Genomic DNA, 56,833 nt, shown 5'->3' with positions numbered 1-56,833 from the left:
CCCTCGCGTGATCGGCTAGTCGCTGTAAAAGTGAAGTCATTGCACTTTTACAGCCACTGTGGTTTTCTGGTGGACATGAACTCCACTAAATCCCCACGCGTCGCGATCGTCGGCGCCGGCCTCGGCGGCCTGATCTGCGCCCGCGTCCTGCAGCTCCACGGCCGCCCGGTCACCGTCTTCGAACGCGAAGAATCACCCCACGCCCGGACCCAGGGCGGGACGCTGGACATGCACACCGAAACCGGCCAGGTCGCGCTGCGCACGGCGGGCCTGCTCGACCGGTTCCGCGCCCTCGCCCGTCCCGAAGGCCAGGAGCAGCGCCTGCTCGACCACGCCACCGCCGCGCTCCTGCGCCACGAGCTACCAGTGGAGGGGGACGACGACCGGCCGGAGATCGATCGAGGCCAGCTGCGCGGCCTGCTCCTGGACTCCCTCACCGCGGGCACCGTCCAGTGGGGCCGCGCGGTCGCCGGAGTCACCCCGCTCGGCGACGGCACGTCCCGCCTGCGTTTCGACGATGGCGCCGCCGAGGACTTCGATCTGGTCATCGGCGCCGACGGCGCCTGGTCGCGGGTCCGCCCGGCCCTGTCGGACGCCACCCCGGAGTACACCGGTGTCACCTTCGTCGACATCGGCTTCGACGACGCCGACACCCGCCATCCCGCCCTCGCGCGGCTGGTCGGCCAGGGCACCATGCTGGCGAAGGCCGACGGCAAGGGCGTGTTCGCCCAGCGCAACAGCAACGGCCACGTCCGCGCCTACCTCGCGCTCCGCGCCCCGGAGAACTGGCACGAACTCGCCGGTCTGGATCTCGCGGACACCGAGGCCGTGCGCGCGCACCTGTTGCCGCGGTACGACGGCTGGGCCGAGAGCCTGCTCGATTTCCTGCGGGACAACGACGGCGAGTTCGCCAACCGGCCCCTGTTCGCGCTGCCCGTCCCGCACCTCTGGGACCACGTGCCCGGGGTGACCCTGCTCGGCGACGCCGCCCATCTGATGCCACCGCTCGGCGTGGGCGCCAACCTCGCCCTGGTCGACGGCGCCGAACTGGCCGAGGCCCTGGTCGCCGAACCCAGCGTGGACGCCGCTGTCCGCGGCTACGAGAGCGTCATGCTGCCGCGTTCGGCCGAGATCGCGCGGGCCTGCGCGGAAGGGCTCGGCCACCTGCTGCCGCCGGTCCCGGCACTGACCTGACCGTCACGAGGGCGGCCGGATGCTCGCCGCGGGATGCAGGTTCCCATCCGCGCCGGCCAGGCACGCCGAAGCCGGTTCGGTGGTGCCGAGGAACTCGGTGAGGCAGCGGCCGAACTGGGCGTGCCCGTTCGCGTTGGGGTGGAACGATTCCTGGGTCGCGTGGCTGGCCCGGTCGATTTTGGTCAGATCGCTCAGCTGCAGGCTCAACCGGCTGAACCACTCGGACGCGGGATTGTCCCCGCCGGTGCACGCCTCGTGGCCGTTTCCGGCGCGGGACAGGTCCAGGAACCGGGCGCCCGCCTGGGTCGCCGCGGTGCGCAGGCCGTCGGTCAGCACCGGCACGCCCTCCTGCCGGACCCAGTTCAGATCCTCGATCCGGAACGGGCAGCCGTTGAGATTGCGCAGGTTCTCCGGGACGCCCGGGCCGATCGGCGCCGCATAGGACTGCAGGACGAGCTGGTAGTCCTCGGGCAGGTAACCGGCGTTCGCGAGCACCTTCTTCACATCGCCGAGCGCGTTGACGACCTTGGGCACCATCGCGTCGACCTGGGGTTTCCAGTCCTGGCGCAGTTTTTCGCTGCACGGCGGGGCGCCGGAGCTGAACCAGGCCTTCACGCAGTCGGCGATCCGGGCGGAGAAATGCGGTTCGTCGTTCGCCCCGATGGCGATCACCACCGCGGCCACGCGATGCGTGCGGGTCAGCTCGGCGAGCCGTTGCGCCTGCGAGGTTTCGGTCCACTGCTTGACGTCACCGAGCGCGATCTGCGCGGAGGGGGCGCCCGAGCACGCGAGGTTGACCTTCTGCTCGATCCCGGGAACGTCGGTTTCGAACACCGTGGCCTTGGGGGAGCGGTGGCACCAGTTGCCGTTCAGCCCGTCGGTGTCCGGGGTGTACCCGCCCGCGCCCTCCCCGGAAAGCGTGCTGTCCCCGAGCGAGACGATCGTGAGTGGACCGGTCCCCGGTGGACCGTGCCGCCGCTGCGGCGGGGTCTCCGGACCGGAGAACACGAACACGGCCAGCAACGCCACCACGAAGAGGACAGCGCCCCCGGCCACCCACCACCGAAACCTTCGCATCGCTTCCGAAGTCTACGGATCGCGCTGTGATGGCGGTGCGAAAGTAGGCTTCCGCCACAGGCCGGGAAGGAGATCCGTGGAGACCATCGACAAGATCGCGTGGATCCGACTCGAAGCCGGGAAGATCCTCGGCACCCGATCACGCGGCAAGGACGTGTACTACCTCCCCGGTGGCAAGCGCGAACCCGGGGAAACCGATGTCCAGACCCTGGTCCGGGAAATCCGCGAGGAACTCGCCGTCTCCGTCGAGCCCGCGAGCGCGACCCCCTTCGGCGTCTTCCAGGCCCAGGCGCACGGTCACGCCACCGGAGTCGAGGTGCGGATGACCTGCTACACCGCCGACTACCAGGGGACGCTGACGGCCAGCAGCGAGATCGAGGAACTCGCCTGGCTGAGCTACGCCGACCGCCACCGCGTGTCCCCGGTCGATCAGGTCATCTTCGACCACCTGCACCGCACCGGGCGGCTGGGGTGAGCGGCGGTGAGCGGATCGCGCTGGTCCGGCGGCCGAGTTCGCGGCTCGCCGAGGGATTGGTGACCCATCTCGACCGCGTGCCGGTGAACGTCGAACTCGCGCTGAGCCAGCACGACGCCTACCGAGCGGCCCTCGCGGCGGCCGGCTGGGAGGTCCGCGAGGTCGAACCCGCCGACGACTGCCCGGATTCGGTGTTCGTCGAAGACGCCCTGGTCGTCTGCGACGATCTGGCGGTCCTCACCCGTTCCGGCGCGCCGGAACGCCGGGGCGAGCGGCCCGGCGCGGAACGGGCCGCCCGCGAACTCGGCCTGCGCACCGCAGCCGTCGAACCGCCCGGCTGCCTCGACGGCGGGGACGTGCTCCAGGTCGGTGCGGCGGTGTACGTCGGGCGCGGCGGGCGGACCAACGCCTCGGGCATCCGGCAACTGCGCGCCCTGCTCGAACCGCTGGGCCGCCGCGTGATCCCGGTCCGGCTGCGCGCGGTCCTGCATCTGAAGTCCGCGGTGACCGCGCTGCCGGACGGCACGTTCCTCGCGCTGCCCGATCTGTTCGAGCCGGGGGCGATCCCCGCGGCACGTCCGGTCGAGGAGGAGGCCGGGTGCCACGTGGTTCCGCTCGGCGGGGACGAGGTCCTGATCAGCGCATCCGCTCCGCGCACCGCGGGGTTCCTGGACGACCTCGGTTATCGGGTCCGGGTGGTGGACATCGGGGAGTTCGAGAAGCTGGAAGGCTGTGTCACCTGCCTGAGCGTGCTGGTTCCGGCGCCCCGGTGAACGCGTCCAGCCCGGTGAGTTCGCTGGACAGTTCCCACAGCCGGGCGGCCTCGGCCGGATCGGTGGCCCACGGTTTCACCCCGCCGACGAGCATGTCGTCACCCGTGGCGGGTTCGGCGAGGTCGCAGTCCTGGCAGTAGGCCCCGCCGTGACCGTCGAGCAGCGCCGAGGTCGCCGCCCACACGGCCGTTGCCGCGCCCTGCGCCGGTGTTTTGAACCCGGCCGCCGGTTCGCCGTCCGCGGTGATCCAGCCCTGCGCGAGCTGCTCGTCGCGGGGGACGTGCCGCTGGAGCGGGGTGAGGATGCTGCCCGGGTGCACGGCGAACGCCCGCGTGCCGAGCGCGTCGAGCCGCCGGGCGAAGAGGGCGTTGGCGGTTTTCGACTGCGCGTAGGCCAGCCACCGGTCGTACCCGGTGCGGAAATGCACGTCGTCCCAGCGGATCCCGGAGAGGAAATGACCGGACGAGGCGACCGAGACCACGCGCGCCCCGGGGGCCAGCGCCGGGCGGAGTCGGTTGACGAGGGCGAAGTGGCCGAGGTGGTTGACCGCGAACTGCGCCTCCCAGCCCGGCCCGACCCGGGTTTCCGGGCACGCCATGATCCCCGCGCCGGCGATGAGCACGTCGAGGGTGCTGCCGGTCTCCAGGAACCGTTCGGCGAACACCCGGACGCTTTCCAGATCCGCCAGATCCAGCTCCCGCACCTGGGTTCCGTGGATCCCGTGCAGAGCTTCTTCCGCGGCCACGGGCCTGCGGGCGGGAACGACGACCCGGGCGCCCGCCCGGGCGAGGGCACGCGTGGTCTCCAGGCCGAGACCGGAGTAGCCGCCGGTGACCAGGGCGGTCCGGCCCGACAGGTCGATTCCGGCGAGCACCTCGTCGGCCGTGCTGCGGGCGCCGAATCCGGTGCCGAGTTTGTGTTGCGTCGCTGTCATGTCCGCGAGACTAGAAGCTAGAGTGCGAGCTAGATCAAGCTTGTAGGCTCGGCGGTATGACCGAGCTGTCCATCGGCAAGGTCGCGGAGGCGACCGGGCTGAGCGTGCACGCCCTGCGGTTCTTCGAGCGCGAAGGCCTGTTCCTGCACCCGATTTCCCGGTCCAGCGGCGGGCGGCGGATCTACGACTCCGCGGACGTCGAATGGCTGAAGCTGTGCAACCGCCTCCGGGACTCCGGGATGCCGATCGCCACGATCAAGGAATTCGCCCGGCTCGTCCGGTCGGGGCCGGGCAACGAATCGGAACGTCTCGAACTCCTGCGGGAACATGAACGGGCCGTTCGGGCCAAGATCGCCGAATTGAACGCGAGCCTCGAAGTCATCCACACCAAGGTCGTCACCTACGAGAAGCACCTTCGCGAGGGCACCGCCGCCGGGCTCTGGGCGCCGAAGGTCAGCTCAGATCCTGGAGAAACCGGGTGAGCGCGCGGTAATACGGCACGATCGTGGTGATGTCCGCGTATTCGTCGGGCCCGTGCTGGCCGTGGCCGCCGATGCCGAAGATCACCGCGTCGATGCCGTGCTGGTAGAAGAAGCGGGCGTCGGCGGCGCCGTGCTTGCGCAGGAATTCGCCGGAATACCCCTGGCTCTCGGCGGCGCGCCGCAGGGCCCGCACCTCGGCGCTGTCCGGATCGGCGCGGTGCGGCGGGTCGATGCGCTCGACCGCGGCGGTGACCCCGGGCAGGCACCGGGTGGCGAGCCATTTCTCGATCTCGTCGGCGCCGGGACCGTTCAGCTCGGTGTCCTCGGGCGGGAACCGGATGTCCAGCCAGGCGGAGGCTTCGGCGGGAATCTGGTTGAACGCGGTGTTGGGCGTGTCGATCCGGGCGAGGTTGATCGTGGTGCGCCAGGCATCCGCGGCCGGGGGCGGGTAGGCGGCCAGCAGGTTGTCCACGCTGCGGATCAGTTTGACCAGGGCGTTGTCGCCGAGCCAGGGATAGGCGCCGTGCGCGGCGCGGCCGGTCGCGTGCAGGGTGGCGGTGAGCAGGCCCTTGGACTCGTACACGATCCGCAATCCGCTGTGCTCGCCGATGACGGTGAACCGTCCGGTGACGCCCCGGTCGAGTTGGTGCAGCGTGCCGTCCCGGCCGCCGACCTCCTCGTCGGCCACCAGTTGCAGCGCGATCGGGTACGGCAGCGCGCGGGCCAGTTCGCGGAACACCACGGCCTGCACCAGGGCCGAGACCTTCATGTCCTGGGCGCCCCGGGCGAACAGGCGGTCGCCCTCCCGGCGCGGTCGGAACTGCTCGGGCGGCGCGGGCACGACGTCGAGGTGCCCGTTGAGGATGACCCGGAACTCCGGGCGCCGCGCGTCGCGGTAGACCAGCGCGCTCGGCTTGCCGCGGGAGGAGAACCGTTCGACCGTCCAGCCGGGACCGACGACGTCGAGTACGAACTCCACCGCCCGGTGCAGATCGTCCACCCGGTCCGCGGTCGACGGGATGGCCAGCAACTCCTCGGCGGTCACCAGGAAATCGTCCAGATCCATCGTTTCATCGTGACCGGTCCGCGCTGGATCCGCGACCGGTCCGCCGCGGGTGGCTTCTGGTCCACAGTGGACCGTCGCCGGGCTGCTCCCGGTTCAGGTCCGGCCGCGGGCCGCGGTAGTGTTCGAGGGGACCGGAGTTGCGTGTGCCCTGGGGCGGCTCCAGGCTGGGGAGCAGGAGGTGGCGCCGGATGAACGTGGCGGAAGTGCTGACCGACGGATACGAGCGAGTCCGGGGTGTCGTGCACGATGCGGTGGACGGGCTGGACGCGGAACAACTGTCCTGGCGCGCCGACGCGGACGCGAATTCCATCGCGTGGCTGGTGTGGCACCTGACGCGGGTCCAGGATTCCCACATCGCCGAAGTCGCGGACCGCGAGCAGGTGTGGATTTCCGACGGCTGGTACGACCGGTTCGGCCTTTCACTCGCCGCGGAGGACACCGGGTACGCGCACGATCCCGACGAGGTCGCCGCGGTGCGGGTGACCGATCCGGACTTGCTGACCGGCTACTACGACGCGACCCACGAGCAGACCGTGCGATACCTGTCCGGCCTCACCGATGCCGATCTCGATCGGGTGGTGGATCGGAACTGGAGCCCGCCGGTGACCCTCGGGGTCCGGCTGGTGAGCGTGCTGGACGACGACATCCAGCACGCGGGCCAGGCCGCCTTCGTGCGCGGCCTTCTCCTGCGGCGGTAATCTGAACGGTCACCATCCGCGTGGTGAACTATCCGTCCACCCGCCCGAAGAAGCGGACATTTCACTTAGGGTGTCCGGTTGTGAGAAGAGTGATTCCCTGCGCCCTGGCCGTTTTGAGCTTGCTGGGCGTGCAATCACCGCACGTCCACGCGGCACCGTCCACGACCACCGTTCGGGGAGTGGTTTTCGAGGACACCAACGGCAACGGGACGCGGGACGGCGGGGAACCGGGACTGCGCGACATCTCGGTAACCGACGGCGAGAACTGGGCGAGGACCGACGAGTCGGGGGCCTACGCCATTCGGATCGACCCGGAGCGCCGGGAGACCGATCTGGTGTCGGTGATCTCCCCCGACGGGTACACCCCGGCGCTGCGCGCGGACTACGTGCCGAAGTTCTTCGTCCAGGTACCGGAAGGCGGCCCGGCCGGCGGCGTGGACTTTGCGCTCGTCCCGGATCGGCACGCGGCTGATCCGCTGGAGACCTGGCAGATGGTGTCCGACTCGGAGACCGACAACCGCTCCGATTCCTCGGCCTCCGCCACTTTGGCCCAGTGGACCGGGCAGGTCGCCGCGATGGCGAAGAACCCGGCCGCCACCCTGACCATCGCCACCGGTGACCTCACCGTCACCGACTACACCGGGGTGCCACGCCGTCAGGGCAGCTACGACATCCTCCGCAAAGGGCTCACCGAAGGCCGGTTGGGGCACCCGTTCTACCCGGTGATGGGCAACCACGACGCGGGCGGTACCAGCACGGCGACCGGTTACTCCGCGAGCATGGAGATCTACCGGCGCAATCTCGGGCCGGAGTGGTACAGCTTCAACCGCAACGGCCGGCACATGGTCGTGCTGGAGGACAACTACGACACCACCGGCCTGGCCCCACAACTGCGCTGGCTGCGCGAGGACCTGCGCCGCAACGCGGTGGGCCGCCAGGTGTTCGTCTTCGCGCACCGCTCGCTGTTCACCCAGTACGGCCCCGGCTCGGCCATCCAGCCGCTGGTCGACGAACTGGCGAAGTACGACGTGCGGATGTTCGCGGCCGGGCACGACCAGCAGAACGAGTTCCGACGCGGTGCCTTCCCGCGGTCGGTGGAGATCAACAACATGGGGGCCACCTACGGCATCGACGGTGCCCGCCCCGGGTACAACCTGCTCGACTTCTCGGGCATCACCGATGATCCGAACACCCCGCAGAACGAGGACGTCGGCTACGTCGCGGGCGACCATCGGCAGTTCCACCTGCACGGCGGTGTGGCCGTGGTGAGCCCGGCGCAGTCCAGTGTGTACCAGCAGTTCGAGAAGATCCCGCTGAACCTGTACGCCGAGGACGACGGCCGCACGCCCCAACACGCCACGTTCAGCGTGCGGGACTTCCTCGGCCGCGTGGTCTGGCGCGAGGACGTGCCGTTCGGCGCGAAGACCAAGCCCGAGGGCATCGTGAACTGCTACGCCGGGGAGTCCTGCCCGCGGGCGCACGACAACTGGACCACGGCCCGCTCCACCATCTCCAGCCTGTTCTTCGGAACCTACCGGACGGAGATGGTCGCCTACGACACGACCGGAAAGCCCTGGCCGGCGGCGCGGACCACGTTCCGGGTCGCCCCGCCGTTCGCCCTGCACCCGCCCCGCGCCGACGGTGACTGGCCGCGGCAGGGCGGCGACGAGCAGGGCAGCTCGTCCAGCAGGTCTGACCCCGGCTCGGTGCTGGACCAGCGCTGGACGGCGAACACCGGCGAGCAGTTCAACCTCAACGGCGCCGCCGTGGACGGTAACCGGGTCATCGTCACCTCGCAGGCGTTCGCCTCCCCGTACCAGCAGGTCCTGGCCTACGACCTGCGCTCGGGACGCGAACTGTGGCGCACCTACCTGGACGGGGACGTGGAGTCCTTCCCCACGGTGCACGACGGGAAGGTGTACCTGACCACCGGGGTGGGCCGGCTCTACGCGCTGAACTCCGCGGACGGCAGGATCGCCTGGCAGGCCGTGGAAAACGAGGAACAGCACGGTGCTTCGGTCCGCCGCTACGGCCGGATGGGCGGGCCGCTGACGGTGTTCACCCTGGCCGAGCAGAAACGCTCGGTCGCGGTGTACCAGACGTTCGCCGGCAGCAGGATCGCCTGCCGGGACGCCGCGACCGGCGCCCCGCTGCCCGGCGGGTTCAGCGCGCCGGGCGGCTGGGGCGAGTTCCACAGCACCGCCGTGCGGCAGCCGGGGTCCAGCACCGCGTACCTGCACTCCGGGTCGAGCCAGACCGCCATCGCCATGGACCTCACCACGTGCAGCCAACTGTCCTCAGTGGACACCGCAGGCGGTCTGTACAGTCAGTCGTCTCCCGCGCTCACCGGCGACGGGCAGCTGGTCACGATGACCGCCTCCGGACTACGCGGCCACGACACCAGGAACGACAACAAAGTGTTGTGGTACACCAAGATCGAGGGGAGCAAGTGCGAGCCGGGGCCACCGCAGGTCACCAGCCCGGCGACGCGGGGCAGCCTGGTCTACGTCGCCGCCGCGGACGGAGTGGTACGAGCCTTCGACACCCGCGGCGCCGATCCGGGCAAGCCGCTGTGGGAGACCCCGGTGGGCTACCCCGCCGGCAAGAGCCCGATGGACGACCCCTGGCGGGTGGCCGCCGGGTGCACGGGTGCCGCGGCCGGTGCACCGGCGATGCACGCCCTGGTCACCGAGTCCGTGGTGTACGCCGGAACCTGGGACGGTCGGCTCGTGGTAATCGACCGCCGCACGGGGAAGCTGCTGGACCAGTACACCCTCGGCGGGGCGGTGGCCTCCGCGCTGTCGGTCAGCGGTGACTGGCTGTTCGCGCTGACCACGGACGGCACGGTGCACGCCCTCGCCGCCCGCGACCAGCGGTTCCCGCTGCCTTCCCTGCCGTAGGCGTTCTACGGACCCGCCAGTTCGATGATGGCGTCGATGAGTTCCGGGCCGTCCAGCAGCACCGGGTCGTTGTGGTCGGCCCCGGGCACCTCGACCGTCCGCCCGTGTGCCGCCGCTGCCACCGCGCGGCTCTGCTCGGGTGGGACGATCGAATCGGCAGCGCCGTACACGACCGTGACCGGTGCTCTTGTCCGTGACACGTGCTCCGCGGCCGGAAACGTGTCCAGCAGCAGCCAGCGCACCGGGAGGAACGGGTAGTGTCGCCGGCCGACGGAGGCGAGGTCGACGAACGGCGAACGCAGGACCAGCCCGGCCGGGGGGTGTTCGGTGGCCAGTTCGGCGACCACCGCCGCGCCGAGGCTCTCGCCGAAGTACAGCAACCGCTGCGGCGGCACTTCCGCGTCGCGTACGAGGAACTCACGGGCGGCACGGACGTCCAGCGCGAGCCCGGACTCGGTCGGGTCTCCGGTATTGCCGCCGTAGCCGCGATAGTCGAGCAGCAGCACCGACAGCCCACGCGCGTTGAGCGCGTGCGCGAGCGGAGCCCGGAGAGACCGGTTTCCCGCGTTGCCCGGGGCGACCAGCACGGTGGCCCGCGCGCCGTCGACGGGGGAGTACCAGGCCGCCAGCCGCAAGCCGTCGCCGGTGACAAGGGTGACGTCCCGCCCGCCGGGCAGAATCTCGGCCGCATCCGGCAGCGGCCCGCCCGAAGGCAGGTAGATGAGCTTGCGTTGGAAGGCGAAGGCGCCACCGAAGACGACCGCCACGATGGTGACGACCATCGTAAGTCCGATCAACACCCGCCTGCGCACCACACCATCATGCACACCGCCCAACACATCCACCCGCTCAGCGCGGCGCCCTCCCGGGCCCGGACGCCAACCCACGGCAGAGCCGCCGCGCAACCCGCTCAACTCGGCAAGAAGCGTGTTGCGCCCCGATGCGCTTCGTCATATCTCCGGCGATAGGTCCGAACGTGGGCGCAGCTGGTTGTCCGGACGTTCACTGCCCGGGACCAGTCGATCCGATTGGCCGCCCGCATCACGCCACCCTGTTCGGCCAGGCGATCATGCCGCTCGACAACGCAGAGGCAGCGTCACCCATGGTGTTAACCGCTCTAATCCGGCCTTCGACGGTCCACACCCGGCGGTCGGGGTCACGCCACGCGACGCTGTCCCCAGTAGGCATCCCACGACCGTGGCCAGGCCACACCAACACGAGTGAAGTGCGAGCGTGCGGGGATAGGCCAGCACAGGCAGGGCACTCGATGTTGTGTGGTGTCCAACCTCGACGGTAAAGGATTGATCATGCGTTGTGTTCGGTCGGTACTGGACGGCGCCCGCCGGTTCGGCCCCCTCCTCACTGGAACCGCCCACCCTGACCCCAGCACATAACACCAACAACAACCGCAGGTCGCCGCGACGGCGCAACTTTTACTGCGGCATCAATAAGGAGGATCGGGATGGCCGTTCTCTGCCAGCCCGCGGTTGTGGTCCCCGAGTACGTCATCACGTTGGAGGAGACCCTCACCCTCACTCGCAGGATGCATTCCAGACACCCTGACCTGCCGTTGGTGTTGCGGCTGGTCGAGAACACCGGGGTGCGGACTCGGCACCTCGTCCGGCCAATCGGCGAAACCATGCGCCACGATGGCTTCGAGCAGCGGAACCTGGTCTACGAGAAGCAGGCGAAACGGCTTGTGCCGGTGGTCGTGGAGCGCGCGTTGGCCAACGCGGGTCTGCGCCCGGACGAGGTTGACATGATCGTGTACGTGTCGTGTACGGGGTTCATGATGCCGTCGATGACCGCGTGGCTGATCAATTCCCTCGGTTTCGGTAGCAGCACGCGGCAGTTGCCGATCGCGCAGCTTGGTTGCGCGGCAGGAGGGGCGGCGATCAACCGGGCACACGATTTCTGCACTGCCCACCCCGACCGCAACGTGCTCATCGTGGCCTGCGAGTTCTGCTCGCTGTGCTACCAGCCCGAAGACCTGGATGTCGGCTCGCTTCTGTCCGACGGTCTCTTCGGCGACGCGGTCGCGGCCGCCGTGGTGCGCGGCGAAGGCGGCTGTGGCATGCGCTTGGAGCGCAACGCTTCCCACCTGATTCCGGACACCGAGCGCTGGATCTCGTACGCGGTGAAGGCCAGTGGGTTCCACTTCCGGCTCGACAAGCGGGTGCCGGGCACGATGGAGCCACTGGCGCCGGTCCTGCGCGATGTGGTGGACGAGCACCGCTGGGACGTCTCGAACCTGGATTTCTACATCGTGCACGCGGGTGGTCCACGCATTCTCGACGACTTGTGCAAATACCTCGACGTGGCGCCCGAGTGCTTCCGGCACAGCCGGGCCACGCTGACCGAGTACGGCAACATCGCGAGTGCCGTGGTACTCGACGCGTTCTACCGGCTGTGCAGCCAGGAACCTCCGCGACACTCGGCTCGCGGCGTGATCGCCGGCTTCGGGCCCGGGATCACGGCCGAGATGGCGCTCGGCGCGTGGCGGTCCGACTCAGCCCGTGAACGCCACACGGTGATCCCCGATTCCCATCTGTCCGTTTTGGAAGGACGGTCATGACCCGACAGCGCTCCGTGCACTACTACGAGCCACAGGACATCGTCGGCCTGGCGTTCGACCCGGTGCTGGACGACCTGTTGCGCAACGAGCCGGTGGCCAGGATCCGGTTGCCCTACGGCGAGGGTGAGGCGTGGCTGGTAACGCGATACCACGACGTCAAGTTCGTCACCTCCGATCCCCGGTTCAGCCGGGCCGCCGTCCCCGGCCGGCCGGTGCCGAAGATGACCAAGCACTTCGTCCCACTCGACCGTGCGGTCAGCTATTCCGACCCACCCGAGCATGCCAGGGTTCGCAAAGTGGTCGCCAAGCCCTTCTCCCAGGCCGGTGTGGAGCGGCTGCGGCCGCTCGCGCAGCGGACCGCGCACAACCTGGTCGACGCCCTGGTGGCTGGAGGGCGACCAGGTGAGCTGGTGCGGCAAGTCCTGCACCCTTTCCCGACGATGATGATCGGCACCGTGCTGGGTGTGCCCGCCTCCGACTGGCCGCAAATGTCCTCGTGGGCGGAAACGTTGTTGTCGGTGGCAGCCGACCAGGAGGCCGCCGATCGCGCGCAGGCAATCAAGGCTCAGGCGGGTGAGTACTTCCGTGGCCTGGCTCGACAGCGGCGTGAACGACCGTGTGAGGACTTGATCAGCGTGCTGGTCGCCGCCGTTGACGACGGGGCCCTCGTGGAGGAGGAGTTGCTGGCGCTGGTGAGCCTGATGCAGTTCAACGGTGGGCACACGGTACGGACCAACACCTCCACGATGGTCTACACCCTGCTGACCCGCCCGCACTTGTGGGCGAGGTTGCGGACCGAGCCCGAGGTGCTGCCGCGCGCGGTGGAAGAGTTGCTGCGTTTCGTCCCGCACAAGAGCGGTGTCGGGCAACCCCGGATCGCCACCGAGGACGTCGAGGTCGGCGGCGTGCTGATCAGATCCGGTGAGGTCGTCTACGTCTCCTACGTGACCGCGAACTGGGATTCCACCGTCTACCCGAACCCGGAGCAGGTCGACTTCGACCGCCCCGAGGTGCCGCACCTGGCCTTCGGGCACGGCCCCCATTACTGCATGGGGCCGGGCCTGGCCCGGATGGAAGCTCAGGTCCTGCTGTCCACGCTGGTGCAGCGATTGCCCGAGCTGCGTCTCGCGGTGCCTGCCGAACAGCTACCGTGGTTGTCCAGGTCGCTAGTAAGGGGCCTGGTCGAAATTCCGGTCACGTGGTAGGCGAGAAACGCAGTGGGGTGAGCTGCTCGATGTCGTAGCGCCTGCGCAACTCCTCAACAGCCTCGGTGTCGGCGGCACCCTGCCCGGAGAGGATGTCCACCAGTTCCTCGAAGTATCGCTCGTGCCGCGACGGCGGCGAGCTCTGGAAGAACATCCTGGCCTCCGTGTGGCTGCGGTTGGCGAAGGCGTGCGGACACCCCGGGGGCACGAACACCAAGCTGCCCGGCCCCGCGCGGAACGTACGTTGGCCGGTGCTGCTGCGCCACTCCTGCCAATTGCCCGCAGTCCGCTCGACGGGTTCGAAGGCCAGCAACTCCAGCTCGCCGTCGAGCACGTAGAACAGCTCCTCGCTCTCACTGTGCACGTGCGCACCAACATCGAACCCCGGCGGCACCACCACCTCGAAACTGGAGGCAAACCGCGACTCGTGTCCGGTGACCTTGAATGTCACCTCCTGCGCGCTCGTCCGAAGCTTGCGCCCCTGCCGCGGTGGCACCACCAGTCCATCAGCCACGGCCGCTCCTTCCCCTTTCCCCGGCTCCCGCCAGGAGTACTACAGCCCTACTGGGGTAGCACCTCACGGCGAGACGACACCTGTTCGAGCGCAGAACACCCGAAAGAGGGCAACCCGGTTCGGGATGTTCGAGCCTGGGGAACCAGCTTGAGTTTTAACGTTTCCGGCGTGGGCGACCCAGAATCTAGTGGGCGGGGCCGAACCATCGTGTCAATGCTTGTTCGAGCTGGGCTGGTTCGGTGTGCTGCAGGCTGTTGGTGGCCCAGGTGACGTAGCCGTCGGGGCGGATGAGCAGCGCGTCGGCCGGTGCGTCGGAGCATGCTGCGGGCACCGTGTCGACTCTGTCGGCCCACCCGTGTGTGATCTCCGTCAGGTTCGCGCTGTCGGTGAGGTCGAGCAGCACCGGCCGTCCCTGGTGCAGGAGTTCAGCGGTTCGTTGCCGGCCGTGGCTGGTGTGGATGGTCAGGTCGGGGACCATGCGCCCGGACAGTGGGTGGGTGTCGCCGGTGTCGTACCGGACATCGGATCCGGCGAGCAGGTGCGCGATGTGTGCGACGTTGTCGGGTAACCCGACGAGTTCGCCGAACAGTTGCCGGAGCGCGGTCACTTCGGCCCCGGGTGCCATCAACGCGCCTTGGGCGAGGGTGTGCATCATGACGCGCTGTCCGACCGGATGGCGTTCGGTGTGGTAGGTGTCGAGCAAGCCCGGTGGTGCCCAGCCGTTGAGGTGCGCGGCGAGTTTCCAGCCGAGGTTCGCCGCGTCCTGCAGGCCGAGATTGAGCCCGGGACCGCCCATGGCCGAGTGGACGTGTGCGGCGTCGCCGACGAGAAACACCGTGCCCTCGCGGTAGCGCTCGGCCTGCCTGGTGTTCTGGCCGTCGAGGCGTCGCAGCGCATGGGGGCCGGGGCCGCGCGGTGGATCGATCGGGAGGTCGGCACCGAGCACCCGCCGGACGCTGTCCCGCAATTCCTGGAGCGTCAGGGGGATGTCCTCATCCGCGGGCTCTCCGCCGTATTCTGTGGTCGCGATCATCGGCCGTCCGGGCTCGAGTTCGGCGTAGGTGAACACGCCGCGCTCCACGCGGTTGAACCCGAACTGGAGGCGCCCGGCGCCCGGCACGTCGAGGCCACCGTCCTCGGTTCGCAGCTTCTCGGGCAGGCTCACGTGGGCGATCCGCGTGACGGCCCGGGTCGTTGTCGTGCCGGGGAACGCGATGCCGGTTTCCTTGCGGACCAGGCTCTTGCCGCCGTCGGCGCCCACCAGAAAGTTCGTGGTGATCTCATACGGCCCTTCGGGCCCGGCCACGGTGACCACGACGTGGTCGTCGTGCTGGGTCAGGCCGGTCAGTTCGTGACCCCATCTGATGTCCACACTGAGTCCGCGTGCTCGTTTCTCCAACTGGCGCACGAGCTTGGGCTGCGAAATCAACAGGGTATGGACCGGATTGGTGTCCAATGTTGCGAACGACACCGGCATCCCGCCGAAATAGAAGGCCGGCGCAGGCCGTGGAGGGCCCGGGGGACCGCCGAATTCGTGATACAGCCCCCGAATGTCGAGCAGGCGCACGACTTGTCCCACGATCCCGTTCGCGCGCGGCTCGTCGCTGGGCTGGGGCAGTTTCTCGAGCACGATCGGGCGCATCCCGGCCAGGCCGAGCTCACCGGCGAGCATGAGTCCATTCGGTCCGCCACCGGAAATCACCACGTCGGCAGGTTTTTCGGGCATGCCACATCAACCCCTTCGTTTGTCGATATGGTCTTCAGCGTTTGCCGGCCGACGGATCGGGCAATCCAGCAGTGATCTCGCTCAACGCGCGGCGCAACAACGAGACAATGGGAACCGGCGGGTCGGCGCGCAAATACACATCGGAGGCAGCCTGCCAGGCGGCGCCGATCGCGGTGGCCACCAACCGGGGATACAAGTCCCGTTCCGGGTCGGTGCCGGTGCGCTCGGCGATCACCGCGACCAGCTCACCCTCGGGGCCGAACACCCCTTTCGACATCTCGGCCTGCATCTCCGGTGAGGCCAGCAGTTTGCGCACTTCCGCCAGCTGAGTCCGGCTCGGCGTCGCGTCCGTGCCACCGTCAGCCTCCAGCGGCTCCAGGATCGCCTTCGTGATCGCCGCCCACAACGGCTCGTCCACCGGGCGCGCCCGCAACAGCGCGACGCTGCGCCGCATACGCTCAACCTGACGGTAGGCCAGTGCCTCGTACTTGCTCGCGAAGTAGTTGTTGAACGTCCGGACTGACACGCCCACGCGCGCGGCGATGTCCTCCCTGCGCACGTTGTCCAGACCACGCTCGAAGACCAGCTCCAGCGCCGCATCGCTCAACGCCTTGCGGGTATGGAGCTTCTTGCGTTCCCGCAGTCCCAACGTCTGTTCGTCCGCCACAGCAGCAGCCTAGCAAAACTTTCCCGGTGAGCAAATATTCCCACCGGGAAGGTTTCAAGGCTTGCTTGAGGGATGCGTTGGCAACCAACTCCAGCACCACGTCCACCGTCCTGCTGGCCTGGATGATCGGGCCCCTGCCCGACCATCCCGAGCTCTTCCGGACCTGCCGGGAGGCTTATGCGGACTCCGGCACCTGTTGCTGACCGGACTCCCTGTGCGCACCGGGGCCACGCTGACCGGCTACGCCGTGCTGGCCGACGGCAGGGTCGAAGCCCGGTTCGCCCACGGCGACCCGGCCACCGCCGGCGTGCTCGTCGGGGTGGACGGGGTCGGCTCCGCCGTCCGTGCGCGATGCGTTTCCGCACCCCGCCGAAGGAGGCGGCCGAGGAACTGGCGCCCGGACTTGCAGGCGCTCATCGAGCAGTCCGACCCGGACAACAGCACCCTCCTGTCCATCCGCGTGGTCGAGCCCCGCCAGCGCTGGGTGCCAGGTCCGGTCACGCTGCTCGGCGACGCGATCCACGCCACCTCTCCGCGCGGTAGATGTTCACCTAGGGTGCCGAGGCCGTGCGCCACAGCATCGACGCACTACCCGCCTTCGTCCCGGAACCGGAATCGGCCTGACATCCTGCGTCCGGACTTGCTGAACAGTGTGGATAACCGGATGACCAGGCCGAGCATGGAGTTCCGGACGCCGGGACGGCCGCTGTCGGTTCTGGCAGCGGCGAGCCGACCACGCGCCTCGAATTTAGGTTTGTGCGCGGAATTGCGTGAGGCTGCTCTTCGCGACCACCAGACCCGCGCCCGGAGCGCTTCCGGTTCCCATTGGTGAAGACCCTTGGCTGGGAGAACAGGGCTAACTACGGGCCAGCCAGACGGGACGGGCAGGCTACGGCTGGAGCGGGGGGCGACGGTCGCGGACCGGGCTGACCGACTCGAGTCGTTCGGCTAGTGCGAGCAGGTCGCTGTCGGCCCACCAGTTGCCGACGAGTTGGACACCGATGGGCAGGCCGCTGGCGGTCGTCCCGAACGGCAGCGAAACCGCGGGCAGGCCGGTGAGGTTGAAGGGCACCGTCGCCCGCATGACGTTGCGGGCCGGTGCTTTCTCCCCGTCGATCACGTAGCTGGATCGCGCATGCGGCGGCGCCGGAATCGTCACGACCGGGCAGACGAGCACATCGTAGGTTTGGAACCATTGCGCGAACACCGACCTCAGTTGTTCCACCTCGCCCTCGGCGGCGAGGTAGTCGGCGATCGTGACCTCGGGTGCCTGAAGCGTGCGCGCGATCACCGGATGCAACTCGGCCTCCCGGCCGGCCGTGATGCCGCGCAGGTACGGCAGCACCTCGGCGGTGAACAGCGTCCCCGAAATCCGCGTGCAGTCATGCTCGGCAAGCCACGGGATGCCGACCTGCTCGACCTGGAGACCGAGGTCGGACAGGGCGGTGGCTGCCGAGGCCACCGTGCCGGCCACCTCTGGGTCGATCGGGCCGAACGCGTCGGTGGTCCAGCCGATCCGGGCGGTCCCGCCGGGCCGGGCGGCGGGCAGGGCGACGGCATAGGGGTCCAGCCCGTCGGGCCCTTCCAGCAGGGACAACGCCAGGCGCAGGTCACGCACGCTGCGCGCCATCGGGCCGACGTGCCACCATCGCCGCAGGGAACCCGGGAAGTGACCGGTGCACGGCACCCGCCCGTGTGTGGGTTTGATCGAGGCGATGCCGGTGTCGTGGGCCGGTCCGCGTACGGAGATCGCGACATCACTGCCCAGGCCGATCGGCGACAGGCCCGCCGCGATGGCCGCGGACTCGCCACCGCTGGATCCACCCGGGGTGCGTTCGGGGTCGTAGGGGTTGAGCGACCGGCCGACGATCAGGTTGTCGGTCTCGGTCCAGTACGACATCTCCGGCAGGTTGGTTTTCGCCAGCGGGATTCCGCCCGCGGCCCGCAGCCGTGCCACGGCGGTGGCGTCGGCCACCGGCACGTGCTCGGCGAACAACGACGATCCTCGGGTGGTCCGCACGCCCTCGGTGTCGAACGAGTCCTTGATCGTGAACGGCACGCCACCCAGCGGTCCGGTCCGCGGCCGAGCGGCGGCGGCCAGGGCCTGCTCACCCAGCACCGTGACGAACGCGTTGACCCGATGGCCGACCGCGTCGATGCGGTCCAGATGGGCCTGCACGACCTCGACCGAGGTGACCTCACCGGCGGCGATCAGGCGCGCCAGATCGGTCGCGTCGAACCAGGCCAGATCCGTAGCGTCCATCACCGATGATGCTAGCGATCGGAGCCACCACTTATCGTCTGCGCCCCGACCCGCGCAGTACGGTAGCGCGACCGCGACCACGGCACGGACCTCCGATGGCGCGTCGAGACGGTGTCAGATGTCCTGAGACTGAACAGACGGTGCATTGGTGATTTCGGCTTGTGTAGCTCGGTGGGTGGTGGCTGCGCGTTCATGGCCGTGGGGAACGGGGAGTGGAGGTGTCGGATAGCTCCCAGCTGGCGAGCAGGTTCAGGGCGTTCCGTGAGGGTGAGCCGGGTTCTGTGGTGTAGAGGAACAGTGAGGTGTCGGGGTCGCCGGGCAGGACGAGGGTTTCGTAGTCGACGGTGAGCTCGCCGACGAGGGGGTGGCGCAGGTGCTTCGACCCGTGGGTGCGCTGGTGGACCCGGTGCTCGTCCCACCACCGGCGGAACTCGTGACTGCGTTCGCGCAGCTCGGCCACCAGCGCGGTCGTTGCCTGGTCGTCGGGGTCGTTGCCGCTGTCCAGGCGCAGGGTCTCGACCGTGGTGCGGGCGTGGACCTCCCAGTCGGCGAACAGCGATCGCGCGTTGTCGTCGAGGAACATCCATCGTGCGTAGTTGCGCTCCACGGCGGGGAGCCGGTCGAAGTCGGTGAACAGCGCCTTGGCCATCCGGTTGCTGGCCAGTACGTCGGTACGGCGGCCGAGGATCAGAGCAGGCTCGTCGATTGCGTCGAGCAACTGGTGCAGGCCCGGGCGAACCCGCTGGACCCCCCGCGTGCCCCGCCGGCCGGGTGAGGCGGAGTGACCGATGAGGGTCCGAAGATGTTCGCGGCCCGCGGCGTCGAGGTTGAGGGCGTGGCCGATGGCCTCCACCACGGCCGGGGCGGGCACGATGCGTCGTCCTTGTTCGAGGCGCGCGTAGTAGTCGGTCGAGATCCCGGCGAGCAGTGCGACTTCCTCGCGGCGCAGGCCGGGCACGCGCCGCACGCGGCCGTCGGCCGGAAGTCCGGCCCGTGAGGGGTCGCCGAGGCTGCGGGCTCGCCGCAGGAAATCCGCGAGTTCACGGTTGGTTTGAGGCATGCGGTCATTGTCGCCGATCGTTCCTCGGTCGTGGGTGGGCCGCTGCGTCCTAGGTCCGCCGGTCCGCGTCCGCACAGGGCGCGAGATGAGCCACCACACCGGCTTGTCAACAGCCAGGATCGAAAGCAAGACACAACCGCGCCCCGATCCCCGAGGAGATCTGCCATGAGCAAGATCCTGATCGTCATGTCCGCCGCCGACACCTGGGTCCGCACCGACGGTTTGCCCTACCCGACCGGCTACTGGGCCGAGGAGCTCGCCGCCCCGCACGAGACGTTCGTCAACGCTGGCTACGCGGTCGACTTCGCCGCACCGGGCGGAGTGCAACAGCCACTGGACCAGCACAGCGCCGACCCCGACATCGCCGGAGCCGACTGCGCACGCTACGTGGATCACGCCGCGACCGCACTGCGCGAGTTCGGGCCACCGCTGTCGCTGGACCGGGTCGACATCGGTGACTACGCCGCGGTCGTGCTCCCGGGCGGACACGGGCCCGTCGTCGACCTGCACCAGGATGCCGACCTGGGCCGCCTGCTTGTCCGGGCCGATGAGGCGGGCATGATCATCGGCGCGGTCTGCCACGGACCGGCGGCTCTGCTCAGCGCCATCGACTCCGAGGGACGCTGGCGCTTCGCGCATCGCCGGATGACCGCGTTCACCGACGAGGAGGAACGCCTGTTCGGCACTGCCGAGGGGGCTCCGTGGTTGCTCGCCAGCCGCCTGCGCGAGTGGGGCGCGAAGCACGAAGGCGGCCCGGCCTTCGAGCCGTACAACGTGCGTGATGGGAACCTGTTCACCGGCCAGAACCCGGCCTCCAGTGGCCCCATGGCCACCGACATGATCAACGCGCTCCACTAGGGCGTTTCCTGTGGATCATCCATCCGCGACCCGGGGGCGCTGTCATCCCCGGTCGGAAGCGGACGGGCGCCCGCGGATTCCGTCCAGGAGGTAAGTGGTGCGGCGGTCGTAGGCGTCCCGGGGTGGCCGTTCGCCGTGCTTGAGGGCGAGGGCGTTGTCGACGACGAGTGCGTGGAGGTCGCCGGCCGTGAACTCGGGCCGCAGCGCACCGGCGGCCCGCGCCGCCGCGATGAGTTCGTCGTTGGCCTCGCTCCCGGCCCGGCAGATCTCCATGAGCTGCCGCGAGTGCGGATATGTCTGCAGCAGGACGTCGTTGACGGCGGGCTGGCGGTACTGGAGGTCGCGAAGCGCGGTGAAGTAGTAGGCGACCCGCTCGCCGATGTCGTCGATGGTCCGCGTGTGGTCGATGACGGCGAACAGTTCCGTCGCGACGACCTCTTCGATGACGGCCTCGATGAGGCCGATCCGACCGCCGAACCGGTTGAAGATCGTGGCCTTGCTCACCCCTGCTGCCTTGGCGACCTCCTCCAGCGGGACCGTCAGGCCCCGCCCCTGGAAGGCGCCGATCGCGGCAGAGCGGATCTGCTCGGAATTGCGCCTGGCGTCAGCGCGCAGCCGGGATTCCGCGGGCACCGCGCCGGCCAAGGCCCTCACCCTCTCTCGCTGTCGCCCCGCGTCGTAATTTGACTCCCTTGGTCAGCTTACCTACTCTCGTCGACAGGAGAGAAACTGACCAGCATAGTCAACTTATGATTCCACCCCACCTCCAATGACGGACACCGTGGGCGCACAGGAAGAGACCAAGAAGATGATCGTTGTCACCGGCGCTACCGGTGGGCTGGGCGGCGCCACCGTCGAGCACCTCCTCAAGCGCATACCCGCCGACCAGATCGGCGTCAGCGTCCGCGATACCGCCAAGGCGCGGCACTTGGCCGACCGCGGCGTGCGCGTGCGGCAGGGCTCCTACGAGGATCCGGCCGCGCTGCGCGATTCCTTCGCCGGTGCCGAGCAGGTCCTTCTGGTATCCGGCAACGACCCGGCCGCCGACCTGGTCAGCCTGCACCGAGGCGCCATCGACGCAGCCGTCGCGGCCGGCACCCGGCGGATCCTCTACACCAGCCAGCAGGGCGCCGTCCCCGGCAACCCGTACCGGCCGTCGGACATCCACATCGCCACCGAGGCGGTCCTCGGCGACTCCGGAGTTGCCTGGACCGCACTGCGCAACGGCGCCTACGGCCCGCTCGACCAGGTGCTCGGCCCGTGGCAGCGGACCGGCGAGATCGCTCAGCCGGAAGACGGCCCCGTCCCGTACACCGACCGTGCCGACATAGCCGAGGCCACCGCGGTCATCCTCGCCGGTGCCCGCTCCTTCGACGGCCCCGTCACCCTCACCGCTTCGACCGCCGTCACGTTCGACGATTTCGCCGAGATCGCCTCCGGTCTCACCGGCCGCACCATCAAACGCATCGTCCTGGACGACGAACAATGGGTTGCCGAACAGATCACGATCGGCGTCCCGGAGCAGACGGCCCGACTGATGCTCACCTGGTACCAAGCCGCCCGCGCCGGCTATTTCGCCGAAGCCGACCCCCTGCTGGCCGAGCTCCTCGGCCGCGAGCCCCGCACCGCCGCCGACCGGCTCGCAGCCCACATCGACACCTGAAGCTGCTTCTCGATCGCTTGATCATTGACCTGGGCAGCGTGAATGTGTTGTTTCAGCCCTGATTTCCGTTGCGGGAGCAATTGAACTTCAGCGGTCGGCGCGAACAATCATCTCACCAGAGCTCGGAGAAGTTGATTGTGGTGGATGTGTTGGTGTTCGATTGCGTGATCTCTGAATAGCCATCGTCGTTGACGCTGGCCGTGTTGTTCTGATTGGACGCCCCAGCGCCGTTGGCCACCTGGACCGCCTGGTCTTCGATGTCCAGGTGGGCGAGACCGTCGCCCACTCCCGAACCTTCTGGCGAAGCGGCCGCCGCATTCGACCCGTTATCCGCGAATCCGCCGTTGTCGTCCATCGCGCTCCTCCGTCCGGTTGTCGCTTTCCCGCCAGTCTTGAACGGGCGCCGCAGGCAATAAAAGAACCGCGAACCAACTTCGCCAGGTCAGATGACACACCACCGAGTGAGCAGAGCCACCGAGCTGGCGACGGTGCCGCGATCGGCGCGGATCACGCGGCGTAGCTCACGAAGCTGCGGCTTGAGATGTGGTGGGTGTGCGCGTGAGCCAGTGCTGTCGCCCTGAAATAGCTCGATTTCGACGCGGTGTTTCCGGGCGGGGGACTGGTTTCGAGGATTGCCGCGGCGTGGCTGTGAGCGGTTTGCCGGGTATGGTATTGGGTTCCTGAATCCGGTTAGGCGGGTGGCATCATGATTGATTTGGTTTCGCAGTAGGTGTCCAGTCCCTCGGGCCCGCCCTCGCGGCCGATGCCCGAGCATTTGTATCCGCCGAAGGGGGATCCCATGTCGAAGGCGTACCAGTTGATGCCGTAGGTGCCGGTGCGGACGCGCCGGGCGATGTCGAGGCCGTGTTCGACGTCGCGGGTCCAGACGGATCCGGCGAGTCCGTAGTCGGAGTCGTTGGCGATCGCCACGGCCTCGTCCTCGGTGTCGTAGGGGATGACCGCGAGTACCGGGCCGAAGATCTCTTCTTGTGCGATGGTTGCCTGGTTGCTGACGTCGGCGAAGATGGTCGGCTCGACGTACCACCCGGTGTGCGGTTCTGGTGGCCGCCTGCCGCCGAGGACCAGCCGCGCACCCTCCGCGCGGCCCTTGGCGAGGTAGCCCTCGACCCGGTCGCGCTGGCGGGATGAGATCAGCGGGCCGAGTTGGGTCGCCGGGTCGCCGGGGTCACCGGTCTTCATCGCGGCGACCGTTTTGGCCAGCGCCTCGACGATCTCCGGGTAGCGGGCCCGCGGCAGCAGGATGCGGCTCTGCGCGACACACGCCTGGCCGCTGTTCATCAGCCCGGCCATGGCCAGCATCGGCATGGTCGCGTCGAGGTCGATGTCGTCGAGCACGATGGCCGCGGACTTGCCGCCGAGTTCGAGTGAGCATCGCTTCAGCTGTTGCGCGGCTACCGCCCCGACCCGACGCCCAGCGGCGGTGCTGCCGGTGAAGCTGATCTTGTCGATGTCCGGGTGGGCGACCAGCGACTCGCCGATTTCGCGGCCACCCGGCAGCACCGACAGCACCCCGTCGGGCAGGCCCGCCTCGGCGAACAGCTCGGCGAGCGCCAACGCGTCCAGCGGAGTCTCCGGCGCCGGTTTGAGGATCACCGGGCAACCGGCGAGCAGCGCCGGCGCGAGCTTGTTGATCGCGAGGAAGAGCGGCACGTTCCAGGCCGTGATCGCGGCCACGATGCCGGCGGGCTCGCGGCGCACCCGCGTCTGTCCGAAGGCGCCCTGCCGGGTTTCCTCCCAGGGGAAGGTTTCCGCGAGCCCGGCGTAGAAGTTCAGCACCGCGGTAGCCGGGGCGTGCTGCAGCATCCGGACCATCATCGGCGGTGCGCCCATTTCCGCGGAAATGAGCTGGGTGATGTCTTCGCCGCGCTCGTCCAGGAGCGCCGCCACCCGCCCGAGCACACGCGCCCTTTCCCCAGGTGCGGTACGCGTCCACGGCCCGGTCTCGAACGCCTGCCGGGCGGTCCGCACCGCGGCGTCGACGTCGGCTTCGGTCGCCTCCGGGCAGCGCCCGACGGTCTCCAGCGTTGCCGGAGACCGGATCTCCAGCACGCGGTCGCCCAGTGGATCGGTCCACCGCCCACCGACGAAGAGCTGGTCGTAGTCGCGTCGTGGCCAGGACATGTCAGCCGACCTCTTCCCAGTAGGTTCCGGCGAGCATCGCCTCCAGCGCCCGGCGATGCATGATCATGTCGTCGGGGTTCGCCGGTGGTTCGGCCTCGCCGAAGTGGATGCGGCGGCGCTGGACCCGGAACATCACGATGGCCTGCCGCAGGGCCGCATACAACGTGTAGAAGTCGAGGTCGGCCGGGCGGTACCCGGTCATCCGCCAGTAGCGGTCCGCCACGTCGTCCCGGCGCAGGAAGTCCGGCATCCCGGGCAGCCCGGCGGCGGTCGCGAGATCTTCGAAGAACCGGTGCAGGTAGATCAGCCAGCCGAGGTCGACCTCGGGCGGCGCGAGGCCGGCCATCTCCCAGTCCAGCACCGCCACCGGCTGGAAATCCCGGTACATGATGTTGCCGATCCGGGCGTCGCCCCAGCTCAGCACCGTCGGCCCCGGTTGGCGCGGACGATGCGCGTCCAGCCAGGAAAAGCCCGCTTCGATCAGCGGGGAACGGATCCCGTCCGAGGACACCCAGTCGTAGTAGGCGCGCTGGCCGGTCACGTGCGCGTCCAGCGCGGTGGCGCCGGTCGGCTGTTCCGCGCGCAGGAAACCGAACCGCTCCACCGGCCGGCTGATGCCGTGCAGATCGGCCAGCACTTGGACGGAGGACTCCTGCAGGCGTGCGCGCTCGGCCGGGGAGGCGTCGGTCAGCCAGGAGCCGAAGTTGTAGGGCATGACGTCCGGCGGGACCAGTCCGGTGACCCGTTCCATCACGAAGAACGGCGCGCCCAGCGCCTGCTCGTCGGTTTCCGACCACAGCACGGCCGGCACCGGGATCCGGGAGCACGCCCGGATCGTGCGCATCACCCGGAACTGCCGCTGCATGTCGTAGACCGGGAACACCGGCAGCGTCGAGGGTTCCGGCGCCACCCTCGCCACCAGCGGCCGGGTCCGCCGGGCCCCCGATTCTTGCCAGGTGGCGTCGAACAGCACCGTTTCGGACGACATCCCGTTGCCCGAGGCCAGTTCCACCGCACTTACCTCCGGCGCCGAGCCGGGCGGCAGGGTGGCTGCCAGCCACCGTCCCAGCCTGCGGCCGAGTTCGCCGGGATCGCGGGTGGAGGTGGTCGGGCGGGCGACGGTGGGCGGTTCCACCGTCGTCGGCGGGTCGTCGCTGCCGTGCATGCTTACCCCGGGTGGACTCGGCGAATGTGTCCGGATCCCGTCACTGTAGTGAAACGTGTTCTTCCTCGTCTTCGGATGTCGCCCGTTCGGCCGCGCTAGGAGGCTTTGCGTGTGATAGAACCGGTTCTACAGTAGTGGGATCGCCACGGTCCGAAACCGACGAACGGGTCAGGTCAAATGAAGCCGGTCGAACTGGACGAGTACCCCGTGCACCAGGCGCCGCTGTCCCTGGCCAGGGTCGCCACGAGTGATCGGAACTTCTACGACCGCAGCTACTTCAACGCGCACGACCGCACCGGCGACATCTTCTTCGTCTGCGGCATGGGGTTCTACCCCAACCTGGGCGTGAAGGACGCCTTCGCCACCGTGCGCTCCGGCGACCGGCAGTACGCGCTCCGGCTGTCCGACGTACTCGACGGCCCGACCCTGGACCAGCGGGTCGGGCCCTTCCACATCGAGGTGGCCCGGCCGCTGCACCGCATCAGATTGCTCTGCGACCACCCCGAACTGGGGTTCGACCTCACCTGGGACGCGTCCTTCCCGCCGGTGCTCGAGCCCCGCCACCTGCTGCTCACCGGCCCCCGGCCCACGCTCGACGCGCAACGCTTCGCCCAGGTGGGTTCGTGGACCGGCAGCCTCCACGTAGACGGCACCGACCACACCGCCACACCCGAGTCGTGGGTGGGCACCCGCGACCGGTCCTGGGGTATCCGTCCGATCGGCGAACCCGAACCCGCCGGACGGGCAGGCGACGAACCCGCGGACGGATTCTGGTGGCTGTACGCGCCACTGCGGTTCGACAGCTTCGCGCTCGTGGTCATCGTCCAGGAAGCACCGGACGGGTACCGCACCCTGAACGACGCCACGCGGATCTTTCCCGACGGCCGCGTCGAGCAGCTCGGCTGGCCCCGCATCGAGATCGACTACCGCGGCGGCACCCGCCACCCACGGCACGCCCGCCTGCACCTGACCACGCCCGACGGCGCCCCCCTGCTCGTCGAGATCGAGACCCTGAACTCCGTGGCGCTGCACATCGGCGCCGGGTACGGCGGCGACCCGGAATGGAGCCACGGCAGCTGGCGGGGTCCGGACTGGCGCTCCGCCTCGGTGTACGACCTCACCGATCCCGCCGTGGCCGCACGAGTGCCGTGGGGCGTGTCCGATCACGTCGCCCGGGCCCGGTGCGCCGGCGAAACCGGATGGGGCATGTTCGAGCACGCCAGCCTCGGCCGGCACGACCCGAGCGGATTCACCGACTGGACCTCCGTAGCGTCCTGACCGCGGCCCGCCAATACCAGCAACCTTGGCGAGTGTCCGGTGTGGACCGGGCACCTCGGCGGCCCGGTCGAGCATGTGCTGGTAGGCGCACAAGGTGTTGGCGTTGCCAGCGACGGTCGGCCCCTCGAGGAAGGTTTCGACCGCCATGCGGGCGCACCGTTGGCGAGCCGCCGAGACTTCAATGTCGCCATCATGCCGCTCCTCTGGCGCATCGCCTTACCGGATAACGGACTGTTGTCCGAACCAAGTGAACGGTCGGAATTCGGTTGTCTCATGGTTGACGCTGAGGGCCCTGGTGACTACGACGGTGTGTATTGACCGTGCGTCGGGGGGCCTGGGCATCCCGACGGGACGTGGAGGGTTGCGGTGTCCGAGCCGTCTGAGGAGTCGCTGCGCTGGGCGGTCGGCGCGGTGGGTGGCGATGTCCGGGTGGCCGCGGTCACCGGCTTGCGCGAGGGCGCCAACCCGTGGCTGCTGAGGTTCGACCCGGTCGGCCGGGTCGAGGCGGCCGTGCTGCGGCTCGGAGACCCCACCGATCCCGAGCATCGCCAGCGGTTCGGCACCGAGGTGGCGGCGTTGCGGGTGGCCGGTGACCACCGGTTGCCCGCGGCTGGGCTGATCGCCGCGGATCTCGACGGTGCCGCGGCGGGCGCGTTGGCGGTGCTGACCACGGTGCTGGCCGGGCACAGCCGGATCCCACCGGTCGCCTCCACCGGGCGGCTGCGCGGCCTGGGGGCCGCGGCGGCCGCACTGCAGGCGGTCCCGCTGGCGCCTCGGGCCGCTTTGCCGCTGCGGACCCGCCCGATGGCGGAGGTGGACTTCGCGGCCCGCCGTCGCGAGAAGGGCACCACCGCGCTGCTGGCGGCCGCTGAGGAACGCCTGGCCCAGCTTCCCCTGCCCCAGGGTCCGACGGTTTTCGTGCACGGTGACCTGTGGTACGGGAACACCCTGTGGTCCGGCGACCGCTGCACAGGACTGGTCGACTGGGACAGCGCCGGCGCCGGATCGCCGGGAATCGACCTCGGCGGGGCGCGCTTCGACGCGGCCCTGATGTTCGGGCTACCCGCCGCCGAGCAGGTGCTGCAGGGCTGGCAGCGGGCTACCGGCCGACTGGCCGACCAGGTCGCCTACTGGGACGTGGTGGCGGCGTCCCGCACCCTGGCCGACATGGCGTTCGCCGTTCCGGCGATCCACGACCAGGGCCGGCCAGACCTCGACGCCGACGTTCTCGGGCAACGCCGAGACACGTTCCTCAGCGCCGCGCTGACCCGGCTCGACGCCGACGAGCGATAGCCGCGCGGCCGTCGACGCCGCGCTGCCGGTCCGGATCGAAATCGACGACACCGCCTACGGTTCCCACGTGGACGACGACTCCTCCTTCGCGGTGACCACGATCGGCTTCAGGAAGGCGAACTGGGGCGATGGGCAAGGCCTGCGCACCGACACCTCCCGGCTGCTGCCCGGCGGACTCCCCATCCGGCGCGCCGACGCCTTGGGCGCCAGGGAACCGGCGGCAGCCGATGAGCAGCCGGTTCGTCGACCCGCATGAGGTCATCACCGGCCAGATGACCCTGCGGGCGGCAAGACGGTCACCGCCTACTCGATGGTGTTCGCCGAGCGGGAGCCGGTTCGGGCAATAGACATGGGTCAATTGTCGAGCCCGGCGAGTTGGGTGCGAGCCTGGTCCGCCTCGGGGACGCCGAGTTCGGTGTAGATGGCCAATGCTTGCTGCCAATGGTGGCGGGCGTCGAGCGGATGGTCGAGGTCCTGGTGAGCGTGGGCAAGGCCGTCGTGGGCGCGGGCCTGTTCGTAGCGGTCGCCGATCTTGCCGGCCAAGTCCAGGGCACGTTGATGATGGTCGAGAGTGTCGGCCGGATCCATGGACAGGCATGAGCGAGTGGTCTCACCAAGGCTGTTGAGTGCCTCGGTTTCCAGGCTGCGGTTGCCGGTCTGCTGGGCGACCTCGAGCGCCCGCTGATGATGCGCCAGAGCCTGGTCGTAGCGCCCCAACCGCTCGTAGACACTCCCCAGGCTTTTCAGCGCATAGCCTTCCAGATAGCGGTTTCGGGTGTGGTATGCGACGTCGAGCGCCTGCTGATGATGGGGCAGAGCCTGGTCGTAGCGCCCCAACCGCTCGTAGTCACTCCCGAGGTTGTCCAGCGCGGCGCCCTCGAGGGTGTGATCGTCGATATCGTGGGCAATCGCCAAGGCCTGCTGGTGGTAGCCGAGAGCCTGGTCGTACCGCCCCAATTGCCAATAGATCAGGCCGATGTTACTCAGCGCGCGGCCTTCCAGGGGGCGGTTGCCGGTGTCGCCGGCGAAGGCCACGGCGCTCTGGAGGTAGGTCAGGGCCTCGTGGAGTTGCCCCACCCGCGAGTAGACGAAGCCGACACCGTATCGCGCATGGCCTTCGAGAACGCGGTTTCCGGTGTCGCGAGCGACGTCAAGTGCCTGCTGATGGCGGGCCAGGGCCTCGTCATAGAGTCCCAACTGCCAGTAGACGCTCCCGAGGTTGTTCAGCGCATGGCCTTCGAGAACGCGGTTTCCGGTGTTCTTGGCGGTGGCAAGTGCGCGAGTATGCAAGGTGAGAGCGTCGTCGCGATGGCCACAAATGTGGAAATAGCGCCACAAGATCACGGACAGATGGCTGGTGTGCGCCGGCCAGCCGTGGCCGGCGGCATGTTCCGCGGCAGCCAGCAGGTTGGGGCGCTCGGTCTCCACCCATGTCATGGCCTGCTCGTAGCCGTGCAAAGCCGGGACGGGCGTGCCCGGTGCCGGAACGTCGGGCCGGTGGTGCTTCTCCTCGGGTGCGATCACGTCCATCGCTGCCGAGGCGGTGTGCAGGTGGTAGTCGAACAACCGGCTCAGCGCCGCCCGCCGGTCGTCGGTGGTGTCGGTCTCGGCGGCCAGCTGCGCGGCGTACGCACGCAGCAGATCGTGGAAGCGGTATCGGCCGGCACCGAGTTGCTGAACCAGATGGACATCCACCAGTTCCGTCAGCAGTCGCTTCGCGTCGCCGAGGTCGAGGTTTGCGACCGCGGCGGCCACGTACGGGTCGAAGTCGGGGCCGGGGTGCAGGCCGAGCAGCCGGAACACGAGGGCGGAATCGTCGCGAAGGTGCTTGTAGGACCAGGAGAACACCGCGCGAACCGCGGTGCGCTGGTCGCCGCCGGCGCCGAACATGTCGAGTCGGTGCTTTTCGAGCTCGGCAACGAGATCGACCAGGCTCATGGTGGGCCGAGCGATGGCGATCTCGGCGGCGATGCGCAGGGCCAAGGGCAATCGGGCGCAGCGTTCGGCCAACACGGCCGCCGCGGCCGGTTCGGCTGCCACCCGATCGCCGATGAGGGTGCGCAGCAACGAAACGGCGTCCTCGGTCGGGAGGAGGTCGATGTCGACCCGGCGCGCACCGTGCCGGGCCACCAGGCCGGCGAGGCTGTCCCGGCTGGTCACGATGACGAAGCAGGACGACGTGCCGGGAAGAAGATCACGGATCTGCTCGGTTGAGTGGGCATTGTCCAGCACCACCAGCATTTGCTTGTCGGCAAGCAATGTGCGGTACCGCGCGGCGCGTTCGGGCAGTTCGTTCGGGATGTCCAGACCGGAGACACCAAGGCCGCGCAGGAAGGTCTCCAGGGCTTTGACGGGCCGCATGGGTTCGCTGGGATCGTAGCCACGTAGGTCGACATACAGCTGGCCGTCGGGGAATCGGTCACGAACCCGGTGTGCCCAGTGCACGGCGAGGGAGGTTTTGCCGACGCCCGCCGTGCCGGACAGCGCCGAGATCACGACGGCCGAGACTCCCTTGTCCGACAAGGCAAGCATCCGGTCCAGTTCGGCGAGTTGTTCGGCCCGCCCGGTGAATCCGAAGACGTCCGAAGGAAGTTCCTGCGGCGGCGGTGCGGACGTAGCCGGCAGCGCGCCGTGGACGTCCAGGTTGTCTCTGGCGGTGGACAGCCGACGCCGCTCGGCGGCTGGAACGCCGAGCGCGTCGAGCAGGCGGTCGAACGTGTCGGTGGGCGGCAAGGTTGTGCCGTTGAGGTAGGCGTACAGGCTGCTGACCGAGACGCCGATGGCCTTCGCGAGCGTGGCTCGCTTGACCGGCCGGTGGGTTTTTCGCTCGTGAGCCAGCAGGAGCCGGCGGACCTCCACGGCCAGGTCGGCCTTGGACCGCAGCGTTTCCGGAGAATTCGACGGCTGAGGAGGATCAGCGTCAAGGTCGTCAGGCACGGTGTCTCCAGGAGCGGACTCCAGTCGTTTCCAGAGCTTTCCAGACCCGGCAGTGCGAAGGCTAGTCCTGTGGTCTTCTTGGCTCGCGCAAGCGCGTAGTCGGCGGACTAAAAGGAGGTCGCCGTGCAGATCCGTCCAGCGGCCACAAGGGGGTGCCGTGCCGGGGCGCGTCGAGTGAGTCGGCCGGCCCGCTGGACGCCTCGTACGCGGGTAGGCGCCCCGCGTGTTCGCGGCGACCGCAGTCCTGGGTGCGGTGGGGCCGAGTGACAGTCCTCGCGGCCCCACCGCACCCAGCCGGAGACCGGCAGATTTGTCGGACCCTCGACGTAGTCTGGACACATGACCAGTACTCGCGTGGATCCGGTGGGCCAGTTGCTCGCCGGATCGGCCGAACACGCGCTGCACCGGTTCGAGCACCGCAATGCCAGAGTGCCGGGCTCGCGCGTGGTGCACGCTATGCGGCCGACCCGGTTCCTCGGCTACGAGGTGCCCGGCCTCGCCTGCGGCACCGCCGTCGGCGGGTGGGACTGGACCCGCCTTGATCCCACCCACGACGAGGTGACGTGCGCGCATTGCCTGCGCTCGGCCGAGGCCCGGGCCGCGGTGTCTGGCCCGGCGCCCGCGCACCAGCTCACGCTCGACCTGGGGGAGTTACTTGGGCGCGCAGTTCCCGGGCAATCGCAGCCGAGCCATGGCCCGGTTCCACACCCTCAACGAGAATGAGTGCTTGGTCCGCAGCGGCAGGGTCTCCGACCCACGCCGAATCGGCGGGTTGCTCGTCTCAGGAACCCCGGCACGCCCTTCCTGCTTCGGCGCCGCCCGCCCGGACAAGCCCCCGGCGGGCTCTACCTGCCCTCGAGACTGCCGCAAGATCTCGGGCGCTCACTCAGAGCCTGGGCAGGATTTCGTGGGACCATGCTTCGAAGAACTTTTCCTGTTCGGGGCCGATTTGCTGCACGTAAACCTCATCGAAGCCCGCGTCGGCGAATTCCCGTACGGCGCGGACGTGGCGTTCCGGATCGGGGCCGCAGGCGAAGGCGTCTGCGACCATTTCCCGCGTGATCAGGGGAACGGCGTCCTCGAACTGCCGTGTGGTCGGCAGGGTCTGGCCGAGCTGACCGGGGAGCAGCTCGCTGGACCACAACCGGTGCGCGGTGGCCACCGCGTCGGATTCGGAATCGGCCCAGCACACTTTGAGGCCGCCCTGTACCGGGCGGTCGCCTCCGCCCGAATCGCGATAGGTGCGCACGAGGTCGGCGTCGGGAAGGTTCGTGCAGAAGCCGTCGCCGAGTCGCGCGGCCCGCCGCACCGCCTTCGGGCCGAACCCGGAAACGTAGATCGGCACCGGCTGCTCGGGCACCGTGTAGAGCCGGGCCTGCTCGACGCGGTAGTACCGGCCGCGATGGGTCACCAGCCGCCCGGAATGCAAGGCCCTGATGACCTCCACCGCCTCGTCCAGCATGTCCAGCCGGATATCCGCGGCGGGCCAGGGATCGCCGAGGATGTGCTCGTTGAGCGCCTCGCCGGTACCGACGCCGAGCACGAACCGGCCTTCGCACTGGACGGCCGCGGTGGCGGCGGCTTGCGCGATCACCGCCGGGTGGGTCCGCACCAGCGGACAGGTGACCGCCGTGCTGATCGGCAACGACGTCACCTGCGACAACGCGCCGATCACCGACCACACGAACGGGCTGTGGCCCTGTTCGCCGACCCAGGGGTGGTAGTGGTCTGAGATCCACAACCGGTCGAAGCCGGCCTGCTCGGCCATCTTCGCCTGGGCCACCAGTTCGCCGGGCCCGAAGGCCTCGGTGGACAGGAAGTACCCGAAACTCGTCATGGTCTGTCGCCTCCTTGTGGCGGCCTGGTGGTGCTCATCGGCCAGGGCGGCCGCTGAAGCCGATTTCGTCGATCACCCGGTTGCGCGGGCTCGTTCATCAGGTGGCCGCGTCGCCGGTCAGGTAGCCAAGGTCCGCGTCGGCGTGTTGTCGCAGCCAGGCACGTACCCACGGCCACGGCGGCGTGCCCGGCGGGCCGGGGGTTGTCGGGTCCAGTGTGGACAGTTCGTCGTGGAAGCGAACGTTGCTCGCGAAGTCCTGGGGATGGGCGGAGGGGTCGACGCCGCAGAAGATTCCTCGCCTTCGGGCCTGTCCCAGTACTTTCTGCCAGTCCTCGATGGTGGCTCGTCCGATCGAGCAGGTGCCGTGGGAGAACAGGCCGAGGTGGATGTCGTCGTAGGGTTCGGTTCGCTGAAGGTAGCGCAGCAGCGTGTCTCGGGCATCCCGGATGGGGAACACCGTCCAGTACGGGGCCAGCCCGAGGCGCAAGGGCAGGTGCGGATCCAGCAGTGCGAAACAGTCGACCAGCAACCGGTTCGCTGGCATTCCGTTCGCGCGGAACCAGGTCCGGTACAACTCGGCGACCGGAGCGCTCAGCGCGTCCGGGTGTGGGAAATTCAGCCGCTCCAGCGACCAGCCTTCGGCGTCGCACAGCCGGGCCAGTCCGGGCAGCAGCGCATCGTCGAAGCCCCATTCCGCCTCGGGGCTGGCGCCATCCGGCGGCGGTGCGTCCCACGCACGCCACGCCGAGCCCTGCTCGGCGAGGAACTGGGCGACCTGAGGCCCGCCGTGTGCGTACTGCTCGGCGGTGGCCCCGCCCACCGCGCCGTGCTGGAAAACCTGACGTGGGCCGACGTCGGAGGTCGGCCAGCGCTCACCGCAGTCGGTGACGAGCACCGTCCCGGCAGGTTCCAGGCAGTCCCGCAGGAAGGCCGCATAAGCCCGGGGTAGCGAGCGGTACTTGAACCGGAAGTACGCCATGCGCCGGATCATCAACCGATCCTGGTTCGCGTCGTGCATGTGGTGCAGGCCGATCTGCGGATTGGGCCCGGTGAAGTCGGTACGCGCGCCGGCCAGCGCTTCCATTGCCGCCCGGGGCCGATCGGGATCCAAACCCCCGTGGCGCACCGGTACGAGCAAGGTCTGCGGCAGCCAGGGCACCCCGGCCAGCGCCGCGAGATGGGTGACCGCCCCCGAGGAAGAACCGATCAGCACGGCCGGATAGCGGCGGCGCGGGTAGTGCCCGATCACCCACTCCGCGACCTCCTCGACATCGATCCGGCCGAGACGGCCGGGGGTCGTGGCCTCGAACTGCCCTGCGCGTGCGTAAATCGTTTCGCGCAAGGCGGACGGCAGGTGGTTGACCACAGTGGACACTCGTCCGGTGATACGACCGGCCGGGCCGAGGCCCAGCGCCGGACTGTCCTTACCGTGCAGATGCCGGGCCAGCACGCGCAAGAATGCCGACGCGGAATCGAAGGACGCGATCGCCTTCCCCGGTTTCATGAAACCCGCCTCCCCGTGGCGAGTTCGCGGATCGGTCCGCACCAGGCGTGCGGGTCGTACCAGACAAAGGTGTGCGGGCCGGGAGTGGTGACGAACCGGCCGTCGGCGGCCAGCGTGGCTAGCTCGGCGGCCCACCGGTCGGACGACAACGCGTCCTGCTCGCCGCGTATCACCAGCACCGGACACGGCACCTCGGGCATGACCTCCTCGAGCCGGTCCCGCAGATGCACCAGCAAAAGGTGAACGAGCTGTCGGAACCCGGCACGCCGCCACTCCGGAATGTGGGTTTCCCGCAAACCGGGCAACGGGAAATGGGAGTCCATCCGCCACCAGAACAAGGCGCGCGGAACCGACCTCGCCTTCGGATCGACGGTGGGACTGGCCAGCACCAGGGCCGCGGTTCTGTCCGGTCGCGCCACCGCGGTCCGGGCGGCGACCTGCGTGCCGCTGGAGTGACCCAACAGGACCACGGGCGGCAGGTCCGCGGCGTCCAGCCACGACGCCACGCACTCGGCATAGCCAGGCACATCGAGCGGTTGGGGCGGGGGGCCGCTGCCCGCCAGCCCCGGCAGGTCGAGCAGATGCACCTGGGACCAACTCAACGTGGACAACGCGGGCAGCAGATAGTCCGACACGGCCATACCCATCACCGCGACGACCGGAGGTGCCTCCCGCCGCGGTCCCAGGATCCGGCTGCGCACCCTGCCGTGCGGTGTGTCGGTGAACCGCACGACGTACTCGTCCGGCGGCCTCGGCCCTGTCACCCCGACCTCCGTGGGTAGACGCCTTATCTTTCTCGGATACCCGGAAAGCGAGTTTCTGAACTTCCGAGGTCGGCAGGCGTCCCAGGCCGATGTCGATCACGCCGACGCCACGGTCAGGTCTGGGGAGATGACTTCCTGCACTGCGTAGTACTACAGTGCGTAGTAATACTTGGAGGTCAGGGTGGCGCGGACGGTTTCGGACGAGCGACGGAATGCTCGGTGGGCGGTGCTCGCGCTGGCAGCGCTGGCTGCCGCGTGCTACGGCTGGGGCCTCAGCCGCGGCGGGACGCATTACTACTACAGTGCCGCGGTGCGCGCCATGAGCGAGAACTGGGGGAACTTCTTCTTCGGCGCCTTCGACCCGCAGGGGGCGATCACGGTCGACAAGCTCCCCGGCGCCTTGTGGGCACAGGCATTGTCCGTGCGATTGTTCGGGTTCCATACCTGGGTTCTGCTCCTGCCCGGGGTGCTCGCGGCGATCGCGACCGTGCCGCTGTTGTTCGGCGCGGTACGCCGCTGGGCCGGGATGCGGGCGGGCGTGTTCGCCGGGGTGGCGTTCGTACTCACCCCGGCGGTGTTTGCCGTGGTACGGGTGAACCTCGCCGAGCCGGTGCTCGTGCTGTGCCTGGTGGCCGCCGCTTACGCGCTGACGCGTGCCCTTCAGGGGCGTTCGCGGTGGCTGCCGGCATGCGCGGCACTGGTCGGCGTGGCCTTCCAGGTGAAAATGATGCAGGCGTGGCTCGTGCTGCCCGCCTTCTGCGTCGCCTACCTGATCGGCGCTCCCGTGGCGATCGCGCCGCGGTGGTGGCGCGCTGGGTGGCTCGCTCTCGGTTCGATCGTGCCGGACAGCGGTTCGTCAGGACAACTCCGCGGTGAGCAACCGCAAGCCCTGCTCGAAAAGCTCGGTCAGATCCATGCCTGTCAAGCGATCCTGGATCTCGGCGAGGTGAGGATATTCGCCGTGCCGGATCGCTTGGCGCAGGCTGTCGATCTCAGCGGACAGTTCCGGGCTCGACTGGCTTGCCGCTTGTTCCTCGAGGACGTGACCCGTCGTGAAGTGAAGGAGCAAGTGCGCTGTCTTGGTCGCCGCGGAGGCATCGAGCCCAGCCTCCCGTAAGGCGCCGCCGAGGGCTTCGGCGAATCCCAGGGTGTTCGGTCCAGTGGCATGTGTACCCGCGTACACCCGCGCTCCGTCGCGATAGGACAAGAGAGCGGCGCGGAGGCTTTTCATCAGTGTCCATACTCGTTCACGCGGCTGAGTCACTCCCTCTGCAGCGTCACGACAGCCATCCAGCATCGCCTCGGCCATGGCGGTCAGCAGAGCCCGCTTTGTCGGGAAGTAGCCGTACAGCGTGCCCACTTGGACTCCGACCGCCGTGGCCAGTTTTCTCATGGTGAGCGCGTCGAGTCCGGTGTCACCGAGCAGGCGGAGTGCGGTGGCGGTGACGTGGACCCGGTCGGCGGCCTGGGGCCGGCCACGGGGGCGGCGATCTCGGGGTGGGTTCGCGGTCATGTCCTGGGGAGCCTATCAGCGGACTTGACCATCGGGTGATCGCTCTGCATACTGACGGAGTATTAAATGAACGATGTTCGAAAATTAAGGAGGTGGCCGTGGACACCGATGTGGTGATCAGCGGCGCGGGTCCGACGGGCCTCTTGCTCGCCACTGAACTGGCGCTGGCGGGAGTACGCGTGCGGGTGCTCGAACGGCAGGAGCGGCGGCACCAACAGTCCCGTGCCCTGACACTGCACCCCCGGAGCATCGAGATCCTCGACCTCAGGGGCATCGCCGAGCGGTTTCTGACCCTGGGCCACACCGTCCCGGGCTGGCATTTCGCGGGCCTGCCGAAGCACCTCGACTTTTCAGCCCTGGACACCCGGCACGGCTACACCCTGTTCCTCGAGCAAGCCCGTACCGAAAGGCTGCTGGAGGAACGCGCACGAGAACTGGGCGTCGAGGTCTCCTATGGACACGAAGTCGTGTCTCTGGCACAAGACGACGACGGCGTCACCGTCGCAGGAACATCTCCGGGCGGGGAGTTCCATCTCCGCGCGGCGTACGTCGTGGGCTGCGACGGCGGCCGGAGCAAGGTGCGGGAGTGCGCGGGCATCGGCTTCCCTGGCACGGACGGCACGATGAGCGCGATGCTCGGCGACTTCGCTGTCGCCGACAAGGAAGCCATCGCCGCCGCCGGACGGACTCCGGTCCTGATCACACCGCTGGCCGGTGGGCTGACCCGCTTCGTCCTCACCGATGCGGAAAGGATGCGGGTGCCCACGACGGAGCCGGTCACCTTCGAGGAGTTTCGGGACACGCTGGTGCGCCTGGCCGGCACGTCCTTCGGGATCGCGGAGCCGAAATGGTTGTCGCGCTTCGGGAACGCCACACGATTGGCGGAGAAATACCGTGACAAAAGAACCTTCTTGGCAGGCGATGCCGCGCATATCCATTTCCCGGCGGCGGGCCAGGGCCTCAACACCGGTCTGCAGGACGCGATGAACCTGGGGTGGAAACTCGCCGCCGACATCAACGGCTGGGCACCGCCCGGCCTGCTCGACACGTACCACTCGGAGCGATTCCCAGTGGGCCGGCTGGTCACCGACAACACCCAGGCGCAGACCCTGCTGCTCGAACTCACCCTGGTGCCCGAATACAGCCGGCCGGTGAACGCTCTGCGCGCGATGATGGACTCCTTGCTCGAAATCCCCGACGTGAACATTCGACTGGCCGGGCAGGTGTCCGCGCTGGCGACGTCCTACCCGTCGCCGGGCGAAGATCCACTGGTCGGCACCCGCATGCCCGACATCACGCTGGATTCACCCGGCCTTCGGGTCTCGAAACTGATGCACGCCGGCAAGTTCGGCTATATCGACTTCACCGGAGACGGTGCCGCGCAGGTCGCCGCGGGCTGGAAGAGCCGGATCACCGTGGGCACCTGCGGTGATCGGTCCTGGGCCGACGACGTCAGCGAAGTGTTGGTACGACCGGACGGCCACATCGCCTGGGTTCGCCGCGAGAACTCCCCACCGGATGCCACCACCCGACAGGCACGGCTCTCGGCCTGGGCTGGAACTCCTGCGCGGACGGCGGTACGACGATGAGTTCTCTCGAGTACCTGACTCCCGCCGGCCTGCATCACGTTCCGGGAGCCTTCACCCCGGCCGTACTCGTTCGCGGCGCAGATCTGCTCTTCGTATCCGGCCAAGTAGCGTGGGACGAGAACGGCGCGCTGACCGGCGAGGACCACGTGACCCAGATGCGCCAGATCGCGCACAACCTCGACATCGCGCTGGCCACCGCCGGGTGCGGACGCGAACACGTCATCAAGGAAACCGTCTACGTCGCGGGCTACCGGCCCGAACTGATTCCCGGGCTCTTCGAACCCCTGCGCCGTGGGGTGCCCGTAGCACCGGCCAGCACGCTCGTCGGCGTGTCGGCATTGTTCGATCCTGGTGTCCTGGTGGAGGTCGACGTAGTCGCGAGGGTTCCGGCCCCATGAGCCGGTACCTCCTGGTGCACGGTTCGTGGTGCGGCGGCTGGGTGTGGGACCGGATCACCACCCGGTTGCGCGACCACGGACACACGGTCATCACCCCCACTCTTAGCGGCCCCGGGGGAACGGAAATCGCGGAGCCCGGCCTGATACGCCATATCCACGAGGTCACGCGACTGCTCGAAGACCAGACGATCCTGGTGGGTCACAGTTACGGAGGTATGGTCGTCGCAGGAGTCGCGGGCGCGCATCCGCGATGCGTACTCCAAACGGTCTACCTCGACGCTTTTCTGCCCTTTCCCGGTGAATCCGCTTTCGATTTGATGCCGGTGATCCGCGGCCCGTTCACCAAAGCGGCCCTGGCGGCGGGCGGCAGAACGGTGCCACCGTTCGGACTCGATCGCCTCGGCTTCACCGATCCCGACCTGGTTGCCCGACTACGGCCGATCAGCATGGCCACACACGAAGAGCCCTTGCCCTGGAGCACGGGTGTTGACGATCAGCCTCCCATTCGTTACGTACTCTTCGGCGATCGGTCGCCATTCTCCCCCATGGCCGTCCGCGCCCAGGAGCGCGGCGCGAAGTGCCTGACCATCGCGACAGGTCACACAGGACTGTGGACGACACCCGACGAGGTACGCGCAGCCATCACCGACGACAAGAGGGAAACGTCATGACCGTTCAGCTCGAACGAGCGATCACCGAACAAGCATGGACCAACCCACGATTCCGGGAACTCCTGCGCACCGATCCGAAGGAGGCTCTAGCCGAACTCGGCGTCGAAGTACCGGACGGGATCGAGGTGGACGTCCGGATTCAAGAGCGCAACACCCTCTACTACCTGATCCCCCCGCTCCGCGGCGACGCACCGGCGCGCGGCGGTGTCAACCAGATCGACCTGTGGCGAAGCGCGGACATGTTCTGCTGGATCCTGCCGGAAAAGCTGAAGGTGTCGCTGCTGGCGATGCGCCGCGCCTTCCGCGAACATTCCGAGGTGCGCGATGACGCCTGACGAATTCACCGAGGAGCATTTCCGTCTGCTCACCACTGATCGGCACGTGCGCGACGAGTTCGTGACCGAACCCGAGGCAGCGCTGGAACGGCACTTCGGCTATCTGCCGGGTGGCAACTACCGCGTCGAGAGCGTCGACGAACGTCCCGGCCTCATCACCATTCTCATCCCTGCTCCTCCGGAAGGTCCCGATGGGAGCGACGCTGTTCTCAGCGACGTCAGCGAACGCGTCTTCGACCTGCTCCACACCGAGGCGGGAATCGGCGGGTACCTCATCCCCGATGTACGCCTGACGTGGATCCTGCGCGACCTGCGCTCGAACTGGCTCCGTCTGGCCACGGAGCGAGCGGGAATCGCGTAGCCGGGGCCCGGAGTCGGCTGACAAGCCTGCCCTGTCCGTCCCGTGGGGCGCGGATCGTTCCCGCGTCGATCTCGGCCGCAAACACGTCCAACGCGATCACCATCACCCCGCCGAGGACGGCGACAGCCCCACCAGCTTGACCTGGTACCGCGCAGACGGCGAACCGCTAACCATCCATTGTGGACTCAGGTGTGTCCGCTGCTCGGTGCGCGGCTATGGCGTGTCAAGCCGCAACCATCCCCTAAGACGTAACACCGCGGCTACGGGCCTGGAGGCGCGGCGCGAAAGGCCGCTCGTGTGGCGGGTTGGCATCGCTGCACCCCTCGCCGTGGTGGAGGACCAGCCCGGATGACGGATTGTCCTCGTGCTGGGCGGAGGAAGAGGGGTGGCAAGTCGCCGCTGGATACGATTTGCATGTCGTCGAGCGAGGCGACCGCACGCGCCGTGGCCTTCGGCGCGACGGCACTACCCGCCGGGCTCCACGATCACCACATCGGCTGGGTGGCCACACCCGTGGGGTCGGGCATAATCCCCGGTGACGCCCTGCTTTCGGGGAGGCACGGGATGGAGCCACAGCTCGTCGGCCGCCGGCGTGAACGGGCCGTGCTGGCGACGGCGGTAGAGGACGCCCTCGACGGCCGGGGCCGGGTCGTGTTGTTGTCCGGTGAGGCCGGCATCGGCAAGTCCCGGCTCGGCGCGCACGCCGTGGACCTGGCTCGCGACCGGGGTTTCACCGTCCTGACCGGACAGGCCGACCCCCTGCAGACCGGGCTCGCCTACGCGCCGATCGTGGCGGCGGTCCGCCGGGTGCTGAACACGGTGGACGACGTGGAGGCGGCGGAGCTGGCGGGCGACCTGCCCGACCTCGGCAGGCTCGTCGCCGACCCGAGGCTGCCCGCCCCCGGTACCGCAGGCGATCCCGACCTGGACCGCACCCGCATGTTCGAGGCCGTGCTGCGGTTGGCCGAGCGCCTCGCCAGGCGGGCGCCTACCCTGCTGTTCCTCGACGACCTGCACTGGGCCGACCGCGGCACCATCGAACTGGCGAACTACCTCGGCCAGGGCTGCGGTGGCCACCGCCTGCTCGTTCTGTGCACACACCGGCCGGCCGAACCCGGCAGCGCGCTCGCCGATCTCGCCGCGACGGTGCGGCGGCAGTCCGGCGACGATCTGGCGCTCGCCCCGCTCACGTCCACGGACGTTGCCGAGCTGGTCGGCCAGCTGCTCGGGGAACAGCCGTCGGACGGGTTCCTGCACGATGTCACCGCCCGGACCCGGGGCAACCCGCTGTTCATCACCACGCTGGTCACGCGCGACGAGCGGCCCGTGCCAGGGATCATCCGCGACGTCGTACTGGAGAAGCTGCGGGAGCTCGACGCCACCCAGCGGGAACTGCTCGACCTGATCGCGGTGGCGGGGGAGGCCGGTTCGCTGTCGCTGCTGAACGTCGCCTGGCACGGGGGCGATCTCGACGAGACCCTGACACCGCTGCTCCGCCGCGGCCTGGTCGAGGAGGGGTCCGCGGGCGCCACGACGTACCGGGTGTCGCACCCGCTCTTCGCCGAGGTCGCCTATGCGGAACTGACCGCGAGCGGGCGCCGCAGGCTGCACGCGACGGTGGCCGCGGCCATGGACGAAGTGGATCCGGGAAATGTCCTCGCGCTGGCCCCGCATTACCGCGGCGCCGGGGACCGGGTATCGCCGAACCGGGCGGTCGAGGTGCTCGCCGCGGCCGGGCGGCGGGCGCTGGGGGTCTTCGCCGCGGAGGAGGCCGTCGAGTACCTCACCGCGGCACTGGCTCTGGCCCGGCCGGTCGCCCCCGAGCTGGTTACGGCACTGCTGGACGATCTTGGGCTGGCGCATCAGGGAGCGGGCAACCTGGACGCGGCCGCCGCCGTCTGGTCGCAACGCCTGGATCTGGCCGAACAGCTCGGTGAGGACGAGCTTCGGGCGGCACTGCACCTCCGGCTCGCTTTGCTGGAGTCCGAGCGGGGAAACCGGGCGCTGGCCGATTCCCACGCGCAGGCGCGGTTGCAGCTGACCGGGGCGTTGGACACCCAGTCCATCATGCTTCGCTGGGTCATCGCCTCCCGTCACTGGGACAACCTGCGGCTACGGGGGCTGACCGACTGGATGGCCGGGCTGGATCTCGATCACGCCGACCCCGGCGTGCGTGCCGTGGTCGCGCAAAGCCGAGCGTACGCGGCCATCCTCGACTGCGAGTTCACCACCGCGCACCGCCTGCTGCTCGACGGGTTGCACGCGGTGGAGCCGTATGCGGACGAGCAGCCGGGCGTCGTGCACGCCGCACACCGGCTGCTGGCGGCGGTGTGTCTCCTGCTGGGCGACATCCCCGCCGCGATCGCGCACACCGAGAACGGGGTGAACGCGAAAGCCGTCATCCAGGTGCCGGCGGCACGCTGCTCCACCCAGTTCATGCATGCCGCGGCGAGGTATTACGCGGGCGAGCCACGCGAGGCGCTGGCGATGGTCGAGAACGGCATCGCGTCGTGCCACCGGATCGGGCTGCACCGGCTGGGCGCCCGCATGGTGACTTTCCGCGCGCTCCTGCTGGCCGAGCTGGGCCGCTCCGAGGAGGCGACCGAGTGCCTCCGGCAGACCGAGGACCGGCGTGACCTGCGGGAGAACGGGTTCCTCCAGGGGTGGAACGCCGCCGCGACTGCCGTCGCCCTGCACAGTGGCCACCCTGCGGACGCGCCGCCGCTGACGGACCCCGTTCCGTTCCGGGACGTGATTGGCTGTCTCGGTGTCCACCTCGCCGGGCTCGCGGCCATCGCCGCCGGGAACGACGCTGCCGCGGCCGGGGTCGCCGAGATCCTGCGGCGGACCGGCCGGACCTCTCCACTGCTGCACGCGCTCGCCGACCAGCAGGACGGGCTGATCGCGGCAGCACGGGGAGACAACGACGGGTCCCGTGAGCTGCTGACCACGGCAGCGAAACGCCTCGACGCGATGGGCGCGATCCTGCTGTCCGCCCAGGCCTGGGTCGCGGCGCTGGAGTTGGACGACGACGCCGACCCGGACCTGATCGAAGCCTGCCTCAGCGCGTTCGAACACGCCGGCTCGACACCGTGGCTTGCCCGCGCCCGCCGGCTGACCCGCGCGCACGGCCTCACCCGGCGGACGAAACGGGGGAGTGGAGTACTCAGCGAGCGTGAGACGGAGGTCGTGCACCTCGTCGGTGCCGGACTGTCCAATGCGGATATCGCGAAACGCCTGTTCCTGAGCGAGCGCACCGTCGAGACCCACCTCCGCAACAGCTACCGCAAGCTCGACATCGACAGCAGGCTCGCACTCGCCCAGTGGGCGAACGCGGCCCGCTCGGAGTGAAGGCCACCTTCACGTCCCCATCCCAACGTGAAGGTGGCCTTCCCACCCCCGGATCAATGGAAGTACCAGCGCCAGAACCCTTCACCCACCGTCAGATCCGCGACGTAGGGGCCACGGTCATGGCGCCACCACAGGCACGTGTTCGGTTCGAACTTGAGACAGAGCGCTTCCCTGGCAGTGGGGTGCTTGTCCCAGGTCCAGTGCTGGTCGGCGGCGCCCGTGCAGTCGAACGCCTCGAGTACCCGGTAGGGTTTGTCACGCTGGACGGCCGTGACGCACCTACCGTTCCAGGCGCTCCTGATGTCCCCGTCGATGGTGGCTCCGCCCGCCCAAATCTGGTTGATATTTCCATTGCACCCCTGGGTGCTTACCGGTGCGCCGTTGTCGGAACCGATGACGGCCAGGCACCTGGTCTCGATGTCCCGCAGACGCAGGTCCGCGCCTTCAAGGGCCGTCGCGGGTGCGGTTCCGGACAGGATCACGGTCGCCGTGACCGCCGCCGCGGCGGCCGCCGTCCGAACGAGCTTCATCGGAACTCCCCTCACTACGCAGTGACCGTGAACGTGTTGCTCCAGAGCAGCTGGCCGTTCACGTACCGCTCGTCGTGTGCGCTGAAATGCACCTGCTCACCGGGGTAGGCGCCGTAGAGGTACTGGATCGGGTTGTCGCAGACCAGCAACGGCGGCAGCGTGGACTTGGGGTCCACCTTCACCGAGAGGTTGCCCGCACCATCCGACGTCGCCTGCAGCAGCACCGGGCTCTGCCGGAGGTCGGAGAGCAGGATCCCTCCGCACGTCGGGACCGAGCCCGACACCGCGGTACGCACCCACACCCGGTGACTGGGCAGGAAACCGCTCCCGGTCAGGGTGAGCGACCCGATGTCGTAGCCGCCCAGGGACGGCCCCTGCAGGGCTGTCGTCGCCCCGGCCGGCGCGGGACCGGCGAGCAGGAACCCTCCGACCACCACAGTCGCGGCGACGAGGCCGGTCACGCGGCGGAACACTGTCCTCAGCTTCTTCACTGCACTGTTCATGGTTGAAGAGGTTCCGCCACGTAGCCGACACCGGGTATCCGTGCTGGTACGGAGACCACCATCGACGACCACGTAGCCGGCCACCCCGGCTGAGGAAGTGGTACGCAGCCTCCTGCTGCGCGACGACGGCAGCAATGAGTCCAGCCAGACAAGGCAATCCCGGCGCTCGGTGAAGTCGCGAAGGCCGGTGGAAGCTGCCGAGGCACCGGCACATCGCCATGTGGTTGTTGGGGGAGGAGGAGTTCGTGGATCGTGCCCGCCTGCACCGCGCACCCGGGCACGAGGCGTTTGGGCATGGGCAGTGATCGAGATCTTGCGCCATACCGGAGTGCGCATCGAGGAACTGCTGGAGATCACCCACCTCGCGCTGATCTCCTACAAGCTGCCAGACACGGGCGAGGCTCGCCTCTCCCAATACAACCGTGGTCGTCCTGAGGCCCGCATAGTCCGGAAAGGCACCGCCTCGGCATCCGGCCCGGCGGACCCACAGTCCTGTACGCACGCCCCGTATAACGGATACACCGGGCCGCCCCGGGGAATTCCGGCCGAGGAAAGGCTTGCGCTTCTCACGATGTTCCCAGGTCCCGGTCCAGATGGTCCTTCAAGGCGCTGAGCGGGCCGTCCCAGTCCCTGGCAAGCGCGGCGAGGAACTGTTGGGCGACCCGCATCGGCGCCGAGTGCAGGTGGTAGCGCACTCGGCGCCGCTCTCCAGGTTCCGCTCTGACCAATCCGGCCTCTGTCAACAGCCCGAGATGCTTGGCGATCGCCTGCCGGGTGATGGGCAGGCGATTCGCCAGATCCGTCGCGGTGGCCGGGCCGGCCTCTGCCAGCGCGGACAGGATGGCGCGGCGGGTCGGATCGGACAGTGCGGTGAAGACCTGTTCGGCGATCGTCTCCTGGTCAGGCGGCATTGAGGTAGTCGACCAGTTCGCCGAGTTCTTTCGGCCAGCCATCGGTGTGTCCGTCGAACTCATTGCTGGCGATCGTCGCCGGCATTTGGGCGAACCCGGTCTCCACCACGCGCAGCCGGGTGCCGGTCGCGGTCGGTTCCAGGGTGAACTCGACGTGCGTGTGGTACGGGTTGTTTTCCGGCAGGCCGGGCATTTTCCAGGCGAAGCCGAACACGGTCGGTTCCTCGACCCGTTCCACCGTCAGATCGATCACGTAACCGCCATCCCACATCACCTTGGCCGGGCCACCCGGCCGCAGTTCGATGGTCGCGGAATCGCCGAACCAGTTGCCAAGGCCTTCGGCGGTGGTGAGCGCGGCCCACACCTTCGTCGGCGCGTGCGCGACCTCGATGGTTCGCTCGATGCGGTCAGGAATACCCATTTACATCCTCCGTTTTGCGGTCACCACTCTAGGGCAACCGGTAGTGGTTACGACTCCACACGCGGCCGGCGTCAGATCAGGAGCGCGCTACCGAGTGTGGTCAGTGCGGGCGAGTCGGTGTTCCGCCGGCTCGACCTGGTCTACCGCGACTGGACCGCCGCGGGCGCTTGCTCGGTGCGGGGGCGCCCGCTCGCCGTTGGTGGCTTGAGGAAGCTGGTGGCCCAGGCGACCACGGTGGTGGCGCACGCGATGGCGAACGCGGTGAGCACCGTCGTGGCGGCCGAGAATCCAGCGATCGCCACGCCGCCCGCGGCCGAGCCGAACGCGACACCGAGATTGGCGAACGACGCGGGCAGTGACTGGGCGAGCTGGGCGCCGGGGCCGGCGAGGCTCACCACCCGGTACTGCATCACAGGCACCATTCCCATGCTGAAGATCCCCATCGCGAGCAGCGCCAACGCGACCACTGCCGCGACCGCGCCCGCCAGGTACAGCACCAGCAGGGAGATCGCGAGGCCGCAGCTGCCGATGATCAGCGCACGCGGGGCGTTGCTGTCGGCGAACCGGCCGCCGCCGAACGAGCCGAACGCGGTCGCCGCACCGTAGGCCAGCAGGAAAAGGCTGATCACTGTGCCGGAGATGCCGGTGACCTGCTCCAGGAACGGCGCGATGTAGGTCAGCGCGGCGAATTCCGCCGCGCACATCAGAAAACAGAAGCCGAGCACGGCGAGCACCCGCGGCGCGAAGGCGTACTTGGCCTGACTGCCGATGCCGCCGCCACTGGCGGGCACGGGCGGCACGACACCGATGACGGCGACGAGCGTCAGAGCGGCGAGCACCACGATCGCCGTGAACGTCCCCCGCCAGCCCAACGCCTGTCCCGCCAACGTGCCCAGCGGCACGCCCAGCGCGGCCGACACGGAGAATCCGGAGATGACCACGGCGATCGCCCGCCCCATCCGCTCCGGCGGCACGATCGAGGTGCCGACCTCCAACGCGGCGGCGATGGCCAACCCCTGCGCCGCACCCGCCAGCACGCGCGCCACGAGGAACAGGCTGTAGTCGTCCGTCAGCACCAGCACCAGGTTCGCCATGACGAACAGGCCGAGTGCGCCGGTCAGGATCGTCCGCTTGGGGAGCCTGATCGTCAACGCGGTCAGGACCGGCCCGCCCAGTGCGAGCCCCAACGCGTTCGCGGTCACCAGCATCCCGGCCGCCGGGATCGACACGTCCAGGTCGGCGGCCATCAGGTTCAACATCCCGGGCACGATCAGTTCGGCGGTCCCCAGGACGAACGTGCCGAGGAACAGCACGACCAGAACCAGCCCGGCCCGGCTCGGGCTCACGATGTTCACCGGGCGGCCGACGCGGGGATGGGCCGACCGCTGCCGGTGGTGATCAAGGCGTGCAGGCTCGTGTTGACGCAGCTGGTCCAGCCTTGCGAGCAGTCCCGGTAGCACGCAGCGGCCGGGGTCAAGCCGTGGTGGGTGAACCGCAGCGTGGTCCCGGCCTCGCCCCGGGTGATCTCGAAGGTCATCGTGGTGTCGTTCCACTCGTCGTGGGCGTCCTCGACGTGCCAGGCCACCCGGTGGCCGGGAGCCAGGTCGGTGACCCGGATCCGACCCGACGTGATGGCCTCGTCGGCGAACGAGAACACATCGCCGACCTCGGCGGACGCGCCGGTGATGGTCTCACTGAACCAGGCACGAACATCGTTGATCGCCGCGAACACCTCATCCGGCGTGTGGTCGACGATGAACTCGGTGGTGAAGTCGTCGGGCGTGGTCATCTTCGAAACGCTCCTTTCGCAACTGGATGGTTGCGACAGTATGGCAACCATCCAGTTGCGTCAAGATGCTGATCCGAGACGGTGGTGCTGCTGGTAGACAGCGCTGGCGGCAACCGGAGCCTGCGCCGTACTTCGGACACCCGTGCACGCGACCTCGGGCCCGCCGCGAGGCTCAACAACGCTTTAGATTTCTGCACTCTTCCGCCGAGGGGCTGCTCCTCCCAGCCGTCTGGATATTGTTGCGTTGGGTGACCAACCATCTCGGCAGCCAAGCGGTGACGCTCTGGTGACGCTGATTCGTCAGGATTTCCCCATGCCGAGGGGAGGTGGCATGGGGAGCCACATCGTGCGCACCGGCAGGCGTCCGGAATCAGTGACCGCGACCAGCGCCGTCGCCGATGTGTTGCGGTCCGCCGGTGAGCCGCTCGAGGCCGACATCCGGCAGTTCATGGAGCCGCGCTTCGCCGCCGATTTCTCGCGCCTCCCCGTCCGGGCCTCTGCCGTCGGCCTTTCGGTTGGCCGTCCCGACGATCCTGCGGAAACCGCGGCGGACGGACTCGCAACCGACGCCCTTTCGGGCAGCCGGACCGGTCAACGGGCCGATTTCAGCCGCATTCGGGTGCACACCGGCGCGCGGGCCGCCGAGGCGGCCCGCGCCGTCGGTGCCCGCGCGTTCACCGTGGGCACCGACATCGTGTTCGGGTTCGGGGAGTACCAGCCGCGTTCACCCTCGGGCCGGCGACTGCTCGCTCACGAACTCGCGCATGTCGCCCAGGGGAACACTCGGACGATTCGCCGCCAGCCCGCGCCGGCCAGCCGGGGCGAGGACGAACGCGTCCCGCACACGATCAGGATTCCGGCCGGGCTCGCCAGCCGTCGGCAGCTGCTGCGCTACGTGGAGACGGTCATCTTCGGCCACGCGGTGAACCTGCCGTGGAGCGCGTCCACGTCCGAGATCGACGTCGTCCTAGCCGAGCCGGCCAAGCATGTTGGCAGAGCCGTGCGGTTCAGCGTCCGGCGAGCCGAACTGGCCCGGTACGGCCGACCGCCGTCGGCGGACACCAAGGCCGCGCTCGACCAGGACTACTCCGCACTCGACAAGGGCGACCGCGCCCGCATCGACGCGGAAGTCGCTCGCCGGTACTCCGCGGGGACCGGCGAGCGACCCGGCCTACCGATCGGCAGGGGCGAGCACGCCAAGGCCGAGATCTGGGCGGGGTACCGGCGTCAGCTCCTCGCCGACAAACGCAGGCTCGACGCGCTGCCGTACGCGATCAAATCGCTGCTCGGCGGACCGGAGAACTTCGCACCCGAGCAGTACGACATCCTGATCCGGCTGGCGGGCAAACTGTCCCAGTTTTCCGAAGCGGACCTCAAGGACTTCGACGCCCGCTCGCTGGACCTGGCGGAGCTCGAAGCGTCGATCGACCGCTACCTGGCGGCGAAGGCCGCACGCGAGCGGGAGGTCGAACACCGGGAAACCGTCGCCCGCAGGCTGTACGGCACCAAAGCCCTCTACGAGCAGTACAAGAAGCTGGGAAAACTGCCCAGCGCAATGGAGCGCGCCGCTGCCGGCTATCTGAAATACCACGCGGACAAGGTCACCGAACTGGGCGCGGAGGCGGCCAAACTGCGTCAGCAGGAGATCGCGGAGTTCACCGCCAATCTCACGAAGCACGGCTTCGCCGATCAGGCGGACTTCGAGCGCACGCTGGACGCGTACGAGAAGGTGTTCCTCCAGGAAACCGTGGAGATCACGGTCGACTACCTGGGGAAGCTCGATCGGCAGTTCCTGGACGCGCAACAGCGCTACTCGGACGACGCCGTCATCGACACCCTCCTCGCCCAGGTGAAAGCCACTCCCGCCCCAGCCCTGGTGGAGAAGGCGAACAGCGTCCCGCCCAAGACGTCGCCGTACCCGGCAGCGAGCAAGCAGGACCTGGAGGCGGCCGACCTCAGGGCACGAGCGAAGCAGGCGATCAGGGCCCTGCCCGGGCATCCACTCGTCGCGGACGACAGGTTCCCGCACCTCGAACTGGCGACCGCCGACCGGAAATCGGCCAAGGCGACGATCCTCGCCTACCTCAGGACCCGCCGCGCCAATGTCAACGAATCACAGGGGAATCTGCGGTCGGACCCGAAGGCCGTCTACAAACTGTCCGAGGTCCTGGTCTCCTCCATGGAGATACAGGGCATCGAGCCGGATTCGGCGGCGTACTCGCTCATCAACGATCGCCGGGCGAAGTACGTCGGGAACGAGGCCTGGATCGGCGTCCTCCTCGGGGTTGTCGGGCTCGCGCTCGCCCTCCTGATTCCCGTCGGGGGCGTCCTCGGTGCGGGTGCGGCGCTCGGCGCGGCCGGCATCGGCGTGTACCAGACGATTTCGGAATTCAAGGAATATCAGAAGATGAAGAAGTTCGCCGACACCGGCCTCGGCGGCGAACCGAATTTCACCTGGGTGCTCCTCGCCGCACTCGGCGCCGGACTCGATCTGGGTGGCGCGCTCCGCGCGGTGGACGGAATCTGGGACGCCATTGTCCTCTTCAACAAGGCTCCCGACCTGACGAAGTTCGCGGCATCGCTGGACACCCTTCCGGCGAAGGTCCGGCAGAACGTGTTGCGGGCGGCGGTCGCGAAGATCGAAGCGGATCAGGCCCTCCTCCGGTTCGGCGCGAAGGCTGGTGGATCCCTGCACAGCGGTGTCGCGGGGCTCAACGCCGTTCCCGAGTTCGCGTACGCGCTCTACGCACTCGCCCGGCGCGGGCGTATCGGCTTCGACCGGTTCATGACCGAGATGAAGGCGGCGAAGCTGATCGATGCGGCGCAGTTGCCCGCCGAGCAGCTCACCAAGCTCAAAGCGATGTTCGAGGAAGCCCGTGAGGTCGTCAAGGAGGTGACCAGGGCGGGCCGGCAATTCGGCCTCACGGAGGACGAGATCGGAGCCTTCATCAAACAGATTTCGGTGGATCCGTCCCTTTCGGTCGGTGGGATCAAGACCGCCATGGCCGATACCGCCAAGGCGAAACCCGCCGTCGCCGCCGGGAGGAAACGCACCGCGCAGCCGAAGGCGCCACTCGACGTCCGGGAGCGGGTGACGGCGGCGGAAAAACTCGCGGACGTCGAACGGCGGATCGCCGAATCGACGGCTTCGATCCGGGCCGAAGGTGAGGCGGCGGCAGCAGCGAACAAAGAATTGAAGGCAGTCTCCGCAAGCCCGCCAAAGCTTCCGGAGTCGCTCACCGAGCGGCTCCGACCCGTGCACAGATTGGAAAGCCTCGAGGAAAAGATCGAAGCGATCGACAAACTGAGCGGCGCGGGCAATCTGGCGGTTGAGGAGCAGACCTACCTCGCTTGGCGGCGGAGAATGCTGGAACTTGAGAAGCAGGCCAAAGATGCTACCGGGACGGCCGCGGATTTGAATTTCCGGCTCCCGGAACTGCTCACCGAGAAGGAGGCCGCGGGAGCCGCGCTGCGCGAAGCGAGCAAGGACCTCATCGACGTGATGCGAACCGCGGGGCCGAACTACAAGGCGCGCAGCAAACTCGCCGTCGATCAGGTCATGTCCCAGGCCACCTGGGACGCGTTGCAGAGGAAACCTCGCCTGGCGACCGATCACCTCGTCTCCCTCGATCGCCTGTCCAAACTACCCCAGCTCAACCGACTGCTCGCGCTCTACACCGAGGCGTCACCGGCGGTCAAGGCGGAGATCAAAGCCGCACTCGAGGCTCTCGGCGACCGGCCGGACAATCTCTACCGGATGAACGCCGTCGCCAACGGCCCCAAGTTGAAGGGCAAAAAGAGCTGGCACGAAATCGACTTCAAGAAGGCGGCGGAATTCGGATACACCGCGGACGACGTCAAAAGGATGCGGTTGCTCGAGGACAACTCGCTCGCGGCCATCCTGCAGCGGGTCGAGGAACTGACCGCGCGCTTCACCGCAAGAGTGCACGGAGCCGCGAAGCCGTAGCTGCCCGGCCCGCCGACGCCTCCCGCGGTTGGAAAGCGGTGGTGCGCTGAGGCTAGGCATGCAGTGTCAGCACAGCCCGTCACCTGAAGTCGGTCCCCGCACGACGTCGCCGCGGATCGGTACCCCGCCGTCCACATGGTCGTAGGCGCCGTACAGCGAGATCGAGGTCATGTCCCAATGACATCGGGACACATCGATCCCGAACGCCGCGATAGCTTGCGCCCCAATGGATCCGACGATGCGATCAAGTTCCGGCGCGATCGCGTCCAGGCCGTGGGTCAGAATCGCCACGTCCTGACGGATCGGGCAGGCCCGGTCGACGATCCCGGCCAGGTCGAACCGGCGGCAGTAGTCGGCCACCAACGGCAACGCACCGAGCTTCTTCTCCACACTCGACCCGCCGTAAGCCAGGCGCTGCGGACGCGGTCGTTCACGTATCCCGCCACGACAAATAAGGTGATCAAGGCGAATTGCTCTTCCCACCCCAACCATCCTCATGTGCGAACACGGGGCTAGCGTGCCGCCGACTCCGGCGGCGCGCTCGGCTGTTCGGGCTGTAACAACGGCGCTGGCCCCGGTGTGGACGCCACCGCGTTGCGGCTGCTTGTCCGGTATCTGTTCGCCACCACCACGCTCGACCGAGCGGAGGTCGGCGTCGAGGTGGACGACCCGGCCCGGCGGCACGTGGTGGTGACGGCCGGTTTCCGGCGGGAAGGCGTGCTCCGCGGTGCCCGGATGCGAGCCACGTCGTCGCTTCGATTTCCCCGCCGGGACGGTTCGCGGAACTTGCGGCACCGGTTGCGACTAGTGAATCTCCTGGAATCCCAGGCGCTCCTTGACTGGGTCTCCGGTCGTCGACCAGGCTGGTTGTCATACGCCCATGACCCGGTTCGAGTGGTTTCGGGCGACCAACTCCCATACTTCGATGCTCGCCGTTTCCGCTTCGGCAGCCACCTCCAACGCTGCCGGATTCGAGAGTTTGAGAAGGGAGGGACTGTCATGGAGTTCGAAATCGAGATCGTGGAGAACGACGCCTCGCTGCTTGACCACCCGAGCGGCTGACCGGGAAACGTCGTCCAGCCGCAGCAGGAACTGTCGCGGCTGGACGCCCCGTCCGGACTGGTCGGAAGGGAAGAGCATGAAACTGCGTCGGCGAGATCCCCTGGTCTGTGAATGGACCGGAAAGGGCTTCCTGGTCGGAGTGCCGGGCGGCGGTTCGTCGCTCAAGGTTTCGCTCGGGGTCCGCGCGATCCTTGAAGCCGCGGGGGATCCGCTCGACCTCGACGAACTTGTCTCGGCGGTGGACGCCGGCGGCCCGGAGAAGATCCAGCCGGTCGTGGATCTGCTGATCCAGCACGGGATCCTGGTGCCCGACGAGACGGCTGGATCCGTCGAACAGGACCGCTCCGCACTGTGGAAGCACTGGGGCGCGGTCACCGAACGTTTCCACCTCGGCGCCCGTGACGCGAACTACCTCGTGGGCACCCCGGAGCGGGACGCGGTGGCCGCGGCGATCGTCGCCGAAGGCGAAGCTCCGGCGATCTTCAAGGAATACCCGGGCAATCCGGTGATCATGCTGCCCCGTCGGCCGCTGCCCCTGCGGGCGAGCGTGGATGACGTCTTCGCCGCGCGCCGCACGCACCGGATGTTCACCGGTGAGCCGGTTTCGCTGGATCAGTTGGCCACCTTGCTCTTCCACACCTTCGCTCCGCAGCGGTTCCTGGACGGCGCGCTGTTCGGCGTGCAGCAGGGCCGGGTCAGCGCGTCCGCGGGCGGGCGGCACGAGGTCGAGTGCTACCTGGTCGCCTACGACGTCGAAGGGGTCGCACCTGGCCTGTACCACTACTCCGCGAGCCGCCATGCGCTGGAACTGCTGGACGCTCGCGTGACCCGCGACCGGGTCGCCGAGCTCAGCTATCACCAGGGGCCTTCGTACGAGGGAGCATTCACCGTGTTCACCACCGCGGTCGCGCACCGGCTCGCGTACAAGTACCGGCATCCGCGCGCGTACCGGCTGTGGATGTACGACGCCGGGCACTACGGGCAGACCTACGCGCTGACGTGCACCGCGCTCGGACTCGGCCCGTTCCAGACCATCGCGTTCCGCGACAGCGAGGTCGAGCGGCTGCTCGGCGTCGACCCGGATGAGGAGTTCGCGGTGTACCTGCTCTCGGCCGGGATCCCGGCGGGCGGAGACCCGCTCCTGCCCGCCGGTTTCCGGACACCCGAGCCCGGCATCGTCCGCTGACCGAACGTTTCCGCCCGAGGGGGTTTCCGCGATGACACTCGACCGGCTGGTTTCCTCCGCCGAACGATTTCGGCGCGAGGTCTTCGGCTCCCGGCACGTCCATCACACGGCCGACGAGCTCACCGGCGGGTTCACCGACCTGTTCTCCGCTGCCGCGCTGGACGAACTGCTCGGCGGCACGGCGGTCCGGACCGCCTCGATCCGGCTGGCGAAGGACGGCCGGGAACTGCTGGTCGCGGCTTCCGGAGTTCCCGACCTCGGAGATCCCGCGGGCTCGCCGCCGTACGTCGACACCGAGTTCGTCCGGCGCGGCCTGGCGACCGGGCACACCCTGATCCTGCGGTCGCTGCACCGGTTCCACCCGCCGCTGCGGGCGTTCGCCCACGCGCTCGCCGCCGACCTCGGGCACCCGGTGCGGGTCAACGCGTTCATCAGCCCGCCGCATGCGGTCGGCGCGGCCCTGCATTACGACACGCAGGACGTGTTCGTCCTGCAGATCGCCGGTTCGAAGGTCTGGGAGCTGAAGAGCCCGCCGATCCGCCATCCGCTGCCGAGCCACGCCTGGTTCGACTTCCCGCCCCGGCGCCAGGACGAGCTGCGGGCATCCGCCGAACCGCTCGGCGTGCTGACCTTGCGTCCGGGCGACACGCTCTACCTGCCCGGCGGCACCATGCACGCCCCGCGCACCGAGGACAGCGTGTCCATCCATCTGACCGTCGGGGTCACCAAGGTGAGCCGCCACGAACTGCTGCGCCACCTGGTGGACGTCGCGGGCGAGGACCCTTGGTTTCGCGAGGCGGTGGATCTCGGCGCACTGGAAGCCGCGGAGGACGCCGCACGCGAGCTACTGGGGCAGGCCACCGCGCGACTCGCCCACCGGGCGGCGGAAGACCCGGTCGACCGGCTGCTCTGGACCGTGCGCGAGGCGGCATTCCGCGAATCGGTCCCGGAGCCGGTGTCCGTGCTCCCGGCGACCGAACCCACCGCCCGCCACCGGTTGCGGGTCGGCATGCAGTTCAGCGCTCTGGCCGAGGACGGCGCCCTCGTGCTGCGCGCCCGCGGCAGGTCGATGCGGCTCCCGGCCGCCGCCGCGCCGGTCCTCGAGCTGCTGCGCAAGGGCGGCACGCTGGACGACGACACGATCGCTGACGACCTCGACCGCGCTACCATGGCCGAGCTCCGGCAGGCGCTGACCGAATTCGGGCTGCTGGTGCCGGAATTGGCGTGAGCACCGCGCGTTCGGCGAAAGCCGCTCGTCATCGATGCGCGCATCAGACCTTTCCGGAGAGGGGACCCGTCACTTTGCCGTCCGTGGAGCGCCGGAATCCGCCCGTGACGAGCACCGTGCGCGATCACCCGAGGTTCCTCCGGGTGTGGGGAGGGCAGGTCGCGGGCGCGATCGGCGACCAGCTCGTGCCGGTCGCGCTGAGCCTGCACGTGGTGCTGCGCGGCGGCGGTGCCGGAACCGTCGCCGCGGTGCTCGGCGGCCGTGCGGCCGGACTGGTGCTGTGCCTGCTCGTCGGCGGCGTGCTGGCGGACCGGATGAGCCGATCGAGGATCGTGGTCTACGCCGACACTTACCGGGCGGTCGTCCTGGTGGTGACGGTGCTGTTGCTGGACCGGCTGCCGGTGGGCGCGCTCGTGGTGGCTACCGTCCTGGTCGGCGCGGGGGAGGCGCTCGGCCGCCCCGCGTACCGGTCGCTGGTGCCCGCGCTGCTGCCGGTTTCCTTGTTGGAGAAGGGAAACGCCCTGATCTCGGCGGGGCTGCGGAGTTCCGCCGTGCTCGGTGCGCTGGCCGGGGCGAGCACGGTCGCTCTGCTTGGTACCCGCGCCGCCCTGCTTCTCGCGGCCGTCACCTTCGCGCTCGCCGCGTTCACCGTGCTCGGGGTGCGCGCGCCCGCGCCGGACCGCAAGCCCTCGACGTTGCTCGGCGACGCGCGGGACGGCCTGCGGGCGATCTACCGGCGGCCCTGGGTGCTGGCCGTGATGATCGCCACCTGCGTGCAGATCATGGTGGGCACCGCGGTGGCGCTGACCCTGTTGCCGGTCATCGCCCAGCGGGAGTTCGGCGGCGGCTTCTCCTACGGGGCCGTGCTCGCCGGGGTCGGGCTCGGTGCGCTGCCGGCGGTCGTGCTCGCCGGAAGATGGCGGCCGAAGCGACGCGGAACGGTGTCGATGCTCGCCCTCGTCTGCTACGCCGGACTGCCGCTCAGCCTGCTCGGACCACTCCCGCTGCCCTGGACGATCGCGATGTTCGCGCTCGGCGGCTTCGTGGTGGAACTGTATTTCGTGTACTGGATTTCCGCGCTGCAGCGCGAGATCCCGACCGGGCTGCAGGGCAAGGTGCTGGCACTGGACCAACTCAGCTCCTTCGCCCTGCTGCCGCTGGGATACGCACTGGTCGGTCCGACGGTCGCCGCGCTCGGCGAGAGCGCGACGCTGCTGGTCAGCGGGCTCGTGGTCGCCGTGGTGACCCTGGGAACGCTTCTCGTCCCGGGGGTCGCCGGGTTCAGCGACCGTACGACGCCGCGCGATGCTCACAACTCGGTGTGACGGGCCACGGGCACCGGCCGGAAACTGTCCCGATTCCTTCCAGCCCGAGGTTCCGCCGTGGTGGCCGGCACCGGGATCGCGGGCAATGGCACCTTCGGCGGATGGGCGCGGCCCAAGAGTAAAAAAGCCAATGTCTGTTCGGCCGAATCTCAAATATGTTGGATGGAAGGTGCAATAGGCAGGCGTGTCCTGCTGGGGTCGGGTTATATTCGGTCCGCGGCAACTAAATTTACCTGAGCATATATTGCGAGGTTTGCCCAGTATGCCGATTACTCGACCTGGGTTTACTGTTGACTTCTCAGAATACGAGTCGCGCCTGGTAGTAAGCGGCATCAAGAATGATCATTTTGGGGATCGGCTGCAGCCGGGCTTTGCATCAAGTCGCTTGCGTGTCCGATGAGCGGGCTATGCCTGGACGGTCGAGGTCACCGGCGACCAGGCCGCTTTTTGGACTGCGGTGCCTTGGTCACGGTGAGTGGCGAGGTGTGTACGCAAGTCCCGAGCCTTGGCAGACGGCGCGGGAGTGCTTCGTCCACGTTCGCGTCCCTCGCGACCCTGGTCAGAGGGTATTCCCTCGGCTGCGTAGTCCCGCACACCATCACGGCACGCCAAAGGTCACCGCCGCATGCCCTGGCGCGGACGC

At 68.8% G+C, this 56,833-nt stretch carries 52 protein-coding genes and 1 pseudogene (1 of these 53 cut by a window edge); 28 read left to right on the top strand and 25 right to left on the bottom strand.

The genetic code is table 11. The features are described from left to right. Both FXO23_RS11220 and FXO23_RS11215 read left to right on the top strand, forming a co-directional pair. Positions 1–11 carry the final stretch of a glycosyltransferase gene (locus FXO23_RS11220; RefSeq protein WP_158883713.1) on the top strand. The gene continues 1,180 nt to the left of window position 1, outside the view, so only the last 11 of its 1,191 coding nucleotides appear in the window; its start codon lies beyond the left edge, outside the window; the stop codon is at positions 9–11. A 64-nt stretch (positions 12–75) separates the two neighbouring features. Further along, on the top strand, positions 76–1,194 hold the full coding sequence (locus FXO23_RS11215) for an FAD-dependent oxidoreductase (protein WP_158883711.1): 1,119 nt from the start codon (positions 76–78) through the stop codon (positions 1,192–1,194). Between the two features lie 3 nt (positions 1,195–1,197). Here the strand turns inward: FXO23_RS11215 and FXO23_RS11210 are convergent, their stop codons facing one another. After that, positions 1,198–2,271, bottom strand: a complete 1,074-nt coding sequence (locus tag FXO23_RS11210) for a GDSL-type esterase/lipase family protein (protein ID WP_179956743.1) — start codon at positions 2,269–2,271, stop codon at positions 1,198–1,200. 76 nt (positions 2,272–2,347) lie between these two features. Between FXO23_RS11210 and FXO23_RS11205 the strand changes: the two genes are divergently transcribed. Both FXO23_RS11205 and ddaH read left to right on the top strand, forming a co-directional pair. Then, a complete protein-coding gene (locus FXO23_RS11205) occupies positions 2,348–2,746 on the top strand; it encodes an NUDIX hydrolase (RefSeq protein ID WP_158883709.1) in 399 nt (132 codons plus the stop codon). Continuing rightward, a complete protein-coding gene (gene ddaH / locus FXO23_RS11200; protein WP_158883707.1) occupies positions 2,743–3,519 on the top strand; it encodes a dimethylargininase in 777 nt (258 codons plus the stop codon). Before FXO23_RS11205 ends, ddaH begins: the two co-directional genes overlap by 4 nt. Here the strand turns inward: ddaH and FXO23_RS11195 are convergent. Next, entirely contained in the window at positions 3,482–4,453 is a 972-nt protein-coding gene (locus tag FXO23_RS11195) for an SDR family NAD(P)-dependent oxidoreductase (RefSeq protein WP_158883705.1), read from the bottom strand. The genes ddaH and FXO23_RS11195 overlap by 38 nt on opposite strands. Positions 4,454–4,509: 56 nt before the next feature. On the opposite strand from FXO23_RS11195, the gene FXO23_RS11190 reads away from it, so the two are divergent. Further along, a complete protein-coding gene (locus FXO23_RS11190; RefSeq protein WP_158883703.1) occupies positions 4,510–4,935 on the top strand; it encodes a MerR family transcriptional regulator in 426 nt (141 codons plus the stop codon). Here the strand turns inward: FXO23_RS11190 and FXO23_RS11185 are convergent. Then, a complete protein-coding gene (locus FXO23_RS11185; protein ID WP_158883701.1) occupies positions 4,907–6,001 on the bottom strand; it encodes a M20 family metallopeptidase in 1,095 nt (364 codons plus the stop codon). The two genes, FXO23_RS11190 and FXO23_RS11185, sit on opposite strands and share 29 nt — an antisense overlap. A 188-nt stretch (positions 6,002–6,189) precedes the next feature. Between FXO23_RS11185 and FXO23_RS11180 the strand changes: the two genes are divergently transcribed. Together FXO23_RS11180 and FXO23_RS11175 are read left to right on the top strand one after the other, a co-directional pair. After that, a complete protein-coding gene (locus FXO23_RS11180) occupies positions 6,190–6,699 on the top strand; it encodes a mycothiol transferase (RefSeq protein ID WP_158883699.1) in 510 nt (169 codons plus the stop codon). 179 nt (positions 6,700–6,878) lie between these two features. Continuing rightward, positions 6,879–9,599: an outer membrane protein assembly factor BamB family protein gene (locus tag FXO23_RS11175; RefSeq protein ID WP_218951957.1), complete on the top strand. Its 2,721-nt coding sequence runs from the start codon at positions 6,879–6,881 to the stop codon at positions 9,597–9,599. Positions 9,600–9,604: 5 nt separating this feature from the next. On the opposite strand, the gene FXO23_RS11170 is transcribed toward FXO23_RS11175, so the two are convergent. Further along, the gene (locus tag FXO23_RS11170) at positions 9,605–10,414 is read right to left on the bottom strand and encodes an alpha/beta hydrolase (RefSeq protein ID WP_343034474.1); all 810 of its coding nucleotides are present in this window, start codon (positions 10,412–10,414) and stop codon (positions 9,605–9,607) included. 698 nt (positions 10,415–11,112) lie between these two features. Between FXO23_RS11170 and FXO23_RS11165 the strand changes: the two genes are divergently transcribed. Together FXO23_RS11165 and FXO23_RS11160 are read left to right on the top strand one after the other, a co-directional pair. Continuing rightward, positions 11,113–12,174: a type III polyketide synthase gene (locus tag FXO23_RS11165; protein WP_281356509.1), complete on the top strand. Its 1,062-nt coding sequence runs from the start codon at positions 11,113–11,115 to the stop codon at positions 12,172–12,174. Continuing rightward, positions 12,171–13,379: a cytochrome P450 gene (locus FXO23_RS11160; protein WP_158883695.1), complete on the top strand. Its 1,209-nt coding sequence runs from the start codon at positions 12,171–12,173 to the stop codon at positions 13,377–13,379. Before FXO23_RS11165 ends, FXO23_RS11160 begins: the two co-directional genes overlap by 4 nt. On the opposite strand, the gene FXO23_RS11155 is transcribed toward FXO23_RS11160, so the two are convergent. The 3 genes from FXO23_RS11155 to FXO23_RS11145 form a co-directional block, all read right to left on the bottom strand. Continuing rightward, positions 13,369–13,893, bottom strand: a complete 525-nt coding sequence (locus FXO23_RS11155) for a cupin domain-containing protein (RefSeq protein ID WP_158883693.1) — start codon at positions 13,891–13,893, stop codon at positions 13,369–13,371. The genes FXO23_RS11160 and FXO23_RS11155 overlap by 11 nt on opposite strands. Positions 13,894–14,077: 184 nt before the next feature. Continuing rightward, a complete protein-coding gene (locus FXO23_RS11150; RefSeq protein WP_158883691.1) occupies positions 14,078–15,619 on the bottom strand; it encodes an FAD-dependent monooxygenase in 1,542 nt (513 codons plus the stop codon). A gap of 34 nt (positions 15,620–15,653) precedes the next feature. Further along, positions 15,654–16,286 carry a TetR/AcrR family transcriptional regulator gene (locus FXO23_RS11145; protein WP_246257130.1) on the bottom strand — a complete coding sequence of 211 codons (633 nt, stop codon included), beginning with the start codon at positions 16,284–16,286 and terminating at the stop codon, positions 15,654–15,656. Between the two features lie 77 nt (positions 16,287–16,363). Between FXO23_RS11145 and FXO23_RS52230 the strand changes: the two genes are divergently transcribed. Beyond that, on the top strand, positions 16,364–16,489 hold the full coding sequence (locus FXO23_RS52230) for a hypothetical protein (RefSeq protein WP_281356508.1): 126 nt from the start codon (positions 16,364–16,366) through the stop codon (positions 16,487–16,489). A gap of 686 nt (positions 16,490–17,175) precedes the next feature. Here the strand turns inward: FXO23_RS52230 and FXO23_RS11140 are convergent. Then, positions 17,176–18,549: an amidase gene (locus tag FXO23_RS11140; RefSeq protein ID WP_158883689.1), complete on the bottom strand. Its 1,374-nt coding sequence runs from the start codon at positions 18,547–18,549 to the stop codon at positions 17,176–17,178. Positions 18,550–18,739: 190 nt separating this feature from the next. Continuing rightward, positions 18,740–19,609 (bottom strand): helix-turn-helix transcriptional regulator, encoded by an 870-nt coding sequence (locus FXO23_RS11135; RefSeq protein WP_158883687.1) that lies wholly within the window; start codon positions 19,607–19,609, stop codon positions 18,740–18,742. A 165-nt stretch (positions 19,610–19,774) separates the two neighbouring features. Between FXO23_RS11135 and FXO23_RS11130 the strand changes: the two genes are divergently transcribed. Continuing rightward, positions 19,775–20,467, top strand: a complete 693-nt coding sequence (locus FXO23_RS11130; protein ID WP_158883685.1) for a type 1 glutamine amidotransferase domain-containing protein — start codon at positions 19,775–19,777, stop codon at positions 20,465–20,467. Between the two features lie 42 nt (positions 20,468–20,509). Here the strand turns inward: FXO23_RS11130 and FXO23_RS11125 are convergent, their stop codons facing one another. After that, positions 20,510–21,121, bottom strand: coding sequence for a TetR/AcrR family transcriptional regulator (locus tag FXO23_RS11125; RefSeq protein WP_246257128.1), 612 nt, complete (start codon positions 21,119–21,121; stop codon positions 20,510–20,512). A gap of 115 nt (positions 21,122–21,236) precedes the next feature. Here FXO23_RS11125 and FXO23_RS11120 point away from each other — a divergent pair, with 115 nt between their 5' ends. Then, entirely contained in the window at positions 21,237–22,130 is an 894-nt protein-coding gene (locus FXO23_RS11120; protein WP_343034469.1) for an NmrA family NAD(P)-binding protein, read from the top strand. A 112-nt stretch (positions 22,131–22,242) separates the two neighbouring features. On the opposite strand, the gene FXO23_RS11115 is transcribed toward FXO23_RS11120, so the two are convergent. The 3 genes from FXO23_RS11115 to FXO23_RS11105 all read right to left on the bottom strand — a co-directional run bounded on the left by FXO23_RS11115 (position 22,243) and on the right by FXO23_RS11105 (position 25,437). Then, a complete protein-coding gene (locus FXO23_RS11115; protein WP_158883684.1) occupies positions 22,243–22,485 on the bottom strand; it encodes a hypothetical protein in 243 nt (80 codons plus the stop codon). Between the two features lie 335 nt (positions 22,486–22,820). Further along, the gene (locus FXO23_RS11110; protein ID WP_158883682.1) at positions 22,821–24,272 is read right to left on the bottom strand and encodes an aldehyde dehydrogenase; all 1,452 of its coding nucleotides are present in this window, start codon (positions 24,270–24,272) and stop codon (positions 22,821–22,823) included. 1 nt (position 24,273) lies between these two features. Next, the gene (locus FXO23_RS11105; RefSeq protein ID WP_158883680.1) at positions 24,274–25,437 is read right to left on the bottom strand and encodes a phosphotransferase family protein; all 1,164 of its coding nucleotides are present in this window, start codon (positions 25,435–25,437) and stop codon (positions 24,274–24,276) included. A 177-nt stretch (positions 25,438–25,614) separates the two neighbouring features. Between FXO23_RS11105 and FXO23_RS11100 the strand changes: the two genes are divergently transcribed. The 3 genes from FXO23_RS11100 to FXO23_RS11090 all read left to right on the top strand — a co-directional run bounded on the left by FXO23_RS11100 (position 25,615) and on the right by FXO23_RS11090 (position 28,264). After that, entirely contained in the window at positions 25,615–26,715 is a 1,101-nt protein-coding gene (locus FXO23_RS11100) for an Rv3169 family protein (protein ID WP_158883678.1), read from the top strand. A 366-nt stretch (positions 26,716–27,081) separates the two neighbouring features. Then, entirely contained in the window at positions 27,082–28,008 is a 927-nt protein-coding gene (locus FXO23_RS11095) for a phosphotransferase family protein (protein WP_158883676.1), read from the top strand. A 67-nt stretch (positions 28,009–28,075) separates the two neighbouring features. Further along, the gene (locus FXO23_RS11090) at positions 28,076–28,264 is read left to right on the top strand and encodes a hypothetical protein (RefSeq protein WP_158883674.1); all 189 of its coding nucleotides are present in this window, start codon (positions 28,076–28,078) and stop codon (positions 28,262–28,264) included. A gap of 98 nt (positions 28,265–28,362) precedes the next feature. Here the strand turns inward: FXO23_RS11090 and FXO23_RS11085 are convergent, their stop codons facing one another. Beyond that, positions 28,363–30,945, bottom strand: coding sequence for an ATP-binding protein (locus FXO23_RS11085; protein ID WP_158883672.1), 2,583 nt, complete (start codon positions 30,943–30,945; stop codon positions 28,363–28,365). A gap of 339 nt (positions 30,946–31,284) precedes the next feature. On the opposite strand from FXO23_RS11085, the gene FXO23_RS11080 reads away from it, so the two are divergent. Beyond that, the gene (locus FXO23_RS11080; RefSeq protein WP_158883670.1) at positions 31,285–31,668 is read left to right on the top strand and encodes a hypothetical protein; all 384 of its coding nucleotides are present in this window, start codon (positions 31,285–31,287) and stop codon (positions 31,666–31,668) included. A 163-nt stretch (positions 31,669–31,831) separates the two neighbouring features. Here the strand turns inward: FXO23_RS11080 and FXO23_RS11075 are convergent, their stop codons facing one another. From FXO23_RS11075 to FXO23_RS11065, 3 genes are all read right to left on the bottom strand, one after another. Then, positions 31,832–32,782: a TIGR03557 family F420-dependent LLM class oxidoreductase gene (locus tag FXO23_RS11075; RefSeq protein ID WP_158883668.1), complete on the bottom strand. Its 951-nt coding sequence runs from the start codon at positions 32,780–32,782 to the stop codon at positions 31,832–31,834. A gap of 97 nt (positions 32,783–32,879) precedes the next feature. Further along, positions 32,880–34,286: a hypothetical protein gene (locus FXO23_RS11070; protein ID WP_158883666.1), complete on the bottom strand. Its 1,407-nt coding sequence runs from the start codon at positions 34,284–34,286 to the stop codon at positions 32,880–32,882. Then, positions 34,283–35,050: an alpha/beta fold hydrolase gene (locus FXO23_RS11065; protein WP_158883664.1), complete on the bottom strand. Its 768-nt coding sequence runs from the start codon at positions 35,048–35,050 to the stop codon at positions 34,283–34,285. The genes FXO23_RS11070 and FXO23_RS11065 overlap by 4 nt, the downstream gene beginning before the upstream one ends. Before the next feature lie 319 nt (positions 35,051–35,369). Between FXO23_RS11065 and FXO23_RS51525 the strand changes: the two are divergent. Continuing rightward, positions 35,370–35,870 (top strand): annotated as a pseudogene (locus FXO23_RS51525) (glycosyltransferase family 39 protein); the annotation flags it as partial. 36 nt (positions 35,871–35,906) lie between these two features. Here FXO23_RS51525 and FXO23_RS11055 read toward each other — a convergent pair. Next, positions 35,907–36,563, bottom strand: coding sequence for a TetR/AcrR family transcriptional regulator (locus tag FXO23_RS11055; protein WP_158883662.1), 657 nt, complete (start codon positions 36,561–36,563; stop codon positions 35,907–35,909). A 98-nt stretch (positions 36,564–36,661) separates the two neighbouring features. Between FXO23_RS11055 and FXO23_RS11050 the strand changes: the two genes are divergently transcribed. The 6 genes from FXO23_RS11050 (at position 36,662) to FXO23_RS11025 (ending at position 43,268) form a co-directional block, all read left to right on the top strand. After that, positions 36,662–38,152, top strand: coding sequence for an FAD-dependent monooxygenase (locus FXO23_RS11050; RefSeq protein WP_158883660.1), 1,491 nt, complete (start codon positions 36,662–36,664; stop codon positions 38,150–38,152). Further along, on the top strand, positions 38,149–38,550 hold the full coding sequence (locus FXO23_RS11045; protein ID WP_158883658.1) for a RidA family protein: 402 nt from the start codon (positions 38,149–38,151) through the stop codon (positions 38,548–38,550). The genes FXO23_RS11050 and FXO23_RS11045 overlap by 4 nt, the downstream gene beginning before the upstream one ends. Next, complete coding sequence (locus FXO23_RS11040; RefSeq protein ID WP_158883656.1) at positions 38,547–39,221, top strand: alpha/beta fold hydrolase; 675 nt, start codon at positions 38,547–38,549, stop codon at positions 39,219–39,221. Before FXO23_RS11045 ends, FXO23_RS11040 begins: the two co-directional genes overlap by 4 nt. Continuing rightward, complete coding sequence (locus FXO23_RS11035; RefSeq protein WP_158883654.1) at positions 39,218–39,556, top strand: nitrile hydratase; 339 nt, start codon at positions 39,218–39,220, stop codon at positions 39,554–39,556. Before FXO23_RS11040 ends, FXO23_RS11035 begins: the two co-directional genes overlap by 4 nt. Then, a complete protein-coding gene (locus FXO23_RS11030; RefSeq protein ID WP_158883652.1) occupies positions 39,546–39,917 on the top strand; it encodes a hypothetical protein in 372 nt (123 codons plus the stop codon). The genes FXO23_RS11035 and FXO23_RS11030 overlap by 11 nt, the downstream gene beginning before the upstream one ends. A gap of 564 nt (positions 39,918–40,481) precedes the next feature. Then, positions 40,482–43,268 (top strand): ATP-binding protein, encoded by a 2,787-nt coding sequence (locus FXO23_RS11025; protein WP_158883650.1) that lies wholly within the window; start codon positions 40,482–40,484, stop codon positions 43,266–43,268. Positions 43,269–43,321: 53 nt separating this feature from the next. On the opposite strand, the gene FXO23_RS11020 is transcribed toward FXO23_RS11025, so the two are convergent. The 6 genes from FXO23_RS11020 to FXO23_RS10995 all read right to left on the bottom strand — a co-directional run bounded on the left by FXO23_RS11020 (position 43,322) and on the right by FXO23_RS10995 (position 47,422). After that, a complete protein-coding gene (locus tag FXO23_RS11020) occupies positions 43,322–43,798 on the bottom strand; it encodes an RICIN domain-containing protein (RefSeq protein WP_158883648.1) in 477 nt (158 codons plus the stop codon). Between the two features lie 14 nt (positions 43,799–43,812). Next, positions 43,813–44,301: a hypothetical protein gene (locus FXO23_RS11015; RefSeq protein ID WP_246257127.1), complete on the bottom strand. Its 489-nt coding sequence runs from the start codon at positions 44,299–44,301 to the stop codon at positions 43,813–43,815. A gap of 566 nt (positions 44,302–44,867) precedes the next feature. After that, complete coding sequence (locus FXO23_RS11010) at positions 44,868–45,212, bottom strand: ArsR/SmtB family transcription factor (RefSeq protein WP_158883646.1); 345 nt, start codon at positions 45,210–45,212, stop codon at positions 44,868–44,870. Further along, on the bottom strand, positions 45,202–45,633 hold the full coding sequence (locus FXO23_RS11005) for an SRPBCC domain-containing protein (RefSeq protein ID WP_158883644.1): 432 nt from the start codon (positions 45,631–45,633) through the stop codon (positions 45,202–45,204). The genes FXO23_RS11010 and FXO23_RS11005 overlap by 11 nt, the downstream gene beginning before the upstream one ends. A gap of 140 nt (positions 45,634–45,773) precedes the next feature. Further along, complete coding sequence (locus tag FXO23_RS11000) at positions 45,774–46,979, bottom strand: MFS transporter (RefSeq protein WP_218951955.1); 1,206 nt, start codon at positions 46,977–46,979, stop codon at positions 45,774–45,776. A 5-nt stretch (positions 46,980–46,984) separates the two neighbouring features. Then, the gene (locus tag FXO23_RS10995) at positions 46,985–47,422 is read right to left on the bottom strand and encodes an SRPBCC family protein (protein WP_158883640.1); all 438 of its coding nucleotides are present in this window, start codon (positions 47,420–47,422) and stop codon (positions 46,985–46,987) included. A 331-nt stretch (positions 47,423–47,753) separates the two neighbouring features. On the opposite strand from FXO23_RS10995, the gene FXO23_RS10990 reads away from it, so the two are divergent. Then, positions 47,754–51,389, top strand: coding sequence for an eCIS core domain-containing protein (locus tag FXO23_RS10990; RefSeq protein WP_218951954.1), 3,636 nt, complete (start codon positions 47,754–47,756; stop codon positions 51,387–51,389). A 66-nt stretch (positions 51,390–51,455) separates the two neighbouring features. Here the strand turns inward: FXO23_RS10990 and FXO23_RS10985 are convergent, their stop codons facing one another. Next, the gene (locus FXO23_RS10985) at positions 51,456–51,779 is read right to left on the bottom strand and encodes a hypothetical protein (RefSeq protein ID WP_179956742.1); all 324 of its coding nucleotides are present in this window, start codon (positions 51,777–51,779) and stop codon (positions 51,456–51,458) included. A 189-nt stretch (positions 51,780–51,968) separates the two neighbouring features. Here FXO23_RS10985 and FXO23_RS10980 point away from each other — a divergent pair, with 189 nt between their 5' ends. From FXO23_RS10980 to FXO23_RS10965, 4 genes are all read left to right on the top strand, one after another. Further along, positions 51,969–52,451, top strand: a complete 483-nt coding sequence (locus tag FXO23_RS10980; protein ID WP_158883636.1) for a GNAT family N-acetyltransferase — start codon at positions 51,969–51,971, stop codon at positions 52,449–52,451. Between the two features lie 76 nt (positions 52,452–52,527). After that, positions 52,528–53,637 (top strand): SagB/ThcOx family dehydrogenase, encoded by a 1,110-nt coding sequence (locus FXO23_RS10975; protein WP_158883634.1) that lies wholly within the window; start codon positions 52,528–52,530, stop codon positions 53,635–53,637. Between the two features lie 31 nt (positions 53,638–53,668). Further along, positions 53,669–54,865, top strand: coding sequence for a JmjC domain-containing protein (locus tag FXO23_RS10970; protein ID WP_158883632.1), 1,197 nt, complete (start codon positions 53,669–53,671; stop codon positions 54,863–54,865). 104 nt (positions 54,866–54,969) lie between these two features. Next, positions 54,970–56,190, top strand: a complete 1,221-nt coding sequence (locus FXO23_RS10965) for an MFS transporter (RefSeq protein ID WP_158883630.1) — start codon at positions 54,970–54,972, stop codon at positions 56,188–56,190. The last annotated feature ends 643 nt before the right edge of the window (positions 56,191–56,833 follow it).

Origin of the sequence: Amycolatopsis anabasis, from assembly GCF_009765355.1 — a bacterium.
In the GTDB taxonomy this organism is placed as follows: domain Bacteria; phylum Actinomycetota; class Actinomycetes; order Mycobacteriales; family Pseudonocardiaceae; genus Amycolatopsis; species Amycolatopsis anabasis.
This window is presented reverse-complemented; position numbering and strand designations above follow the sequence as displayed.

Coding starts and splice junctions, on each gene's coding strand:
- FXO23_RS11215 (WP_158883711.1), top strand. CDS start 76: ATGAACTCCACTAAATCCCCACGCGTCGCGATCGTCGGCGCCGGCCTC.
- FXO23_RS11210 (WP_179956743.1), bottom strand. CDS start 2,271: ATGCGAAGGTTTCGGTGGTGGGTGGCCGGGGGCGCTGTCCTCTTCGTG.
- FXO23_RS11195 (WP_158883705.1), bottom strand. CDS start 4,453: ATGACAGCGACGCAACACAAACTCGGCACCGGATTCGGCGCCCGCAGC.
- FXO23_RS11190 (WP_158883703.1), top strand. CDS start 4,510: ATGACCGAGCTGTCCATCGGCAAGGTCGCGGAGGCGACCGGGCTGAGC.
- FXO23_RS11185 (WP_158883701.1), bottom strand. CDS start 6,001: ATGGATCTGGACGATTTCCTGGTGACCGCCGAGGAGTTGCTGGCCATC.
- FXO23_RS11180 (WP_158883699.1), top strand. CDS start 6,190: ATGAACGTGGCGGAAGTGCTGACCGACGGATACGAGCGAGTCCGGGGT.
- FXO23_RS11160 (WP_158883695.1), top strand. CDS start 12,171: ATGACCCGACAGCGCTCCGTGCACTACTACGAGCCACAGGACATCGTC.
- FXO23_RS11150 (WP_158883691.1), bottom strand. CDS start 15,619: ATGCCCGAAAAACCTGCCGACGTGGTGATTTCCGGTGGCGGACCGAAT.
- FXO23_RS11140 (WP_158883689.1), bottom strand. CDS start 18,549: ATGGACGCTACGGATCTGGCCTGGTTCGACGCGACCGATCTGGCGCGC.
- FXO23_RS11135 (WP_158883687.1), bottom strand. CDS start 19,609: ATGCCTCAAACCAACCGTGAACTCGCGGATTTCCTGCGGCGAGCCCGC.
- FXO23_RS11130 (WP_158883685.1), top strand. CDS start 19,775: ATGAGCAAGATCCTGATCGTCATGTCCGCCGCCGACACCTGGGTCCGC.
- FXO23_RS11120 (WP_343034469.1), top strand. CDS start 21,237: ATGACGGACACCGTGGGCGCACAGGAAGAGACCAAGAAGATGATCGTT.
- FXO23_RS11115 (WP_158883684.1), bottom strand. CDS start 22,485: ATGGACGACAACGGCGGATTCGCGGATAACGGGTCGAATGCGGCGGCC.
- FXO23_RS11110 (WP_158883682.1), bottom strand. CDS start 24,272: ATGTCCTGGCCACGACGCGACTACGACCAGCTCTTCGTCGGTGGGCGG.
- FXO23_RS11105 (WP_158883680.1), bottom strand. CDS start 25,437: ATGCACGGCAGCGACGACCCGCCGACGACGGTGGAACCGCCCACCGTC.
- FXO23_RS11100 (WP_158883678.1), top strand. CDS start 25,615: ATGAAGCCGGTCGAACTGGACGAGTACCCCGTGCACCAGGCGCCGCTG.
- FXO23_RS11080 (WP_158883670.1), top strand. CDS start 31,285: ATGACCAGTACTCGCGTGGATCCGGTGGGCCAGTTGCTCGCCGGATCG.
- FXO23_RS11075 (WP_158883668.1), bottom strand. CDS start 32,782: ATGACGAGTTTCGGGTACTTCCTGTCCACCGAGGCCTTCGGGCCCGGC.
- FXO23_RS11070 (WP_158883666.1), bottom strand. CDS start 34,286: ATGAAACCGGGGAAGGCGATCGCGTCCTTCGATTCCGCGTCGGCATTC.
- FXO23_RS11055 (WP_158883662.1), bottom strand. CDS start 36,563: ATGACCGCGAACCCACCCCGAGATCGCCGCCCCCGTGGCCGGCCCCAG.
- FXO23_RS11045 (WP_158883658.1), top strand. CDS start 38,149: ATGAGTTCTCTCGAGTACCTGACTCCCGCCGGCCTGCATCACGTTCCG.
- FXO23_RS11040 (WP_158883656.1), top strand. CDS start 38,547: ATGAGCCGGTACCTCCTGGTGCACGGTTCGTGGTGCGGCGGCTGGGTG.
- FXO23_RS11035 (WP_158883654.1), top strand. CDS start 39,218: ATGACCGTTCAGCTCGAACGAGCGATCACCGAACAAGCATGGACCAAC.
- FXO23_RS11030 (WP_158883652.1), top strand. CDS start 39,546: ATGACGCCTGACGAATTCACCGAGGAGCATTTCCGTCTGCTCACCACT.
- FXO23_RS11025 (WP_158883650.1), top strand. CDS start 40,482: ATGGAGCCACAGCTCGTCGGCCGCCGGCGTGAACGGGCCGTGCTGGCG.
- FXO23_RS11020 (WP_158883648.1), bottom strand. CDS start 43,798: ATGAAGCTCGTTCGGACGGCGGCCGCCGCGGCGGCGGTCACGGCGACC.
- FXO23_RS11015 (WP_246257127.1), bottom strand. CDS start 44,301: ATGAACAGTGCAGTGAAGAAGCTGAGGACAGTGTTCCGCCGCGTGACC.
- FXO23_RS11010 (WP_158883646.1), bottom strand. CDS start 45,212: ATGCCGCCTGACCAGGAGACGATCGCCGAACAGGTCTTCACCGCACTG.
- FXO23_RS11005 (WP_158883644.1), bottom strand. CDS start 45,633: ATGGGTATTCCTGACCGCATCGAGCGAACCATCGAGGTCGCGCACGCG.
- FXO23_RS10995 (WP_158883640.1), bottom strand. CDS start 47,422: ATGACCACGCCCGACGACTTCACCACCGAGTTCATCGTCGACCACACG.
- FXO23_RS10990 (WP_218951954.1), top strand. CDS start 47,754: ATGGGGAGCCACATCGTGCGCACCGGCAGGCGTCCGGAATCAGTGACC.
- FXO23_RS10975 (WP_158883634.1), top strand. CDS start 52,528: ATGAAACTGCGTCGGCGAGATCCCCTGGTCTGTGAATGGACCGGAAAG.
- FXO23_RS10970 (WP_158883632.1), top strand. CDS start 53,669: ATGACACTCGACCGGCTGGTTTCCTCCGCCGAACGATTTCGGCGCGAG.